Genomic DNA, 54,702 nt, shown 5'->3' on the forward strand with positions numbered 1-54,702 from the left:
CCCGATACCGAAACCACGGTGCCGGCGCCGGCCCCCGCCACCTCCCGGCCCGGCAGTGGCCCGGGACAAGGAAACGCCGAGCTCGCCATCACCGTGGTGCCCTCCCCGGGCGCGCCCGGCGTCAGCTACACCCTGGTGTGCTCCTCAGGCCAGCCTTCGCCGGAAAGCAGCCATCCCGGCGCCGCCGCCGCCTGTGCGGCGCTAAAAGCCAACCCGGCCATTGCGGCCCCGGCCGAACCGGGACCCTCACAGCCCTGCACACAGCAATATGGCGGCCCGCAGACGGCCACCGTCACGGGCATGGTGGACGGCGTCGCCGTCGAGTCCAAGTTCGCGCGGACCAACGGGTGCGAGATCAGTGCGTGGAACGCAGCCAAGGATGTATTGGGCGCCTCCGGTGGAGCCTCTTAGGCTCCTGGCGGCTGACAGTGCGCAGGCAAGGGAAGACGCCCACCTGCAACGCGTCAACCGCTATGCCGATCCCTACCTGGCCCGGCGTTCCGCGGGACACAAACACCCGGTGGAGGACTTCCTCTTCACCTATTACACCCAAAAGCCCGGCCAGCTGAAGCGCTGGCACCCGGGCGCCGGTGCGGTCCTCACCGGCGCCCAGGCGGCCGCGCGGCTTGGCTGGAAGCACTACCGGGCGCTCGACGACGGCGAGCTGGCCTCCCTGGGGCTGGCGCCGGGAAGTACCGCGGCCACCTTCGACCGGACGGCTTTCCTGGCCGACCGCCGGGAAGCAGTGGCTTTCGCCGGCATCATCCTTCGCGGCACAGCGGCCCGCCCGGCCCAGTTTGGCTGCTTCGGCCTTCACGAGTGGGCCATGGTGTACCGGCAGGACAAGTTCGACCTTCGCCACGAGTACCTGCAGTTGCGCTTGGGGGCGGCCGGCACGGACAAGGTGGTGGAGGACAACCGGATCCGCTGCACGCACTTCGATGCCTTCAGGTTCTATACCCCGGACGCCATACCGCTCAACGAGCACGTCCCCAGCCGGGAGTCGCAGCGGCACATGGAGCAGCCCGGCTGCCTGCACGCCAACATGGACCTCTACAAATGGGCCTACAAACTGCTGCCGGCACTCCCCAGCGAACTGGTCATGGACTGCTTCGAGCTGTCATGGCGGATCAGGGCCATGGATATGCAGGCATCCCCGTACGATCTGGCGGAATGGGGGTATCCCGCCATTCCCATCGAGACACCCCACGGCAAGGCCGCCTATGTTGAACACCAGCGGTCGTTCGCCGCGGAGGCGGGGGTCCTGCGCGAAAAGCTGGCAGCGGAACTTGAGGGCATCGCCGAGGCAGCCAGGCAGTGATAGACCTGGCCATCAGCATCCGCGACCACCCCGATGCTCCCGAACACGTCTTCCGGCTGGTGTCCGGGGCCGGGCAACCGGATGCTGGCACCACCCTCCCCCAGCCTGCGGCTGCGCTGGCTGTCGTGGAGCGGTTCGGCGAAGACGTCTTTTTCCCCAAGCCCGGCCCGCCGAAGCTGTGCACGCAGCAGTACGGCGGCCCCCAGGTTGCCGTGGTCACCGGAACATTCCATGGACGCGAGGTCCACTCGGTCTTTAGCCGCACCGATGGCTGTGAAATCGCACGCTGGAACGCGATGGGTCCTTTGCTCGGCGGGACCGCCACGTAGCTGCCTTGAGCAGGGGCGAAGACCGTCAGGCAAGAAAAAGGTCCCGGATGGCCTGACGACCATCCGGGACCTCCCCCCATGTCTTCCCGGTCAGCCGGCGGGGACCGCCTGTGCCAGGCCGAGCTGGGGAGCGCCGGCCGGGGCGGGAACAGCTCCCGGCCCCACCTGCACGTTCACCCAGGTTTTGATGCCGTTGCTGCCAAGGCTTAGCCGGGAGAGGTAGGAACCTTCCGAAAGGCCGGTCCAATCGAGCGTCGCCGAGGTGGCGGTTCCGTTCGGAGCCACGATCGGGTTCGGGTTCACCGTGAGGTTGCCTGCATCCCCGGCGAATGTCACTGCCTGCACAGAAGCCGTGGCCGGCCCGTTGTCCGGCGTTGCGTACAGGTTTGCCACCACGAAGTAGGTCCCGGGACGGGGTGATTCAAGGTCCAGGAACTCGCTGGCGGATGCCGTTGCCACCTGGGTGGGCGTCAGGCCGCCCGTCCCGTTCGGCGCGTAAACCACCATGTCCCAGTCGACGTCGTTCGACTGTGCCTGGATGCCCATGCGGGCAAACGAGGCACCTTCCGGCACGGTCACCTTGAGCAGGGCGTTGTGGGCGTCATTGGTGGGCGCGTAGCCGCCCGGGGTCTTGGTGACGGCGGTCTGGCTCAGCGGTGCCAAACCCTCCACGCCGACGGCGATGGGGCTGTCCGAACCGGACACGAGTTCCATGGTGCCGCTGCCGTTGCCCGTGGCCGAGCTGAACGAGAACGACGGGGCGATCTGGGCGTCAACGGGCCGGATGGCGATTGGTGACGTCACTGTCCGGGGGCCCTTCCAGGAAAGGCTTCCGGTGCTGAATTTGCCCATCGGTGCGCTGACGTTCCGGATGGTCACGGTCACCTCGCGGGTCTGGCCGGCCTTGGCGAAGTTCAGCGCCTTGGGCTCCACGTTGACGTTGAATCCCGGCATGTTGACCTGGGGGCGGTACATGCCCGGCACCAGGGCGGTCAGCTTGCGCTTCACCTGGACCTCGCCCACCAGGCTGCCCAGTGCGATGGAGGGCAGGTTGAGGTCGCGGGCTGCAATGCTGCCTGCCTGTGGTGCGCCGGTCTGGACTCTCTGGCCGTTCAGGAAGCCAAGCCAGTCCTGGATGCCGGAGTCGTAGACCAGGCCGGGATCAAGGACGCGGGTGGAATCGATATGGCCGGCTCCGCCCTGGAAGGGATCGGTGTTGGGGGTGCCGTCAGCGTTCACCAGCGGGTAGGCAGTGGTCATCATTGCCGATTTCACCCTGGCCGGTGTCCAGGTGGGCTGCTTGCCGAGGACCAGCGCGCCAACCCCGGCGATGTGCGGGGCGGCCATGGATGTACCGGACATGAATCCGAACTGGTCGCCGTGGTTGCCGATGGTGGAGACGCCAGCCAGGACATTCACGCCCGGGGCGGAGATGTCCGGCTTCAACAGGTCACCGCCGGAGGCAAGGGTGGGCCCGCGGGATGAGAAGCCGGCGATCTGGGGCGCGGCCGCCGGAGGGAGCCCGGTCAGGTCGCCCTTGACCAGGCTAACCGTCAGCGCCGGGTTGGCTTCAAGCTTGGACTTCAATTCCAGGCTCTTCGGAGCGTTGACGTGGACCGTGGGGACCACATGGTTGTCGGCGTCCTCGGAACTGCTGGTGAGGTTCACCAGGATCATGCCCACGCCGCCCTTGTCCAGGACTTCCTGGCTCTTGGCGGTCCGGTCCACAACGCCGCGGTCGCAGAGGACCACCTTGCCGGCCACTTTGGCGGCGTCGAGGGTTCCCGGGCCGCAAAGGTTGGGGTTGGCTGCGCCGGGGGCAGCAGCAGCGGCCGCCACAACAACAGGCTTGTCCGCCACCTCCGACTTCATGATGGACGCGCCGCGGTAAAGCGACCCGTCCGAGACTTTGACCGTTCCCAGCAGGTCGCTGGGGAAGGTGGACGCGGCCACCGTGGTCAGCCATGGCGAGGCGTGGTTCACCGTGGAGGCCGTGGGACCCGAGTTGCCGGCGGAGGCCGACACGAAGATGCCCGCTGCTGCAGCATTGAGGAACGCCAGCGCCACGGGATCTGTGGTGCTGTCGGTGTTCCCCGAAATGGAGTAGTTCAGGACGTCCACGCCATCCTTGATGGCCGCGTCAACAGCTTCAACGGACGCCGAGGAATAGCAGCCGCCCGTGTCCGGATTGGTGTCCTCCCAGCAGACCTTGTAGACCGAAACCTTGGCCGCGGGTGCCACGCCGGAGCTCTTTCCGAAGCTGGCGCCGTCGATCACCTGTTCGATGTTGGCGTTGCCGGCGGCCGTGGTGGCGGTGTGCGTGCCATGGCTGCCCACGTCCACCGGGGAGATCTGCTCTTCCGGAGCACGGTCTGCCGGTGCCACGTACTGGAGGAAGGAATCGGCGAAATAGCGGGCGCCAATGACCTTGGAATTGCACAGCGAGCCGTCGAAGGACGCCCCGGTGTCCCGGCCCTTCTGGCATTCGCCCTCAAAGGTGGTGCCGTCCGCCTTGAGCATGGCGATCTTGCCGTTGGCGGTCCGGTAGGGGACGCCAACCTGGGCTTCACCCTGCAGCGGTTTCAGCGGTTCGCCCTGCAGGAAGGGGTTGTCCGGCGCGTAACCGGAGTCGATCACGCCCACCACCACACCCTTGCCGGCGTTGGCTTCTCCGCCGAACTGCTTGGCCCAGGACCCCTGGGGGCCGGTGAGCTTGAGGAAGTCGGTGGTGGTGTAATCGGGCTTGTTTTCGACGTCGGGCGCCACCACCAGGACCCGGCTGTCCTTGGACAGGGCGGAGGCCTGGACCGCGGTCAGTTCCGCCGTGAACCCGTTCAGGGCGGCTGTGTACTGCTTCGCGGGGGTGACTCCCTGCGCCGCTGCAACATCCCGTTGCTGGTTTCGGAGGTGGGCGTCGTACGCCTTGAAGTTGGGACTGCCGGCGTCGAGCTTCCTGCCCTGCTGGGGTTTGGTTGCTCCCAGCCCCGGAGCTCCCCCTTCATATGCCGCGGCAGCCGGGCCGGCGAGTACCACGATGTACCGGCCGTCCCTGAACTGACCATCCTTTGCGCCGGACGAGACACTTCCCGTGCCCGGTGCGCCAGGAGCCGCCGAAGCGGGAGCCACTGCCAGCGAGCTCAGGATCAGGGGCAACCCGACGGCCAACGCGGCCGCTTTCCGGAGTCCCCCGGCCCGCGACGGGCTCATTCCAGTTGATTTCACGTGCAACCCTTTCACGATGTGCAGCCCATACTTGGTGGGCGCCCCGAATGACTGGCCCCGCAGAGGAAGTTACAGATTTTGTAATTGCCTGAGACCAGAATGTTCACAGAGTACAGACTGATAGCGCGATATGACATAGGGCACATTCTGGAAATTTTCGCTTGTCATACGGGGATGGACAGAAGATCGGACAACAAAAAGGGCGCCCCGAAGGACGCCCTGCGATATGCGGAGTTTTTGTTGGCCGCGCTACTGCCGGGGAGTGCGCACCACATCACTGATCCACTGCCTGGTCTTTTCATCCACAGGCCCGGCAATGCGGGTCTCGCGGGCCAACCGGTCCGCTTTCACCTTCTGGAACACCATCCGTCCCAGGCCGGCGAACACGGCAGCGGCAACCACCGGCAACAGCACGGACTTCGAATTCTCAGCCATCCAGCAATCCTAGTAAAGGCCTCCCGGCAACTCCAGAACCCGCCGAAGAACCCTTTGCGGGAACCCGCGGATTTCCGGGGCCCTGCTGCACGGAACCCCTGGATGCAAAGGGATGCGCTCGGGCCGGTAGAATGATAGGGCAAGCTCGCGGAGCGCCCGTCCACCATGTCCCCCGACACCCCGGTACGGCGTGAGACGGCACCACTCCGCTGCGCCCTTACCCAAGCTCACGCACAGGAGTTACCGGATGCCCCGGATCGTTGTTGACGTCATGCCCAAGCCCGAGATTCTGGACCCGCAGGGGAAGGCAATCGTTGGCGCTCTCCCCCGGCTGGGCTTCACCAGCTTCAGCTCTGTCCGCCAGGGCAAGCGTTTCGAACTGACGGTCGACGGCGAGGTGACGGAGGAAATCCTGGCCCAGGCCCGCGACGCCGCCGAAACCCTCCTGTCCAACCCCGTGATCGAGGACGTCGTCAACGTCGAGGTCGTCGAGGCCTGACATGACTGAACTTCCCCTGATTGGCGAGGCTGTCGCCGTCGCCGCGGAGCCGCGCCTCGCCGGCGCCCGCATCGGCGTCGTGACCTTCCCCGGCACCCTTGATGACCGGGACGCTGCCCGCGCCGTGCGCCTGGCCGGTGCCACCGCCGTCGAGCTCTGGCACGGCGACACCGAACTCGGTGACGTGGACGCCGTGGTGATTCCCGGCGGTTTCTCCTACGGCGACTACCTCCGCGCCGGAGCCATTGCCCGCTTCGCGCCGCTGATGTCCAAGATCATCGACGCCGCCAACTCCGACGCAAAGCTGCCCGTCCTGGGCATCTGCAACGGCTTCCAGATCCTCACCGAATCGCACCTGCTGCCCGGCTCGATGATCAAGAACGACCACCTGAAGTTCCTCTGCCGCGACCAGGTGCTGCGCGTGGAGAACACCAACACCGCGTGGACGCTGGACTACCAGGCCGGCCAGGAAATCACCATTCCGCTGAAGAACCAGGACGGCCAGTACATCGCCGACGAGAAAACCCTGGACGCCCTTGAGGCCGAGGGCCGCGTCGTCTTCCGCTACGTGGGCTTCAACCCGAACGGCTCCCGTCGCGACATCGCCGGCATCTCCAACGCCGCAGGCAACGTGGTGGGCCTCATGCCGCACCCCGAGCACGCCGTGGAACCGGGCTTCGGCCCCGAATCGCTGGACGGCATCGGCGGCTCCGATACCGACGGCCTCGGCTTCTTCACCTCCGTACTGAACAAGATTGTGGGAGGCGACAAGTGACCACCGAAACCACCAAGAAGTTCAACATCGACGCCGTCGAGAACGCTGCCAAGACTCCGGACACCGAGCTGCCCTGGGCCGAACTGGGCCTGAAGCAGAACGAGTTCGACGAGATCGTCAAGGTCCTGGGCCGCCGCCCCACCGGCGCCGAGCTGGCCATGTACTCCGTGATGTGGAGCGAGCACTGCTCCTACAAGTCCTCCAAGAACCACCTGCGCCAGTTTGGCCAGAAGGTCACCGAGGAAATGAAGAAGGACATGCTGGTGGGCATCGGCGAAAACGCCGGCGTGACCAACCTGGGGGACGGCTGGGCCGTGACCTTCAAGATCGAATCGCACAACTCGCCGTCGTTCGTTGAGCCTTACCAGGGTGCCGCGACCGGCATCGGCGGCATTGTCCGCGACATCATCTCCATGGGCGCCCGCCCGGTTGCCGTCATGGATCCGCTGCGGTTCGGCGCCATCGACCACCCGGACACCGCCCGCGTCATGCACGGCGCCGTGGCCGGCATCGGCGGCTACGGCAACTCCCTGGGCCTGCCGAACATCGGCGGCGAGATGGTGTTCGACTCCGTCTACCAGGGCAACCCGCTGGTCAACGCCCTGGCCGTGGGCGTCATGCGCCACGAGGACATCCGTCTGGCCAACGCCTCCGGCAAGGGCAACAAGGTGGTCCTGTTCGGTGCACGTACCGGCGGCGACGGGATCGGCGGCGCCTCCGTGCTGGCATCCGAGTCCTTCGACGACACCAAGCCCTCCAAGCGCCCCGCGGTCCAGGTGGGCGACCCCTTCGCCGAGAAGGTCCTCATCGAGTGCTGCCTGGAGCTCTTCAAGGGCTCCCTGGTGGAAGGCATCCAGGACCTCGGCGCCGCAGGCATCTCCTGCGCCACGTCCGAGCTTGCCTCCAACGGCGACGGCGGCATGCAGGTTGAACTGACCTCTGTCCTGCTGCGCGACCCCACGCTGACCCCGGGCGAGATCCTGATGTCCGAGTCGCAGGAACGCATGATGGCCGTGGTCACGCCGGAGAACGTCAAGGCGTTCGAGGCCGTCATGGACAAGTGGGCCGTGGAGTACTCCTGGCTGGGTGAGGTGACCGATACCGGCCGCCTGATCATCACCTGGGAAGGCGACGTGATTGTCGACGTCGACCCCCGCACCGTGGCGCACGACGGCCCGGTCTACGACCGCCCGTTCGCCCGTCCCGAGTGGCAGGATTCCGTGCAGGCCGACACGTTCACCGGCTCGGTGCAGGACGCCGGCCGCCCGTCGGCTCCGGCCGAGCTTGCAGCCGCTGTGACCGAACTGGTGGCCTCGCCGAACATGTGCTCCAAGGCCTGGATCACCAACCAGTACGACCGGTACGTCGGCGGCAACACCTCCATGGCGTTCCCCGACGACGCCGGAGTGGTCCGCGTTGACGAGGAGTCAGGCCTGGGCGTCGCCCTGGCCACCGATGCCAACGGCCGCTACACCTACCTGGACCCGTACCACGGCGCCCAGCTGGCGCTGGCCGAGGCTTACCGCAACGTTGCCACCGCGGGCGCCGTCCCCATGGCCGTCAGCGACTGCCTGAACTTCGGTTCCCCCGAGGATCCGGACGTCATGTGGCAGCTGGCCGAGGCAATCCGTGGCTTGTCCGACGCCTGCATGGTGCTGGGCATTCCGGTCACCGGCGGCAACGTCTCGCTGTACAACCAGACGGGCACCACACCCATCCACCCCTCCCCCGTGGTGGCGGTGCTGGGCAAGCTCGACGACGTTGCCCGCCGCACGCCGTCGGGCTGGCGCGAGGACGGCCAGGCCATCTACCTGCTGGGCACTACGGGTGCCGAGCTGGACGGGTCCGAGTGGGCCAACATGCGCGGCCACCTGGGCGGGCAGCCGCCGAAGGTTGACCTTGAGGCCGAACGCGCCCTGGGTGAAATCCTGATCAACGCCTCCCGCGACGGCATGATCGACGCCGCGCACGACCTCTCCGAGGGCGGCCTCGCGGCGGCCCTGGTGGAGTCCTCGCTGCGCTACGGTGTGGGTGCGCGGATTGCGCTGCAGGACGTCATGGACCGGGACGGCGTGGACCTGTTCACGGCGCTCTTCTCCGAGTCCCAGGGCCGTGCCATTGTGGGCGTCCCGCGCTCCGAGGAAGTCCGCTTCACCGACATGTGCACCGCCCGCGGCTTCGCGCACACCCGCATTGGCGTAGTGGACGCGGACAGCGGCAAGCTGGAGATCAACGGCGTGGAGGGCCTGTCCCTGGACGCACTCCGCGAAGCCCACGAGGGGACCCTGCCGAAGTACTTCGGCTAGTCCACCGGCGCTTCCACCCATCGATTGCTGCGTACTCGTCGTTTTGACCCTTCAGAACGACAAGTACGCAGCAATCGTTCTTAAATGCCCCTCCGCCAGCCGGCCTGTGCCAGGGCAACAAGAACTTTGGCCGCGGCCGGTTTCGCGTCGTTGACCATGTGGCGTTTGGAGATCCTAACCTCCGTCCACCCCAGGGCGGCGTACCGTTCAGAGCGCGCTATGTCCCTGGTGAGCTGGCTTTCCCCGCCGTGGTGCTCGCCTTCGTACTCGATGCCGATCCGGTATTTGCGGTAAGACAGGTCCGGTTCATGGTGCCTGACGCCGTCCCCGGTGATGATCGGGACGTTCAGCTCGGGTTCGGGCAGGCCCGCGCGGACGATGGCGAGCCGGAGCATGGTTTCCTGCGCCGAATCCGCCCCGACCCGGATGAGTTCCAGGGCCTCCTTGGCCGTCCGGAGGCCCCGCTTTCCCCGGTGCCTGTCGATGATCCGCTGCAGGTCCCACCTGCTGCACAGCGGCATGCTTCGGCCCTCGAAGTCGAGGCGCGGCACGCGGACGCAGGCGTCCCCCATGGCCACGAGCTCGTCGACGGACAGCACTTCGGCCATGTCGAGCCACGTCCGCTCCGGCGTTGTCACCGGAACCCCGTCAATTGCCGTGACTTCGTCCTGGTACAGCTTCATGCGGTGCACAATGACGTGGGGCCTGTCCAGGTGGGCTGCACCTTCGGGGCGGATGAGGTGGTACACCTCGGAGCCGCCGTCCTGGCGCCGCTGCGGCAGTGAATGGAGCTCCGCCGCCGTCACGTGCGAGGCAGCACAAAGCTCATTGACCTCAATGAAAGGCCGGACCCGCGCGCCCAGGGGAAGCGCCGCCGTCGGGCCGTCTGCCCTGATGCCCCTGCCGCGGTAGGTCAACGATCCGTGCCGCCAGCGGCGTGGAGAGATTCCGGCAACCGAAGCGTCAACGAGAGTGAAGGGGCGTCCCCGGAGTTCCTCCGGCAGCGGCTGTGGGGTCTTCATCGATCCATGACAGCAGAATCCCGGCAACACCCGCAGAAGTTATCCACACCCCCCATCGAATGCTGCGTACTTGTCGTTTTGGAGCGTGAGAACGACAAGTACTCAGCAATCGATGGGTTAGTCCTCGCTGTGGAGCTCGCGCTGGCGGGCGCTGAGCAGCTCGATCTCCGGCCGGCCGGCCACGAAGCGTTCGACGGCGGCGAGCACCTCCACGAGGTGAGCCCGGTCCGCTGCCACCAACCCGACGCCGAGCTGCGTGCGCCGGTACTGGCCGTGGTCCCCTACTTCCGCCACGGACACCTCGAAGCGGCGTTTGAGTTCAGCCAGGAGCGGCCGGACCACGGAACGTTTCTCCTTGAGGCTGTGTACATCGCCAAGGAGGACATCGAACTCGGTCCAGCCGATCCACATGGAAGCTCCTAGCTGATGGTGAGCTCGCCCATCAGGTCCCAGCCGTCGCCGTCGAGCTGGCGGCTGATGATCTTCGGCGTCTCTACGAGGGCCTGCGGCATGTCCGCCATCGCCTTCTGGAAGTGGGCGCTGTTGACGTGGTCGCCGGCGGCGTCATCCTTGAAGGCTTCCACCAGGACGTATTCGTTGGGGTCATCCAGGCTGCGGGACCAGTCGAACCAGAGGTTGCCCGGTTCCTTCCGGGTGGATTCGGTGAAATCTGCCACGAGTTCCGGCCAGCGTTCGGACCATTCGGGCTTGACCTTGAACTTGACGACGATAAAGATCACAGGGATTTTCCTTCCGCGGCGAGACTGCGTGCCCCTTCAATGTACCGGGAAGTAACGTAGCGCTGCGCCGCGCGGGTCACCAGTCCGCCGGCAGCGTAGAACCAGTTGGCGGGCCTGCTGAACGCCCGGATCCGAAGCCATACCTCGCCCTGGCTGGTGATCTCCACTTCGAAGGATTCCTCCCCGCGGGCGGGATGGCCGGGCAACGTACCGTAGCCGAAACCGGCGGACTGCGGAATGCTGCCCGGTACCGGCTCATGGACCCACACCACCTGGCAGGGCGCGGGCAGGCGGAAGGGCCCGACGCCGAATCCGCTCACCACGCGGGCCCCCGGCACAGCACGCGGTGACCCGGCCCGGACCCGAAGCCCTGCCCGCCGCTGCAGTTCCCAGGCGAGAATGCCGTCCGCCACGCGCCGGTAGGTATCCAGTCCAGCGCCCAGGCGGACCTCTTTGAGGACCCGGGCGTATCCCCCGGGGGCGCTCCCCTGTTCGGTGCTTCCCACTCCCGGGTATCCGAGCCGGGCAATTGCCTTGTCAGTCATTGCTGCCTGCCTTCCCGAGGCGTGCCCACCCCAGCTGTTCCTGCTGCTTCCGGCTCAAGCCTGCCACCACGAGGTCGTACGAGTCCTCCACCATGTCCCGGACCATCCCGTCCGGCAGCGAACCATCAAGGCGGACACCGTTCCAGTGGGTCTTGTTCATATGCCACGCACCGGTAATCGCCGGATGTACCGCCCGCAGCTGCACGGCAAGGGCCGGTTCGCACTTCAGGTTCACGTAGAAGTCGGCCTCGTCCATGGATGACAACGCAAACAGCTTCGCCTCGTGCCGGGCGCCGCCGGCAATGTGGGACCGCACCTTGAAGACCGACGTTTCCGGTCCGAACGGAAAATCCTCGTAGGCACCGGGGAACGACAGGCAGATTGTCCGCAGCGCGTTGGGGTCCATGAATGAAGCCTATAAAGCACGCGTGGACGGTGCTAGTCTGCCAGCATGTCACGCGACCAGGCGGCCATTCCTGTTCTGGATCTGGGTTCCGCACGGCAGCCCTACGGATCCTTCGGCCCGGAATTCATCGAGCAGCTGCGGCATGCCACCCATGACGTGGGCTTCTTCCAAATTACTGGCTACGGTGGACGTCCCGGCCAGGCAGAGGAGTTGCTGGACCTTGTCCGGCAGTTCTTCAACCTTCCCCTGGCCGAGCGGATGAAGCTGGACAACCGGCTGTCGCCGCATTTCCGCGGCTACACCCGTATGGGCACCGAAGTGACCCAGGGCCGGGCTGACGCCCGGGAGCAGATCGACTACTCCCCTGAGCGCGGGCCGGTGGCCAACTACCCGGCGGACCAGCCCTACTGGCTGCTGCAGGGTCCGAACCTTTGGCCCGGCGAAGCGCTCCCCGAACTCAAGCCCGCCGCCATGGAATGGGCGGTGCTCATGTCCGAGGTAGGAATGGAGCTGCTGCGGGCCATCGCGGTCTCCCTCCAGTTACCGGAGGAGTACTTTGACGAACCCTTCGGCGACACTCCTGCCTGGATGGGCAAGCTGGTGCACTACGTGGGCGGTGTGGTGGAAGCCGCCGGCGACCAAGGCGTCGGTTCCCATGCCGACTACGGGTTCGTGACCCTCCTGCTCCAGGACAGCGTGGGCGGCCTCGAAGTGCTGCCGCCGGGCACCAGCCAGTGGCTGCCGGTGGAGCCCCTTCCGGGAGCGCTGGTGGTGAACCTCGGCGAGATGCTGGAGGTGGCCACCGAGGGATACCTTGCGGCCACCATCCACCGCGTGCAGGCCCCGCCGCCCGGCGTGGACCGCTACTCGGTCCCGTTCTTTTGGTCGCCACGGCTGGACGCCGTGATCGATCCGGTCCCCCTGGCCCCTGAGCTCAAGGCCGCGGCCCGGGGCATCACGGACGATCCCGCCAACCCGCTGCTGGCATCCTTCGGTCTGAACATGCTCAAGGGACGCATGCGCGCGCACCCGGACGTGAGTGAACGGCATTATCCGGACTTGCTGAAGCGCCGGGGTCAGTAAAGCCCTAAAGGCCGAACTTCCATGCGAGCTGGGCGGGACAGGCGTTCATCACCACATCGAGGCCGGCCGCCTTGGCGCGCTCCGCCGCCTCTTCGTCGATCACACCCAGCTGGAGCCACACTGCTTTGGCGCCCACGGCAATGGCCTGGTCAACCACGCTGCCCACCAGGTGGGAATTGACGAAGCAATCCACGACGTCGATGGGCCGCTTTTCTGCCGGGATGTCGTCCAGGGTGCGGTAGCCGGTTTCGCCGTGGACGGGGTCGCCGGGAAGGTTGATGGGGATGATGTCCATGCCGAGCCTGTCACGGATGAAGAGTGACACGTCGTAGGCTGCGCGCCACTCATTGGTGGTCAGGCCGACGATGGCCCAGCGTCCCTTGGTGCGCATGAGGCGTTCGATGACTGCAGGATCGTTCGTGTGGCCCATGGGATCAGCCTACGCGCCCGGCCCAGTGGTACCGGCGGGAGGTCATTTCGACGCCGATGCCTGCTTCGGCCGTCCGCCCTGTCCCGGCGCGGGTGAACCTGCCTGGTCCGGGGCCGGCGCTTTGGCCGCAGGGCCCGGCGCTTTCCCTCCCCCATCTGCGGCTTCCCCGGCGGGCGCAGTGCGCGAAGCAGCGGGGCCGCCTTTTGATTCTGCGTCCCGTGGCTCTGCCTGCGCTCCCTCCGCCTCGGGTTTCTCCTTGCTGCGTCCGGCGCCGTTGCCCTGGGAACCAGCCCCGAAGGCTGCGGGCGGACACTCTTCCGCCCCGTTGCCGTCACCGTGATCCTCCGGAGCGGCGCACGCCGGCATACCGGCATGCTCATTCTCCGGCTGGACGGCGCCGGCAGGATCCTGAAGAAGCGGCGAGCCAAGGTGGGCGGGGTTGGCGGCCCCGTCCGGCGCAGGGGGACCGGCGACGGAAAGTTCAGCGTCCGGGGCAGCCGTGGGGGCGCGGTACCCGGGACCGGCTGCGAGCGGCCCGGCGGCAAGCGGCCCGGCGGCCGGAGTGCTCCACGGCACCCACTCCTCCAGCACGTGTTCCGTGGCACTGATCCCGGAAGGGGTGGAACTGGCGGCCACGCCGCCCACGCCCAGCCCCATACCAGCCACCAGCACCAGGCCCAGCGCGGTAGGGCGGTGCCGGCGACGGCGGCGGGCCAGTTCGTCGTCGCGCTGGACGTCCGGTTCGCCACCGGCGGGTCCGTCCGCGGGCTCTTCCGCCGGTACTGACGGAACGTGGCGCTCCACCGCGGCCGGCCCGCCTGCCGCGATCAATGCCGCCAGCGCGCCGGTGGGTGCAGGCGTGGGCAGCGCAGACAGGGTGCCCAGTGAAAGCAGGGCGTCGCGGAGATCGGTGTCCTGTTGGCAGCCTGCGTCCAACAGCATGTCCTCGACAAGGGTGGCGCGGCTTTCCGAAGCGGAAGTCATGGCGCGAGGTACTCCTTCACTGCGGCAAGTTCCCGGAGCTTCAGCAACGCGCGCCGCTGAAGTTGCTTCACCGAACCAGCACTCTTCTCCATGGTCTCCGCCGTCTGTTCAACCGTGAGGCCGCCCACCAGGCGCAGGGACAGCACGTCCCGCTGGTCCCGGGGCAGCCCGTCCAGCAGTGCAAGGACCTCGTGCGGCGAGATGCGCAGCAGGGCTTCCTTCTCCGCGGAGGTCTCCTCGCGCTGGTCGAGTTCGGGTTCGAAGGGCAGCCTGGCCGGTGTCCGGCGCTGGCGGCGGTGGTCGTCCACCATGCGGGCGTGGGCAACGGAGAAGATGAAGGTCCTCAGCCCGGACTCTCCTCCCTGCACGCTATGGAGCCGGGGCAGCACGGACAGGAACACTTCCTGCATGGCGGCCTCCGGATCCTCGACTCCCCGGGCGGTGAGATATCCCAGGACCCGGGATGCGTAAGTCTTGTAAACCAGGCTGAAGGCGGCCGTCCCGGACACTGGCTGGTCCGGAGCCTCTTCTGTCTGTGCATCGGTCACTGACGTGGTGCTTTCCGTCAAGGAGGGTGTGGAATGGCGGGCGTTCAGTACATCCGGAACGCTGCCCTCACTTTACCCTCCGGGCTGGCACCCGTTTGGAAAGACAAAGAGCCGGCCTGGAACGTGATGGGGGACAGGTTCCAGACCGGCACTTCATAGGGGTAATCGCTCCGGGCCTCCGGAGGGTTACGCGTTTGGAAAGAATGTTTTTGCGGGGCCGCCTCCCGAACGTCAGCGGGTGGCAGCCCTGGTCCACCGCGGCGCCGCAGCATACCTTCGCAGCGCGCCGGCCGGGATAAGGGGGTGCCGCGGTGAGGTGGCCAGTTCCTCTCCACAAGGAGGTACGACGGCGGTGGGCAGCCCGGCGGGAACAGCGGCAGCGGCCGCAGCAGGTGCAGCCGCGGGACGGGACACGGTTCCGGCGGGGCACAGGTCGGTCACCAGCCCGGTCCCGGCACATTCACGGACCGCCGCGATCCCTGCCACCACGGCAGCCTTGTCTTCGAAGGGCCCGGAGACGGCAATGACGGCCCCGTCCGGAGCCAGGAGCCGGAACCGGAAAAACGCGTCAGCGTCGATGAATGCTTCAAATGTTCCGGCCATGACGATCCTTCCTTGGGCATCAGATGGTACAAACGAGTCTGGCCGCGGCACCTGGACCCTCACAAGACCGTGCGCGTTAAGCCTGTGTAAATTGCTTCCCACAAAAAAGGACAAGCGGCAGGCCACCAGCAAAGGTGGCCTGCCGCCGTCGCAATCCCTGCCCCGTGGGGGCGTGTCAGTCGTTGATGAGGTCGTTCACCACGATGGTCTGGTCCCGGTCCGGGCCCACGCCGATGGCGGAGAATCGGGTTCCGGAGAGCTTCTCCAGCGCCAGCACGTAGTTCCGGGCATTCTCCGGCAGGTCCGCCAGCGTGCGGGCACCGGTGATGTCCTCGGTCCAGCCGTCGAAGTACTCGAAGATCGGCTTGGCGTGGTGGAACTCCGTCTGCGTCATCGGCATCTCGTCGTGGCGGACACCGTCCACGTCATAGGCGACGCACACGGGGATCTGTTCGATGCCGGTGAGGACGTCCAGCTTGGTGACGAAGTAGTCCGTGAAGCCGTTTACGCGGGAGGCGTGGCGGGCCAGGACGGCGTCGTACCAGCCGCAGCGGCGCGGGCGGCCGGTGTTGACGCCGAACTCACCGCCGGTCTTCTGCAGGTACATGCCCATCTCGTCGAAGAGCTCGGTGGGGAACGGGCCCGCACCGACGCGGGTGGTGTAGGCCTTGATGATGCCGATGGAGCGGGAAATCCGGGTGGGGCCAATGCCGGAGCCAACCGACGCGCCGCCGGCGGTGGGGTTGGAGGAGGTGACGAACGGGTAGGTGCCGTGGTCCACGTCCAGGAACGTTGCCTGGCCGCCCTCCATCAGGACTACCTTGCCCTCGTCCAGCGCGGAGTTCAGGACCAGGGTGCTGTCGATGACCAGCGGGCGGAGCCGCTCGGCGAAGGACAGGAAGTACTCCACGATCTCGTCCACCACAACGCTGCGGCGGTTGTAGACCTTGACCAGGAGTTCGTTCTTCTGGCGCAGTGATCCTTCCACCTTCTGGCGGAGGATGGATTCGTCGAAGACGTCCTGGACACGGATGCCCAGCCGGGCCACCTTGTCCATGTAAGCGGGCCCGATGCCCCGGCCTGTGGTGCCGATGGCCCGGCTGCCCAGGAAGCGTTCAGTCACTTTGTCCAGCACCTGGTGGTAGGGCGCAACCAGGTGGGCGTTGGCGGAAACCCGCAGTTTCGAGGTGTCGGCGCCGCGTGCCTGGAGTCCGTCGATTTCCTGGAAGAGGGCCTCAAGGTTCACCACGCAGCCGTTGCCGATGATGGGAACGGCGTTGGGGCTGAGGATGCCTGCAGGCAGCAGCTTGAGTTCGTACTTTTCACCGCCTACGACGACGGTGTGCCCGGCGTTGTTGCCGCCGTTGGGCTTGACGACGTAGTCAACACGGCCGCCCAGCAGGTCGGTGGCCTTGCCTTTTCCTTCGTCGCCCCACTGGGCTCCTACGATCACAATTGCTGGCATGGGATCCTCCCCCATTCGTTCGGACTGCCCGGGCCGGCCATCAGGTGGCGGGCCCATACAGCGCCGTTCATGAGAATGCCCCGAACATACCGGCCTTCGCACAGCCGCAGCACGGCGCAGCGAAGCAAGAGTTCCGGGGCTCTTACCACCCAAGTTTAGCCGATAGGGCACTTTGTCCACCGTTATGGCCCGCCGCGGCACTTTCTGCCGAAAGGCCGCGGCGGGAGGGACCGGCTATTCGTCCTCAGCCTCTCCTGCAGGCCGGGATGTCTGTTCGGCGAGCGTGTTCCAGAAGGAGGTGTCGGCGTCGGCAATGGACCCGTCCGCGATCGCGGCGGCCGTGGCGGTCAGTGTGGTGACTGTCTGCTTGATCAGGTAGCCGTTGCTGCGCTGGCCCAGGGCGTAGCCATCCAGGTAGTGGTCCGACATGCCGCGCATCTCGAAGAGCAGGGTGGCGATGCCGTATTCCACGGAGATGCCGTTGCGGCTGATGGTTTCGGCGCTGCCGCCCTGGTACTTGCCCAGGTGGCCCCAGCCGGTGGAGTCGACGTTGTTGAAGACCACGGCGCCGAGCTGCTTGGATTTCTCGACGACCGCGGGATCGGCGTTGGGGGTGGTGGGATACAGGATGGAGCCGGACACCAGCTTGCCGTCACGTTCGGCCCGGGTGCCCTGGTGGTGCAGGTCGATCATGTAGTCGATCCGGTATTTGCGCATGACGTTGTTGTGCAGCGCCTGGGTCTCCGGCTGGACCTTGGCCACATGGTCGCGGTTCAGGTCCACGCCCTCGGCGTTGTAGCGGGTGAGGTGCCGGTCCCCCTTGGCAAGGTAGTTGTCCAGGGAAAAGTTCACGTCCCCCATGGCGCCGTCCGCGTTGAGCATGGGCAGCACCAGGATGTTCACGCCCTTGAGGATGTCCGCGGACTTACCGGTCCCCAGGTGCTTGATGAACTCCATGGCACCCTCGGTGGTGAGCTGCTCGTTGCCGTGCTGCTGGGTCAGGTACAGGATGGTGGGCTTGGCGGGATCCGAAATGTACTTGGCCAGGTGGATGTCCCGGCCCTTGACCGTCTTCCCAATGACCTCCAGCTCCATTGCCGGCTGGCGGGCGTCCTGGTCCTTCAGGAACGAGACCATCTGTTCGTAGGTGGCCAGCTTTGACGTGGTGATCTGGCCGTTGCCGTCGAAGTTGGGGCCCTCGCCCACCGCGTGTGCCAGTGGGGCAGGTCCTGCGACGACGGCGAGCGCCAGCGCGCCGGAGACAGCAAGGGTCCTGAAAGATGCCAGGGATTTCTTCACAGTGCTTTACCTCTTTCGAGTGCATCGGGGTGCCGCCGGCCGGCTCCCTCGCCGGAGCGGCATGTGACTTCAGCCAACCAAGCTTAACGAAACCTGTCAATAACCTGAACAAATCCTGTAAGCACTGCCGTGGAATCCGGCGGAGCCGGGGGGACGGAACACCGCGACACAAAGAGGTGCTGATTTGCCCCGGGGCGGCTGTCTGGATTTATGTGAGAGTGAACCATCCGGAGCGGCCGAGAGACCTGGCTCGATGACGCCGCAGCAACCACGCCCCAGCAGGACTCCTGCCGGGGCGGAAGGTGCTACTGCCAGGACCGATGGAAAGGAAGCTTCCAGCATGCCCCTGAACACAGACCACATCCGCGTCACCCACGCCGGATCGTTGCCCCGCACCCCTGAGCTCATCGCGGCCAACGCCGCCAAGGAGACCGGGGGCGTCACCCCGGAGTTCCTGGACCTCCTGGAGGCCTCCGTGGCCGGCGTGGTCCAGCGCCAGAAGGACCTGGGCATCGACATTCCCAATGACGGCGAATACGGCCACACCATGTCCAGCTCCGTTGACTACGGCGCCTGGTGGAACTACTCCTTCGCGCGGCTGGGCGGCCTGGAGCCCACCAACGTGGACCGCTGGGCCGACGCCCAGGTGCACCGCTCCTCCCCCGGCAACATCGTGCTGACCTCCTTCCCCGACCGGCGCGACCGGCAGGCATTCAACGAGGCCTACAACGATCCGTCCTCGGGCATCCTGGCCCACCGCAAGAGCGTCACCCAGCCCAAAATTGCCGGTCCCCTGACCTACACAGGGCAGGACCTGGTGGCGTCCGACATCAGGAACCTGAAGAAGGGCCTGGCTGCGGCCGGCCTTTCGGACGGCTTCGTAGCATCCCTCTCCCCCGGCTCCTGCGCCCGGGTGGCCAATGAGTACTACAAAAGCGACGAGGAACTGCTGTACGCCTGCGCCGACGCCATGCGCGAGGAATACAAGGCCATCATCGACGCAGGCCTGACTGTGCAGCTGGACGATCCATCGCTGGCCGAGAGCTGGGACCAGATCAACCCCGAGCCGAGCCTGGAGGACTACCTGAAGTTCATCCAGCTGCGCGTGGAGGCCACCAACTGGGCACTGCGGGACCTGCCGCAGGAACAGATCCGCCTGCACGTCTGCTGGGGCTCCTGGCAAGGCCCGCACACCACGGACATTCCGTTCGCGGACATCGTCGGCTCGGTGCTGCAGGTCAACGCCGGCGCATACTCGTTCGAGGCAGCCAACGTCCGCCATGAACACGAATGGCGCGTGTGGGAGGACACCAAGCTCCCCGAGGGCAAGGTCATTATCCCTGGCGTCGTCTCGCACGCCACCAACGTGGTGGAACACCCTGACCTGGTGGCCGACCGAATTGTCCGCTTTGCCGACGTCGTGGGCCGCGAGAACGTCATCGCCTCCACCGACTGCGGCCTGGGCGGCAGGGTGCACCCCCAGATCGCTTTCGCCAAGCTGGAGGCCCTTGGGGAGGGCGCGCGCCGCGCCACCAGCCGCCTCTGGTAGCTGCGGAAGGTGGATCTGGAAACGCCGGTTCCGTGCCCTGCCTGAATCAGGTGCACGCGACCGGCGTTTCGTTTTGCCAGGCTTGCTAAACTAGGTAAGTCCGACCAGGAATCGGTCCACCCCCATCAACCACCGCAAATGTGGTGCGCTATGGCGCGCTCTTTTTTGTGGCGGCAGCAACGCCAATCCCCGCAGGAGAACCAGTACTTCATGACAGCCCTGGCACCCGAAACATTCCACGAACAGCTCATGAGCCGCCGCTACGAACCCAGCGTTGCTGCCGTCAACGAGCTCTGCGACTCCCTGCAGGAGACCAAGCCGGGAACCGTGGTCCCCTACGTGGATCCCATGCACGACGTGGAGGAGTGCCGCATCATCAGCCTGTTCTCCAACATCGGTGAGGCCGACCCATCCGGGTTCATCACCGCCGGGGACCAGGACGCCGCCACCCGCATGCTCGGCCTCCAGTGGACGCTGGGCCTGCGTCCCGAGTTCGTCATGCCGTGGAATGTCCATCCGTGGCACGTTCCGGGCGAAGTCAACGGCAAGTTCACCCCGGACCAGATCCAGGCCGGCCTGAAGCCGCTGCTGAAGTTTCTTGCCCTGGTGCCCCGCGCCTCGGTCATCGTGGCGCACGGCACCGAAGCCAACCGCCTGGCCAACCTGCTGCTGAAGACCGAGGTACCGCTGCTGTGGCGCCGTGGTTTGAAGACCTACAAGGTCCGTTCCCTGAGCGGCCGCGCGTTCGCCGGCTCCCCGGCCCGCCAGGAGGAATACCTCGATGACATGCGGGCGGCGTACACCGACGCCATGGCACGTACGGGCATCGCCAAGCCATAAACGAACGACGGCGGGTGGTCACCTTTCCAGGAAAGGTGACCACCCGCCGTCGTCGTTTAAGCCCAAAGGCCCCCTACTTGCCTTCGATGGCAGCCTTCGCGGTGGGGTCTGAGTCGTTGAGGAACTTCTCGATCCGGTCCGTCTCGTCAGCCTCGCCGATGGCCGATGACGCCCGGCCCAGGGAGTAGAGGGCCCGCAGGAATCCGCGGTTGGGTTCGTGCTCCCACGGGATGGGGCCAACCCCGCGCCAGCCGTTGCGGCGCAGCGCGTCCAGGCCCCGGTGGTAGCCGACCCGGGAGTAGGCGTAGGAGTCGATGGTGCGTCCTTCCGTCCACGCTTCCTCGGCCAGCACGGCCCAGAGCAGCGAGGACGTGGGGTGCTTGGCAACCAGGTCCAGTGCCTCGTGGCCGGCCTCCAGCTGGCCGTTCACCTCGGTTTCGGCAGGCAAGAGCGTGGGCTCCGGCCCCATCAGGTTCCGGCGGAACTCGTCCGACATCTAGAAGGTCTTTCCGGCGGAACCGAGCTGCTTGGTGGCTTCCACGACGCGTGCTGCCAGGCCGGCTTCGGCGGAGGCGCCCCAGACGCGGGGGTCGTAGGTCTTCTTGTTGCCCACTTCGCCGTCGACCTTCAGGACGCCGTCGTAGTTCTTGAACATGTGGTCCGCCACCGGACGCGTGTAGGCGTACTGGGTGTCGGTGTCGATGTTCATCTTGATGACGCCGTAGGAGACGGCGTCAGCGATCTCCTGGTCGGAGGAGCCGGAGCCGCCGTGGAAGACGAGGTCGAACGGGTTGTCCTTGCCGATCCTGGCACCCACCTGGGCCTGGATGTCCTTGAGGATCTCCGGGCGCAGCTTGACGCCACCGGGCTTGTACACGCCGTGCACGTTGCCGAAGGTCAGGGCCGTGATGTAGCGGCCGTTCTCGCCGGCGCCGAGGGCGTCGATGGTGGCCAGGGCGTCCTCCACCGTGGTGTAGAGCTTGTCGTTGATGGCGTTCTCCACGCCGTCTTCCTCGCCGCCGACGGTGCCGATTTCCACCTCGAGGATCATCTTGGCGGCAGCAGTGCGGGCCAGCAGGTCGCGGGCGATCTTCAGGTTCTCCTGCAGCGTCTCTGCCGAGCCGTCCCACATGTGGGAGTTGAAGAGCGGGTTGCGGCCGGCCTTGACCTCAGCCTCGGAGGCTTCCAGCAGCGGCAGGACGAAGCCGTCCAGCTTGTCCTTGGGGCAGTGGTCCGTGTGCAGGGCGATGTTGACACCGTAGTTCTTGGCCACTTCGCGGGCGAAGGCAGCAAAGCCCAGGGAACCGGCCACCATGTCCTTGGTGGAGGCACCGGACCAGTAGGCGGCACCGCCGGTGGAGACCTGCACGATGCCGTCGGACTCCGCCTCGGCGAAGCCGCGGAGCGCTGCGTTCAGCGTCTGCGAGGACGTGACGTTGACGGCGGGGAAGGCGAATCCGCCCGCCTTCGCGCGGTCGATCATCTCGGCGTAGATCTCTGGGGTTGCAATGGGCATGCTGGCTCCTCTGCTGAGTTTCGTCTGTGGGTGGATGACCCTCAAATAGACCGCTTACGGCTTGGCACCATCCTAGCCATTCCCGGGCTGGCAGGGTGTTTCGGGTCACCGGTCGGTAATACTCACACGTGCTGGTTGAACACGTGCCGGCGGATCCAGGCGTGCATGGCGATGGCAGCGGCGGAGGCGGCATTGATGGACCGGGTGGAGCCGAACTGCTCAATGGACAGGGTGGCGACGGCGGCCTGGTGGACTTCCGGGGTCAGGCCCGGCCCCTCCTGGCCAAACACCAGCACGCAGTCCCGGGGCAGCTCGTACGTCTCCAGCGGCACCGAATCCGGGAAGATGTCGATTCCGATGATCGCCAGCCCCTCCCCTTCCGCCCACTGGACGAAGTCCTCCACCGTCGTGTGGTGCCGGACGTGCTGGTAGCGGTCGGTGACCATGGCCCCGCGGCGGTTCCACCGGCGCCGGCCGATGATGTGCACTTCCTTGGCGAGGAAGGCGTTGGCGGTGCGCACCACGGTGCCGATGTTCAGGTCGTGCTGCCAGTTTTCGATGGCCACGTGGAAGTTGTGCCGCCGCGAGTCCAGCTCCGCCACAATGGCGTCGTGCTTCCAGTAGCGGTATTTGTCCAGCACGTTGCGCCGGTCGCCGTCGGCCAGGAGGTCGGGGTCCCAGTGGTCGCCTTCGGGCAGTTCCCCTTCCCAGGGCCCGACGCCGACCTCCGCCTTTTCGGGTTCGGCCTCCCCGGGCTGGCGGTCGGGTTCATCTGTCATGCCGGGCGTTTGGTTCACCCTTCAACACTAGACTGGACTCTTCGGGCAAACATCACAGGCGGAGGCAGGGCATGGCGGACAAGGACCAGGTAGCAGGCAACGCGGCGGTATACCGGAGCGGCCAGGAGATCGAGTGCTGGCTGACGGACATGGACGGCGTCCTGGTGCACGAAAACCAGCCCATCCCCGGAGCGGCCGAACTGATCCAGCGCTGGGTGGACACGTCCAGGCGCTTCCTGGTGCTGACCAACAACTCCATCTTCACGCCGCGCGACCTTGCCGCCCGCCTTCGCGCTTCCGGGCTGGAGATCCCCGAGGAGAACATCTGGACCTCAGCCCTGGCCACAGCCCAGTTCCTGAAGGACCAGGTCTCCGCCGGCGGCGCGGAATCGGGAAACCGTGCGTACACCATTGGCGAGGCCGGACTGACGACGGCGCTGCATGAGGCGGGCTTCATCCTCACCGACCAGAACCCGGACTTTGTGGTGCTCGGCGAAACGCGCACGTACTCGTTCGAGGCAATCACCACGGCCATCCGCCTGATCCTGGCCGGCGCCCGGTTCATCGCCACCAATCCGGATGCCACGGGCCCGTCCAAGGACGGCCCAATGCCGGCCACGGGCGCCATCGCGGCCCTGATTACCAAGGCCACCGGCCGTGAGCCCTACATTGTGGGCAAGCCGAACCCCATGATGTTCCGGTCGGCCATGAACCAGATCGATGCCCATTCCGAGACCACGGCCATGATCGGCGACCGGATGGACACGGACATCATTGCCGGGATGGAGGCAGGGCTGCACACCGTCCTGGTCCTCAGCGGCATCACGCACAAGGACGACATCGCCGCCTACCCGTTCCGGCCCAACCAGGTGCTGAACTCGGTGGCGGACCTGAAGAACCAGATCTAGAAGATACTGACCCGGGAGCCGCCCCGGGGCAGCGGGAAGAACTCGTCCAGCAGGCCCGTGACCAGGGGCCGGTAGATCTGCGGGTTCCAGCCCGGGCTGGCGTGCGCGGGCGCGGCCCCCGTGGTCTGCAGGTTGCTGGAAACCATGTTGTCCTTGAAGACGACGGCCCAGGTTTCGGCCGCGGTTTCATAGTCGACGGTGGCGTCCTTCGGGTTGCCGATGTACGCCATCCTGGCCGTGCCAAGTTTTCCGGCGAACTGGCTTCCCTCGAAGTGGTAGATGTAGGCGGACTCCGTCTGGACCAGGACGTTGGAAGGGGCAATGGGTGAGAGCTGCTCCAATGTCTGGTTCAGGATCTGGCGCCAGCTCCGTTCGTCCTTGTGGATGATCCGTTCCCCCAGTTCGTAGCCGCCGCGCAGCGTTGAGGGGAACCGGACGCCGCTTTCATAGAGGAAGACCACGCCGTCGAACCAGCTTTGGTCCAGGACGTCGTGGGCGCTGTAGGGGGTGGAGTCGAGGAGGATGAACTGGACCTGGACGCCCTCCAGGGCCAGCAGCCGGGCTGCCACCTGTGTGGCGAGCATGCCGCCGAAACTGTGCCCGTAGAAGAAGAGCTTGGTGATCTTCTCGGCGGCGATGTAGTCGGTGATCGCGTGGACCACCTCGGTGATGTTCAGGCCCAGGTTGGAATATCCGACGGCGGCGAGCCGGGCCCGTTTGTTAAGCGAGCCCCGAAGGGTGTTCAGGATCCACTGCGCTTCTTCCCAGCTGGTTTTGTAGCCGGGGAACAGGAACCAGCTGGCGTCCTTGTAGTAGGCGTCGGCGAAGTCGTCGGCGACGGGGAGGACCCTGGTGCTGCGGCGCTGGGACTGGACTTCACGGGTCATCAGCATGTCCGCGGCCAGCAGTCCGGAGACGCCGGCGCCGGTCAGGAACGTCCGGCGCGAAAAGCGCTTCAGGGCAGCCGCATCCGCCAGCAGCCGGGCGTTCAGGACCCCGCTCCGGTGCTGCGCACTGACCTCCCCCTCATACGGCACAGTCCTACCGTAAGCCCAGCCGGACGCCGCGCGGCAATGCCCGGGGGTAACCGTTCGGTGGCGCAGGCGTCAGCTGGCGGCCTGCCCCTCCGTTGCCGGGAAAGGGGCCTGCGGTTCCTGCTGGCGGCGGAGGATTTCCAGGCCGATGTCGTTGTAGCGGCCCAGCAGGTCGGCACCGTCGGGGGCTGCCGGGTTATCCAGCAGGGCGAAGGTGGCGTCGCTGGCGTACAGCAGTTCCTGGTCCGTGTACTCGGTCAGCGGGCGGCCGTAAAGCTCTTCGATCCACATGACCGGCAGTTGGGGGAATTCGCCTGCGTGCTCGCCGCCGGGAAAGAGTTCCCGCACGTCATCGTCCACCAGGAGCGGCCGCCGGCGGGTGTCATCACCGGCAGTCCAGTCGCGCGTTGCGGGGGTGAGCTGCAGGGAGACCCCTGCGGAGGGAATGCCCGGGACGGATTTGGTGTCCATGGCGTTGAGGTCGCTGCGCAGTCCGGCCAATGCCGAGGATTCCACGAGGCCAGCCTGTGAGAGATCGACGCAGATGCGGCAACGGATGCCCATCCTCCGGACGCGGCGGATGATGTGGACCAGTTCAGCACGGGATTCGTGGTGAAGGGCCCCCCGGATTTCAATCCGGACGATGTCCGCAGGGACATCAAGGCTAACGAGTGCGTCTAGCGCGCGGTCCATAGGTACTCCAAAAGAGGTTCTATGGCCGACGGCTCAACCTCCGCAAGCGTAACCCTCCCCGGGCCCCCGCACAACCTGCCGTTCAGGCCCGCGAACCCGGGCTGACCTTGCCCGGTTCCTGGTAGTGGGTCCGCGCACCGGCGCCCCCGACCGAATCCACCAACGACTTGGCGATGTCCCGCAGCTTGGTGTTGCTGTTGCTGGACGCCTCCGTGAGGATTTCGACGGCGGCTTCCTGGCTGCACCGGTTCTGCGCCATAACGATGCCGATGGCGATGTCGATGATGGTCCGCGATTCCAGTGTGGCCCGAAGGTTTGACGCACTGTCAGCGTGCAGCGAGAACCGGACAGCGAGCCGCAGGGCTTCGGAGATTTCCCTGGTGAAGTCCCTGGCCCTGTCCGCGGCCGGTCCGTCGAACTTGCGCGGGGCGTCGGAGTAAAGGTTCAGGGCGGCTTTGGCTTCCCCCTGAAGGTTGAACGGCAGCGACAGCACCGAGCGCAAGCCGTGGGAAGCAACCGCGGCCGCATAGTCAGGACCCCAGCGGTCCTCCTGCAACAGGTCAGGAACGTAGACTTCACGCTCTTCCTTCGCCGCGGACAAACACGGGCCCTGGGCCAGGGAGTACTGGATTTCATCCACCTCCCGCGCCGATTCGCTGCTCCAGCCGATGGTGGCCGCCTTGCGGTCGCGGAGCAACGTGATGCCGCACAGGGCGTCATCGCCGTCGCCTGCCATTTGGTGCGCGGAAAAGCGCGCCAACTCGTTGAGGAAGTCCTCGAAATCGGCGCTTTCCAGGATGAGGTTCTGGACCTGGTCCGTGGGGCTCAAAGGCTGTTGTGGGGGGAGCAAAATGCGGGGTCTCCAAGCAACTGAAAGTGTTAACGCAAATGATAAATCAGCCGCGTGTACCGGGCCAACACCGGTCCCCCATATGTCACGGTGCCGGCCACAGCGGCCGGCACCGTGCGGTACTAGTCCAGTCCCAGCTCGTCCTTACCGAAGGCGAACAGGTAGGGAACACCGGTTTCGGCTTCGATCTTTTCCTTGGCGCCCGTATCGCGGTCCACGATGACGGCCACTGCCACGACGTTGCCGCCGGCCTTCCGCACGCCCTCCACAGCGGTCAGCGCGGAGCCGCCGGTGGTGGACGTATCCTCCAGGACCAGCACATTGCGGCCTTCAACGGACGGGCCCTCCACCTGGCGGCCCATGCCGTAGGACTTCTGCGCCTTCCGGACCACAAACGCATCAACCGTGCGGCCGGCGTCGACGGCTGCGTGCATCACCGCGGTGCCCACGGGGTCCGCGCCCATGGTGAGACCGCCGGCGCACTCAAAGTCGATCCCGGCGTCGTCCGCCAGTGCCAGCATGACCTGGCCCACCAGCTTGGATGCCTCGTGGTGGAGGGTGATGCGGCGAAGGTCGATGTAGTAATCGGCCTCGGCCCCGCTGGAGAGGATCACCTTGCCGCGGACCACGGCAAGTTCCTTAATCAGTTCGAGCAGTCGGGCGCGGGCAGCCGCGGTATCTACCGCAGTGTCAGTGGGCGAAGTCATGGCCCCAAGTTTAGTGGGTGGCGCGACGGTGAGTGGGCGCGCGAAGGCCGGCGCGTGCTCGGGACGCGGCCCGATGGCTATGACCCGCGGCAGGACCCGCTTGACCACGGGGTTGTGACGAAGGATGAAAAAGATCATGCGCTGGATGGAAAAGGAGGCCCGGGAACCCTTGCCAGCCAGCATGTCTCCGGACAATCTCCCCGCGAAAAGTGGAACGAACACCATCCGGTGCATGATCCGCTGCACCGTCTGGACCACCACCGTGGGCATGCGGCGGCGGCGCTGGATCGCCGCCAGGGTGCTGCTCCTGACCTGGCCCCGGCGAAGGTCGGGGGCCAGGCGTTCCGCGGCCGCCACCGCGTCCTGGATGGCCAGGTTGATGCCCACCCCGCCCGCGGGCGACATGGCATGCGCGGCATCGCCGATGCACAGGAACCCATCGATGTACCAGCGCCGCAGCCGGTTCAGCCTGACGTCCAGCCAATGCAGGTCCGCCAGGCTGCGGATGGAATCCACACGGTCGGCGAGGTCCGGGCGGAGTGCCGCCACCCGTTGGCGGAACTGTTCCAGGCCGCCTTCCCGGATCCTGGCGTCGGAACCCTTGGGAGCGAGGTAACCCATTTGGTAGTAGTTGGTGCGGTTCAGCGCAATCATGGCATCACGGTTTCCCAGCGAAGGCACCACGCCCGCCACCTCCCCCTGCTCCGAAGGGTGGCGGGGGATCTTGAACCACCAGGTGTCGAAGGGTACCGGGTACTCCTTCGCCCGCATTCCCGCCGCCTGGCGCAGCACCGAATGCCTCCCGTCCGCGGCCACCACCACGCCGGCACGGAGCACCTGCTCCGCACCGCCTGCGGCAGACCGGCAGCGCACCCCGGTGACGCGGCCGCCGTCGAACTCCAGGCCAGTGGCCTCAGTTTCCATGAGCAGCGTAAACGTGGGCTCCGCCGCGGCGGCCGACGCGAGGAAGTCCAGGAAGTCCCACTGGGGCATCATGGCCACGTAGTTGTAGGGGGGTTTCAGGGAATCGAAGGCTGCCAGGGTGACCAGTCCTGCGCCGGGGACCGGGACAGCGACGTTGTTCAGCCGGCTTTGCGGCAACCTGCGGAATCCAGCCCCCAGCCCCAGCTCGTCGATCAGCCGGATGGTGGAGGCATGCACCGTATCCCCGCGGAAGTCACGCAGGAAGTCGCGGTGTTTTTCCAGGACCGTCACAGGCACTCCGGCCCGTGCCAGCAACAGTCCCAGCATCATTCCTGCCGGGCCCCCGCCCACCACGACGCATCCCGTCCGCTCCATCCACCCAAGCTACGCCGCGCAGGGGCTGCCCGGAACAGTTGGGGTTGTTGACAGTGCTGGCTAGGCTGGACTTCATGCGCGAACTCCAGGCCAAGATCATTGAAGAAATGGGCGTTCAGCCCCGGATCGATCCCGCAGGGGAGGTACGCAAACGCGTCACCTTCCTCAAGGAATATCTGCGGGCCACCCACACCAAGGGTTTTGTCCTGGGCATCTCGGGCGGCCTGGATTCTTCCCTGGCCGGCCGCCTGGCCCAGCTGGCCGTAGAGGAGCTTGAGGCTGAAGGCGTGGAAGCCAACTTTGTGGCAGTCCGCCTGCCGTACGGAGTGCAGCACGACGAGGAAGACGCCCAGGCCGCACTGGACTTCATCAAGGCCAAGACCGAGTGGACATTCAACATCTCGGCAGCCGTGGACGGCTTTGAGGACGAGTTCGAGAAGACCGTGGGATCGGAGATCTCCGACTTCCACAAGGGCAACACCAAGGCCCGCACCCGGATGATCGCCCAGTACGCGCTGGCGGGCGAGTTCAACTACCTGGTGGTCGGCACCGACCACGGCGCGGAGTCCGTCACGGGCTTCTTCACCAAGTACGGCGACGGCGGCGCGGACATCCTGCCCCTGTTCGGCCTGAACAAGCGGCAGAACCGGGCCCTGTTGGCCGAGCTGGGCGCGCCGGCCCGCGTGTGGGAGAAGGTCCCTACCGCCGACCTGCTGGATGACCGGCCCGGCCGCACCGACGAAGACGAGCTGGGTATCAGCTACGACCAGATCGACGATTACCTCGAAGGCCGCGATGTTCCGGACGCGGTAGCCGAATCCATCGAGCAGAAGTACCTCCGGACCCGGCACAAGCGCACCGTGCCGGTGACCATCTTCGACACATGGTGGAAGGGCTAAAGTCCGTAGAGCCCCGCGCGGGGCTCCAGGCAGGAATTCCCCAACTTGGGGGGTACGACGGCGGGTGTCACCGGGCAGGTGGCCCCGCCGTCGTCGTCTCCCGGCCCAGCCGGGAAGGCTTAGCGGGCGCGCCGGCCGCCGTCGGCTCCGCCGCCCAGCTGCTGCGTGATCCGGTGGGCCTCAGCCATCAACAGCCCGCCCAGCTCCTCCTGCCGTTCGGGCTTGAAGCGTGGTTCGATGCCTGTCAGGGACAGCGCCCATGCCGGCTGTCCTGCGCGGTCGAACACTGCGGCACCCATGCCCCAGCTTCCCTCCAGGACCAGGCCCGGGTTCACCGAGTAGCCGGCCAGCCTGGTTCGGGCCAGGTTCTTCCGGACAAGATCGACCCTGTGGTTCGCCGCAAAGGCGCCGGCGTGCTCCGGCCACCGGCCCAGCAATTCCTCCTGCTCATCCCTGGACAGGAAGGCCAGGATGGCTGTTCCGGCGGAGGCAACGCCCAGCGGAAACCGGACGCCCTCATGGAGGACAAAGGACCTGACGGGGAAGGTTCCCTCCTCACGCAGGAGGCACACCGTCTCATTGCCGCGGCGGATGGAAAAGAAGGCACTTTCCCCTGTGGCCTGGGCAAGCCGGCGGAGGCTGGGCCGGGCAATGTCCTCCATGGGAAACCGGGCCGACGCCACCGATCCCATGAGCAGGATTTCCGGGCCCAGGACCCAGTTGCCCGTGGTGGGATCATGGTCCAGCAGCCCTTCCGCGGCGAGCGAGGTCAGGAGCCGGTGGACGGTGGGCCGCGTAAGGCCGGATTCCCGGACCAGGACCGCAAGCGGCATCCCCTCAGCGCTGCGGCCCACCAGCCGGAGCAGTCCCGCAATCCGCGCCACTACCTGGGCGCCCTGTACCGGCGTCGAAGCCATCACATCACCTGTCCACAATATGGATAGTTTTCTCCCTACTGTCCATACTGTAAGGCATTTTCAGTGATTCTTGACACGTTCTTGCCGCCCGCCGTAGTCTCCAAACTCAGATCCCAAGCGTCCACAAAGTGGACTACCGTGCTCAACGAGGAGACGTCATGAAGAAACTGCAGGCTTCTGCCGCCGCTGCCCTGGAGGGGGCACTGCAGGACGGCATCACCCTCGCCGTCGGCGGGTTTGGGCTGAGTGGCATCCCGGCCGACCTGATCGAGGCCGTCCGCGATTCCGGTGTCCGCGACCTCACCGTGGTTTCCAACAACATGGGCGTGGACGGCAAGGGGCTGGGGATCCTCATCGAAGCGGGGCAGGTCCGCAAGGTCATCGCCTCCTATGTTGGCGAAAACAAGCTGTTCGCTGAGCAGTACCTCGCCGGCAAGCTCGAGGTGGAGTTCACCCCGCAAGGCACCCTGGCTGAACGCCTCCGTGCCGGCGGCGCCGGAATCCCTGCCTTCTACACCAAGACGGGCGTGGGCACCCTGGTGGCCGAGGGCAAGCCGCACGAGGTATTCGGTGGCGAAAGGTACGTCCAGGAGCGCGCGATCGTTGCCGACGTCGCCCTGGTGCACGCCCACACCGCGGATACGGACGGCAACCTGATCTACCGCTACACCGCCCGGAACTTCAACCCGGTGGTGGCCACGGCCGGAATCCTGACCATCGCCGAGGCCGAAGTGATGGTGGAACCGGGCAGCCTGGACCCGAACCACGTCGCCACCCCCGGAGTCTTCGTCCAGCGGCTGGTGCAGTCCACGGACCGGGTCAAGGACATCGAGCAGCGCACGGTCCGGCCCCGGACCGGCCTCGTCTCCGCCTGACCCACAGCAGCCGTCCGGCACATCACCCACCAGCACTCAATGGAGAGAAACAACCTCATGACCACCACGCACCCGAACCAGCAGGACGTCCGCCAGAAGGGTTTGGCCCGGATGGCTGAAACGTTGGCCGGCTGGACGCAGAAGTGGTTCCCGGACGCCTACATCTTTGCCCTCGCGGGCGTCGTGCTGGTGGCCATCGCGGCGCTGGCCATCGGCGCCTCCCCCAAGGCCGTGGTCGATTCTTTCGGCAACGGATTCTGGGACCTCACGGCTTTCACCCTGCAAATGGCCATGGTGGTGCTGACCGGCTACGTGGTGGCAACGTCACCGCCCGTGGCCAGGCTGATCGACCGGCTGGCACAGGTGCCCAACTCCGCGCGCACCGCCGTCAGCTTCGTGGCGGTCCTGTCCATGTCCGTGTCATTCGTGAACTGGGGCCTCAGCCTGATCTTCGGCGGACTCCTGGCGCGGGCGGTCGCCCGGCGCGCAGACCTGCACGTGGACTACCGGGCACTGGGCGCCGCAGCCTTCATGGGACTGGGTGCCGTCTGGGCCCTGGGCATGTCCTCTTCCGCCGCCCAGCTGCAGGCAACCAAGGCCTCCATACCCCCGGCGCTGCTGAAGATCACCGGCGTCCTGGACTTCGGCACCACCATCTTTACCTGGCAGTCCCTGCTGACCCTGCTCATCCTCATGGCCCTCACCACCGTGATTGCGCACTTTTCGGCGCCGACGGGAAGCGCCGTGAAGACGGCGGCGGATCTGGGCGTCGACCTCGATGACCAGCCCGAACCGCCGGCCGAAAAGTCCCGTCCCGGCGAGTGGCTGGAGTACAGCAGGGTCCTGCCCATCCTGGCCGGCGTGCTCACCCTCGGCTGGCTGGTGTCCCAGTTGCTGACCCTGCCCATCCTCAGCGTGGTCAGCTCCCTCAACGGGTACCTGTTGGTCTTCCTGATGCTGGGGCTGGTGCTGCACGGGACGCCGCGTAAATTCCTGCAGTCAGTCACCAAGGCCGTGCCCGCCACGGCCGGAATCCTGGTGCAGTTTCCGCTGTACGCAGCGATGGCCGCCATCCTGACCAAGGCCACGGGGGCCGGTGGCCTGTCCGTGTCCGAGCACCTGGCGCACTTCTTCACCAGCATCGGCGGCAACGGGGCGTTCGCCGTCATCATCGCCATCTACACGGCCATCCTGGGCATGTTCGTTCCCTCCGGCGGTGGAAAGTGGCTGGTGGAGGCGCCCTACGTCATGCAGTCCGCCACGGACGTGAACATGAACCTCGGCTGGACCGTTCAGATCTACAACATGGCCGAGGCCCTGCCCAACCTGGTCAACCCGTTCTTCATGCTCCCCCTGCTGGCGGTGCTGGGCCTGCGCGCCCGGGACCTGGTGGGCTTCACCTTCCAGCAGTTCCTGTTCCACCTCCCGGTGGTACTGCTGCTTGCGTGGCTGCTGGGCATGACGTTCGAGTTCGTGCCGCCGGTAATACCCAACTAAGTCAACGTGAACAGCGAGAAGACCAAGGAGAACCCCATGGGATGGACCAGGGATGAAATGGCTGCCATCGCGGCAGAGGAACTGAACGACGGCGACTACGTAAACCTGGGGATCGGCATCCCCACGCTGGTGGCCAACAACCTGCCCGAGGGCGTGCGGGTGGTCCTGCAGAGCGAAAACGGCCTGCTGGGCATGGGACCCTTCCCCTTCGAGGGCGAAGAGGACGCCGACCTCATCAACGCGGGCAAGCAGACCGTCACCGTCCTGCCCGGCGGCAGCATCTTCGACTCCGCCACCTCGTTCGGCATGATCCGCGGCGGGCACGTGAAGGTGGCCATCCTGGGCGCCATGCAGGTTTCCGGCAACGGCGACCTGGCCAACTGGACTATCCCGGGCAAGATGGTCAAGGGCATGGGCGGCGCCATGGACCTGGTGGCCGGGACCCCGCGCGTCGTGGTCCTCACCGAGCACAATGCCAAGGACGGCACCGCCAAGATCGTCCGCGAGTGCACGCTGCCGCTGACCGGGCTCAGCTGCGTGGACCGGATTATCAGCGACCTCGCCGTCTTCGACCTGCACAAGGCGGACGACGGCGGGCGGCAGCTCACGCTGACACGCCTGGCACCGGGGGTCACCGTGGACGAGATCCGGGAAAAGACGGAAGCGGGCTTCGAGGTCCGCCTGGACAACGAGGAAGTGGCGGCATGAGCCTGAAGGAACAGTTCGGCAAGGATGTCCTGCTCACCGGCTGGGGACACAGCCGGTTCGGCAAGCTGACGGAGGAGACCCTCGAGTCCCTGATCGTCCAGGTGGCCACCGAAGCGATCGGCAATGCCGGAATCGAGCCGGGCCAGATCGACGAGATCTTCATCGGCCAGTTCAATTCGGGGATGATGCCGCTGGCTTTCCCGTCGTCGCTGGCCCTGCAGGTCTCTCCGGACCTGGCCAACGTCCCCTCCACCCGGGCGGAAAACGCCTGCGCCTCGGGTCGGCCGCCTTCCAGCAGGGCACCAAGTCGCTGCTGGCCGGCACCGCCCGGACCGTGCTGGTGATCGGTGCCGAGAAGATGACCCACGCCGGTGCAGACGTGGTGGGCGCAGGACTCCTTGGCGCTGACTACGACATGGCCGGCAAGCCCTCCACCACCGGCTTCACCGGACTATTCGCCGAGGTCGCCAAGCACTACGAGAAGCGGTACGGACCTGTTCCCGACGTCCTGGGCAGCATCGCCGCGAAGAACCACCGCAACGGCGTGGACAACCCCTATGCCCAGCTCCGCAAGGACCTCGGCGTGGAATTCTGCCAGACAGTTTCGGACAAGAACCCCATGGTGGCGGACCCGCTGCGCCGCACCGACTGTTCGCCCGTCTCCGACGGTGCCGCCGCCGTCGTCCTGTCCGTCTCCCCCACCGGCGGCGCCACCGCCCCGGTCCGGCTCGCGGGCTTCGGCCAGGCCAACGACTTTTTCCCCGCCGAACGCCGGGACCCCACCGCCTTCGCCGCAACCCGCGCCTCCTGGCAGCGGGCCATGGCGATGGCCGGCGTTGGCCTGGCGGACCTGGACTTCGCCGAGGTGCATGACTGCTTCACCATCGCCGAACTGCTCATGTACGAGGCCATCGGCCTAACCGAGCCCGGCCAGGGGGCCACGGCGGTAAAGGAAGGCTGGGTCTTCAAGGACGGCAAGCTGCCCATCAACGTCTCCGGCGGCCTCAAGGCCAAAGGCCACCCGGTGGGTGCCACCGGCGTTTCGCAGCACGTCATCGCCGCCATGCAGCTCACCGGTACTGCCGGCGACATGCAGCTCCCGGCGCCACGGCGGGCGGCCGTGCAGAACATGGGCGGCGTGGGCATCGCCAACTACGTCAGCGTGCTTGAGGCCCTCTGAGCTGAGGGACTGCTGAATTTCCCCGGCTTCGAAGCCCGACGGCGGCGCGTCGCACCGAAAGGGCGGGGCGCCGCCGTCGTTGTCCGGCAAAGGTGGGCAGGCTCGGCGGCTCGGCACGCGGACGGGCTAACCCCGGCCCCGGATCGAAGCGGCAATCTCCGAAAAACCGAGCCGCTCAGCGTTCTGCAGCGCCGTCCGGCCTTCCGGGTCGCGGATTCCGGGGTCTGCGCCGGCCGCCAGCAGCAGCCGCACCACCTCCTGCTGGCGCGGCCCGCCGTTGTTGAGCAGGATGGCCTCCTGCATGGCGGTCCAGCCAAGGTTGTTGACATGGTTGACAGGGACTCCCGCCGCAATGAGGACCTTCACCGTTTCCACGTGTCCGTGCTCGCTGGCCGGGATCAACGCCGTCCCGCCGTAGCGGTTGATGCTGGTGACGTCTGCGCCGGCGGCCAGCGTCAGCTGCAGTACCTCGTCAAAGCCCTCAGCCCCGGCATACAGGAATGCTGAGTCCTGGATGGCGTCCTTGGCGTTGACGTTGCCACCCCGGCCGATCAGGTCGGCCACCAACGGGGCGTCGTTGGCTTTGGCTGCTGCAATGAGCTCCTGGTCCAGCCGTGCCTGGTCCGCGGGAGACAGCAGCGGCGGGGTCGCCGCGGACGGTGGTGTGAGGGTCACCGCCGACGGTGGTGTGAGGGTCCCCGCGTCGGGTCCGGGGCTGGCTACGGCAACGGCCGGCGGCGTATCCGCGTCCTGCGGCGTGCCGGGGCTGGCCTGGCAGGCGGCAAGGAGCGTGCCCAGCGCGGCCACGGCCACGAACGCTGCGGTTTTGCCGGGGCTCATGCGTCCAGCCTATTTCGCGGCGCCGGCGATGGCCTCAGCGCCGGCCGCCGCACAGGCTTCGTCCAGGGCGCCGTCTGGAGCCCCACCGACGCCGATGCCGGCCACCGAAACACCGTTGACCTTCAGGGGGACACCGCCGGCAAGGAACAGGGTGCCCGGCAGGTCTGCGATCGAGGGGCCGTTGCCGTTGACGCGCTTGGCCAACTCGCTGGTGGGGGCGCCAAAGGCGGCTGCCGTATAGGCCTTCTGCTTGGCCGCTTCGATGGTGTGGGCGGCGGCATTGTCGCCACGGAGCAAAGCCTGGACCGTGCCAAAGCGGTCAACGAGGGCCACAGTGACGAAGGGCAGCTTGTCGGCCTGGCATTTTGCGAGCGCCGCGGAGACGGCATGGGCGGAGGCGCCGGCTGCTATGCGGTTTTGCTGCACCACGGTCTCCGGATTCGGCTGGACATCGGCGGCAGGTACGGTGACGGGTGCTTCCGTGGTGCCCGCAGTACCGGCGTTGGCGGCAGCCGTTGCTCCGGCGGTGATCAGGAGGGCTCCGGCTGCGGCAGCGGCCAGGGCTTTGGTGGACTTCTTCAAGGTATTTCCTTAGGTCAGGGAAAGGTTCGTGTTGCCGGTTTCCATAGTTCCGGGAAGAACGGGCTCTTCCATCGGGCCTTCGTCTGGTCCCGGCTCCGGCGAAAGGCCAGCCATATCAGCCAAAAGGCTGAGGCCGCGGGCAACCGGTGGGCCCTAGCATGGAAGGCAGCACGTCCCGCCACCAGATCCGGATCCAGCATGCCCGCCAGAGCCACCCCCCAATACACGGGGCCAGCCCAAGCCGTCGCCGCCCAGGGCGCAGGGTCCCGCCGTCCCGCCCTTCCCTTGGCCACGGGGCGGCCAGGCAGCTTCGAAGCAGCCGTCCACCTGGGCTTCGCCGTCCTCCTGGTGGCCTCGGTGGTCCGGTACGTGATGCGGCATTCTCCAGCCGACAATCTCCTGGTCCTGGGGCTCGCCATTGCTGCTTGCCTGCTCTACGCCGTCGCGCCCCTCCTCTCGGTACGGGACCGCCGCGGAACCCCATGGATGGTTGCCCTGGTGGCCATCTGGGCGGTGCTGGTGGTGGCTGCACCGAGTTTCGCGTGGTGTTCCTTCGCCCTGTTCTTCCTCTGCAGGAGCGCGCTGCGCGGTGCCGCGTCCTATGTGCTGGCGGGTGCCATCACCGTCGCCACCGCCGCCGGCCTATTCAGGTTGGGCAGCGGCACCGATCTGGCGATGCTGTTGGGTCCCTTGGCGGTGGGCGTCATGCTGACGCTCATTTACGACCGCATCCAGCACGACGCCGAGGAGCAGCGACGCCTGCATGCGGACCTCGTCCGGGCCCAGGAGGAACTGGCCACCAGTGAGCGCCGCGCGGGCACCATTGCCGAAAGGGAGCGGGTTTCCCGGGAAATCCACGACACCGTCACCCAGGGCTGGCCAGCAGCCTGCTCCTGCTTGAGGCCGCCGGCCGCGGCTGGCCGGGCGAGCCAGCCCGTGTCGGCCTTCTGCAGGCCACCAGCCTGCTCCGCGCCAACCTGGCGGAAACCCGGGGCCTCGTCCATGAGCTGGCCTCACCCGGCCTGGAATCGGTCCCGCTGCCGGAAGCCCTGCTGGCCACCGCCCGCCAGTACGTTCCCGGGGCCACCCTCCTGGTGACTGGCGAGCCGCTGGCGGTCTCCCCCGAGGTTCGCCACGCACTGCTTCGCGTCGCGCAAAGCGCGGCGTCGAACATTCTGCTCCACGCCGCGGCGCCGGCCACCACCGTGACGCTGGGCTTCGTTCCGGACGCGGTGACGCTGGATATCTACGACGACGGTGCCGGCTTCGATCCGGCGGCGGCAGCTCCGCCGTCGCACGCGGGAGGCTACGGGCTGCGGGCCATGCGGCAGCGGGTGGAACAGCTGGGTGGTACGTTTTCCGTGCAGAGCGCCCCGGGTGAGGGAACAATCGTGGCGGCACAGTTTCCGCTGGACGTGGGCCCATGAGCAGCATCACCGTCCTGCTGGTGGACGACCATCTGGTGGTCAGGAGTGGACTGCGCGCTCTGCTGGGCACGGAGCCCGACTTCGAGGTGGTGGCGGAGGCCGCGTCCGGCGAGGACGCCGTGCAGCTGGCCCAGGCCCTCTCCCCGTCGGTGGTGGTGATGGACCTCGCCATGGGGCCGGGCATGGACGGCCTCGAAGCGATCAGGCGGATCAGGGACCTCAATGAACGGCAGGCCATCCTGGTGTTCACCACGTACGACTCCGACGCCGACATCGTCCGTGCCGTGGATGCCGGTGCCATGGGATACCTGTTGAAGGACGCTGCACCCGGGGAGATCTTTGCCGCCATCAGGGGAGCGGCCGTGGGCAGGAGCGTCATGAGCCCGCCGGTGGCGTCCCGGCTGTTCCAGCAGCTCCGCAATCCCGACGAAGTCCTCACTCCCCGGGAAGCCGAGCTGCTGGGACTCCTCACCGAGGGGCTCAGCAACCGCGAGCTGGGCCGCCGCCTTTTCATCTCCGAGGCCACGGTCAAAACCCATCTGGCGCACATTTACACCAAGCTGGGGGTGGACACCCGGGCGGCCGCCATTGCCACCGCGATCCGGCGCGAAGGCATGCGTTGACGGCACTTTATGGCGCATACCCTTGCACCGGGAGCCTGCGCCCCGTACGTTGGGGACTGTGGGGGACTAACTCCCGCACACTCCGGGAGGTTTCCCGGGGAGAGAATCAGAGTCACATGAAGGAATGCAGCCATGGCAACAGGCACAGTTAAATGGTTCAACGCCGAAAAGGGTTTTGGCTTCATTGCCCCCGATGACGGGTCCGCTGACGTTTTCGCCCACTACTCGGCAATCGCCAGCAGCGGCTACCGCTCACTGGACGAGAACCAGAAGGTCGAATTCGATGTGACCCAGGGCCCCAAGGGCCCGCAGGCAGAGAACATCCGCCCGCTCTAAGTCTTCGGCGGCCACCGGTATACGCCGGGACCCCGTTCAGCGGCCCCTCCAACGCAGGTTGGAGGGGCCGCTTCTCTATGCCCGTTGCGTTTCCGCATTTGGGATAATTGACGCATGACCGGACAAGACCAGGACAGGGACCCGTGGGAGGAGTTTGATTCCCTTGGCCCGGCAGTACCGGACCGCGTCCCCGGCCAGCCCGGCGGAGAGCCCCATGGCTTCGGGTTCCGGACGGGGGTACGCAGCGCCAGGGTAGCCGTGGGATTCGCCATCTATGCGCTCGCCTTGGGGACCATCCTGGCCCTGACCGGATGCGTCGTCTTCATCAACCGGCAGCAGTGGCTGTTGCTGGGCCTGATGCTGGTCATCGAGGCCATCTTCGTTTTCGCGTTCATGCGCCTGGTGGCCCAAGCCAGGCACCGGAGGCCCCGCGACCGGCGGATCCGCTGACGTCCGCGCACCCTTGACCTTGACGTTGCGTCAACCCGTATTCTCGGAGCATGCAGGAATCAGCTGGGCCTGACGGCGGAGACTGGCCCATCCAGGACGTGGCCAGGATCGCCGGGACCACCAGCCGCACGCTCCGGCACTACCACCGCATCGGCCTGCTGGACCCCAGCCGGGTGGGCCACAACGGCTACCGCTATTACGACGCCGCCGCCCTCCTAAAGTTGCAGCGCATCCTGATGCTGCGGGAACTGGGCCTGGGCCTGCCGGCCATCGCGGAAGTCCTCCAGCGGCAGGCGGACCCCGTGGCGGCGCTCAGCAGGCACCTCGACTGGCTCGGACGTGAGCAGCAGCGGCTGGCCCTGCAGGCCGGGTCCGTCCGGCAAACCATCGAAACACTGAAGACAGGAGGCCAGCTGATGGCAGAGGACATGTTCCAAGGGTTCGACCACACCAACTACAAGGATGAAGTGGAAGAACGGTGGGGCAAGGAGGCCTACGCGGCATCCGATTCGTGGTGGCGCGGACTGGCCTCCGTAGAGCAGCGCGACTGGAAATCCTTGGCGGAAGCCCTAGCCCGGGACTGGACAGCGGCTGCAGGTGCCGGGCTTTCGGAGGAGGGACCCGAAGCCCTGGAGCTTGCAGCCCGGCAGGTGGCGTGGCTGAAATCCATCCCGGGAACGCCGGCCGCCCAGGAGGGCGGGGATATTCGGGGGTACGTCACCGGCCTGGCGGACATGTACGTGCAGGATCCCAGGTTCGCCGCCAACTACGGCGGGGAGGACGGGGCCCGTTTTGTCCGCTCCGCCCTGCACCACTACGCGGAGAAGTACCTGTAGCGCACCGGGACCGCTCAGCGGCGCGAGTCCGCCCGCTGGGCGTCCTTCTTTTGAACCCTGGCCCGTTTGGTCCGCCGGATGATGAGCAGCACCAAGGCAATGGCCAGTGCTCCGTAGACGGCGTAGTTCAGGAACCTTGAGTACTCCTCGATGAGCTTGTACTGGGTTCCCAGCAGGTAGCCCAGGCCAATAAGGGCGCCGTTCCACAGCCCGCTGCCGGCGAGCGTGAACAGGGTGAACGTTCCCAGCGGCATGGCCGCCGCGCCTGCCGGAAGGGAGATCAGGCTCCGGATGCCCGGCAGCAGCCGGCCGAAGAAGATGCTCGACCTCCCGTGCCGGCGGAACCAGCCTGCCGCGTGTTCGAAATCTTCCCGGTCCACCAGGGGGAGCTTGGACAGCCCACGGATGGACCGTTCCAGGCCCAGTTTTGCCCCCAGCAGGTACAGCAGCAGCGCCCCCAGGTACGCTCCGAGGGTGCTGGTGGCAAAGACGAGCAGGAGATTCAGTGAGCCCTGCTTGGCGAGATAGCCAGCCAGCGGGAGGATCACTTCGCTGGGAATTGGCGGCACCACCGTCTCCGCCAGCGTGAAGGCTCCGACGCCCCACTCCCCCAGGGCATCGATGGACCGCGCCGCGAAACCCACGATTCCCGTCAGCCCATCGGTGGGGCTGGCCGCGCCGGCCATCATTGTCCACATACGCCTACCCCGTTCCGCTGCGTGCCGTGGCCGCGTGCTGGCCCGTACTGCCTACTTTACGGGGTGCCGTGGGAAGCGTGCCGCGCCGGCAGGGCTTCAGGTCCCCAGGATTACCGGTGCCTGAATTCGGGCTGGCGCTTTTCTGCGAACGCCGCCATTCCTTCCTTCTGGTCTTCGGTGGCGAACAGCGAGTGGAAGAGCCTTCGTTCGAAGACCACCCCCTGGGCCAGGCCGGTTTCGAAAGCGGCATTCACGGCTTCCTTCGCGGCCATCGCCGCAGGCTTCGACTTGGCGGCGATCGCAGCGGCCACGCTGAGCGCCTCGGACAGCACATCTGCCGCCGGAACCACGCGGGACACCAGCCCGCATCGGTCAGCTTCCTCCGCATCGATAAACCTGCCGGTGAGGATCATGTCCATGGCTTTGGCCTTCCCGACGGCCCTTGTGAGGCGCTGCGAACCGCCCATGCCGGGAACCACGGCGAGGTTTATCTCCGGCTGCCCGAACTTGGCGTTGTCCCCGGCGATGATCAGGTCGCACATCATGGCCAGTTCGCAGCCACCGCCCAGCGCGAAGCCGGATACGGCGGCGATGGTGGGGATCCGGAGGCGGGTGAAGTCCTCCCAGCCGCGGAACCAGTCCGCAACGTACATGTCCATGTAGTCCTGGCCCGCCATCTCCTTGATGTCCGCTCCCGCGGCGAAGGCTTTGCCGGACCCGGTGATCACCACGGCCCCGATGCCTGGATTGGAATCCATGGCGGTGACGGCAGCCACCAGCTCTTCCATGGTGGCCTTGTTCAGCGCGTTCAGTGCCGATGGCCTGTTGAGGGTCACCAGCCCAACCCTGCCCTGTTGTTCCACCAGGATGTTGGCGTACTCCGTCATTCGGGACTCCCGTCGTCGTGTGCTGTTGTGGCCCTGCGCCGGTCCGGAACCTCCGTGCCGGCGCCCTCCCCTGCGTAGACGTTTCCCGGCCGGCGCTCCGATGCTCCGCGGATTTCGTTGATGATGGCGGAGAAGTCGCGGCCCGCGCCGCCCTCCGCGGCAAACCTATCGTAGATGCGGGCAGCGAGCGTTCCCATCGACCCCGCCACCCCGGTCCCCTCGAGGGCATTGACGGCGAGGTTCAGGTCCTTGGCCATGAGGGCCGAGGCGAAGCCCGGCTGGTAGTCCCTGTTGGCGGGGCTGCCGGGGACCGGTCCGGGCACGGGGCAATTGGTGGTCAGTGCCCAGCACTGCCCAGACGCGGCGGAGGCAACGTCGAACAGGGCCTGGTGTGTCAGGCCCAGCTTTTCCCCCAGGACGAATGCCTCGCTGACCGCGATCATCGAGACGCCCAGGATCATGTTGTTGCAGATTTTGGCGGCCTGGCCTGCTCCGTGGGCACCACAGTGCACCGCCCGCTTGCCCATGGCCTCCAGGAGCGGCCGCACTGCTTCGAAGTCCTCTGCCCCGCCGCCGGCCATGAAGGTCAGGGTGCCTGCCTCGGCTCCCACGACGCCGCCGGAAACGGGGGCGTCAACGGCGCGGTGGCCTGCGTCGATGGCCAACTGCGCGGCTTCCCGGGCTTCCTCCACATTGATGGTGGAGCAGTCGAGGAACATGGTTCCGGGCCGGGCGGCGGCCAGCAGCCCGGCGTCCGCCGGCTGTCCGGGCAATGGGACGCCTCGGTAGGCGTCCAGGACGTGCCGGCCGCTGGGGAACATGCTCAGCACCACGTCGGCGCCGGCCACGGCAGCAGACGCACTGGCCGCCACCGGCACCCCCTGTTCCCGGGCCGTTTCCAGGGCTGCGGGCACCACGTCGAACCCGGCCACCCGGTACCCCGCCCGGACCAGGTTCAGGGCCATGGGAGTGCCCATGTGTCCGAGGCCCAGGAAGGCCACGCTGGCCGTGTCAGGCATGGTCCGCCCCCTGCCCGCCCAGGTCAGCCGCGGGATGCAGGTCCAGTTCCCCGCCGTCCAGCGGCGTGAAGAAGCTGTCCACCTGCCCGGGCTGCACCTCGGCCAGCGTGGCAGGCTTCCACTGCGGATTCCTGTCCTTGTCCACAACCTGGGCGCGGATGCCCTCCCGGAAATCGGGTCCGGACAGGAAGCGCATCCCTGCACGGTATTCCTGGGCCAGGGCTTCGTCCAGGGTCAGGTTCGCGGCCCGCCGCAGGGATGCCAGGGTGACCTTGACCGACGTGGGTGACTTGGCTTCGATGGTGTCCGCAGCTTCCGCTGCGTCCGCCCGGCCGGGCCCGGTCCAGGCCCGGAGCCGGTCAACGATGTCGCCGGCATCGCCGAAGGCATAGCAGGCGTCAATCCAATCCCGTTGCCGGGACAGAGCGGACGCGGGAGGTTGTTCAGCGTAGCGGGCGACGGCGGCTTCCGGGCTTTCGTTCCCGAGCGCCGCTACCAGCGCGGGCAGCCTCCGGGAAGGGACATAATGGTCGGCAAGGCCAAGGAAGAGAGCATCTCCCGCGTCCAGGTGCGCTCCGGTCAGGGCCGCGTGGGTTCCCGTCTGGCCGGGTGCGCGGGACAGCAGGAAGGTCCCGCCGACGTCGGGCGCGAAGCCAATCGTGGTTTCCGGCATCCCCATCCTGGTCCGCTCGGTGACCACGCGGACGCTCCCGTGTGCGGAGATCCCCACCCCGCCGCCAAGGACCAGCCCGTCCATGAGGGCCACATACGGCTTGGGGTAGCGGGCGATGAGGGAGTTTACGCGGTACTCGGTCTGCCAGAAGCCGGCGGTTCGGTTTCCGCCGTGCAGCATGTCCCGGTAGATGGCCACAATGTCTCCACCCGCGCACAGGCCCCGCTCCCCGGCGCCCTGCACCAGGACGGCGGCCACGTCGTCGTCCGTTGCCCATGCGGTGAGCTGCCGGAGGAGCAGGTCCACCATTCCCTCGGTCAGCGCATTGACGGCGCGGGGCCGGTTCAGGGTGATGACGCCCAGCCCGCCCCGGCGCTCAAAGAGCACCTCCGCTTCCCCGCTCACTGCCGCGTTGTCCGTGATGTTGCCCGTGGCTGCCGTCATCGGCTGGTGCTCCTTTGCATGGTGGCCGGACGTGTGATCCAGGTCATTCTGGTGCGAATATACCCGCCGCCTGCGGCCCGGGACCAACCGCACTGCCCGGCGGCACGTGCCCTGCCGGGGCTTTACCCTGCCTGCGGCCGCCAAGGTAAGTTAGGAACCGTGAAGATAGCTACCTGGAATGTGAACTCGCTCCGTGCCCGCGCCGACCGTGTTGAAGCCTGGCTCCAGCGCAGCGACTGCGACGTCCTGGCCATCCAGGAGACCAAATGCAAGGACGAGAACTTCCCGTGGGAACTCTTTGAGCGGATGGGTTACGAGGTGGCCCACTTTGGGGTGAACCAGTGGAACGGCGTGGCCATCGCTTCCCGGGTGGGACTTGAAGACGTGGAGCGGACGTTCCTGGACCAGCCCTCCTTCGGCAAGGCGGGCAAGGACCCCGTCCAGGAAGCGCGCGCCATGGCTGCCACCTGCGGCGGCATCCGGGTCTGGAGCCTCTACGTTCCCAACGGCCGCTCCCTGGACGACGAACACATGCCGTACAAGCTCAAGTGGCTGGAAAGCCTCAAGACGCACGCGCAGTCCCTCGTGACGGACAATCCTCAGGCCCAGGTGGCCCTCATGGGCGACTGGAACATCGCGCCTTTCGACGACGACGTCTGGGACATCGACCTCTTCATCGCCAACCGTTCCACGCACGTCAGCCCGCCGGAGCGGGAAGCGTTCCATGCGTTCGAGGCGGCCGGCTACTCCGACGTGGTGCGGCCTTACACCCCCGGCCCCGGCGTCTACACGTACTGGGATTACACGCAGCTGCGGTTCCCCAAGAAGGAGGGCATGCGGATCGACTTCGTGCTGGCCTCCCCCGCCCTGGCCACCCGCGTCACCGGCGCCTCAATCGACCGCGAGGAACGCAAGGGCAAGGGCGCCTCCGACCATGCGCCCGTGCTGGTGGAACTGGCGGACTGATGACTGCACCCTGGACCCAGCCAAGGAGACCGTGATGACGGGGAACCTCTACCGGGGCCAGGCCGGCCTGCCATTTTCCTCCACCCTCCGCGTTTACGAGCCCCTGGAGGCTTTCCCGGAGGATCAACGCCCGGCCATCAAGGCCGCGGGCGCACAGGCGGTGTCCCGCGCCGCCGTCGAGAACGCTGAACTGCTGGCGTCACTGGGGAGGATCACCCGGGCTGGCGGCGACCCGTTCCCCACCGGCCGCACCGACCTGGTGCGCGTCACCACAGCACCGGCCCCGGACAGCGGAGCGGCGGCCGACGGCGCTGACGCCGCCGCTGAACCCGCCCTTCTGTACTGTCCCAGCCAGCTTGTCCTGCGCGCCGGACTGGCTGCGAATGCCTTGATGGAGGGAATCCACGGCCCCCTCGCCGAGTTGCTGATTCCTGAGGAGCAACGGGACCGCCACCAGGAGCGCATCGACCTGGTGAAGGCCCGTGACGGCTCCACCCGCGTCCATACCCGGGCGTCAACCTGGGGCATCCCGTTCAGCTGGTTCTCGTTGTTCATGGAGTCCGACCGCAAGGACGTTGTGGAAGCCGCCGGGCGCATCCTCACGGTCCGCATCTGGGCGCCCATCACCGATGCCCTGGAGCGGGCCCGCTTCGCTGTGGCCAACCTGGCCCTCGCCGCCCCGGACCTGGACATGCTCGACGACCTGGCGCAGCTGACGGAATGGCTGGAACTGTTCCATGTGAATTCCATGGTGGAGCTGGACTACGGTGCCGTGGCGGACAAGGTGTACCCGGATGAGTCCCCCCTGGACATCAGGCTGGGCATCGAATGCCTGGCAGAGGGTGACATGACCGGCGCTGCTGCCGCCTACCGGCGGCTGGCCTCGCGGTGGATTCCCATCCGGCAGCTGGCACGCGCGTCGTAAGAGCCGCGCGTCCTACCGGCTTTGAGGCGGCGCGGTGGTGCGCCGGATGATCAGTTCATGGGGAGCTACGGCGGAGCGGACGGCACCTTCCTGGCCGTCCAATTCGTCCAGCAGCATTTTGGTGGCAAGTTCCGCCTGCTCGTCCGGGCGTTGGCCCACCGTGGTCAGGCCTACGGCATCGGCGAAGTCGTGGTTGTCGATCCCCACCACGGACAGGTCGCCGGGAACGCTCACGCCCAAGCGGTTCGCTTCGAAAATGACGCCCATGGCCATTTCATCCGAGGCGCAGAAGATCGCCGTGGGTTTCCTGCCGGGGCGGGCCCACAGCCGGCGCAAAGCTGCCTGGCCGCTGCGTACGGTGAAGTCTCCCCACTCATCCCACTCCGGCCGCGTGGACAGGCCGGCCGCTGTCATGACGTCCTTGAATGCCAGGATGCGGACCCGGGGGACGTCGAAGTTCAGGTCGGTCTCGTCGTCTCCATGGAGGAGGGCGATGTCCCGGTGGCCAAGGTCGATCAGGTGCTGCACCGCGGTGGAGGCGGCCGCATAATCGTCGATGCCGATGTAGTGGCACTCCTCCACATGGCCTCCCACCACAATCAGCGGGATGTCGATCTTTTGCAGGTGCTCGATCTCTTCGTGGCTCAACGCCATGCACAGCACCAGCAGGGCATCGATTTGTTTGTAGACCATGGTCTTGCTGAAAAGCCGTTCACGGTTGCTGCCATGGCCGCCCAGGTTGAACAGCGAAAGGTTATAGTGGCGGGCGTGCAGCTCCCGGTCAGCGCCCTCGATGGCCTTCGAGAAGAACCACCGGCTGACGAACGGGGCCAGGACCCCAATGGTTTTGGTACGGCCCGTGGCGAGGCCGGAGGCGGAGGACGATGCCACGTAGCCCAGGTTGCCGGCGACCTCCAGGATCTTCTCCCTAGTGGCCGGCGAAACCCTCGGCAGTCCGCGGACTGCGCGGGAGACGGTGGCTGTTGAGACTCCGGCGGCCGCCGCCACGTCCTCGATGCTGACGCCGTTATGGCCGCCCCGTTGGGACCTTTCCGTTGTCCGTGCCACCGCGCTCCCTCAATAGCTCCTGTGCGGCATATAGCCGTCCGGCCCCGCGCTTACCCGGCCCTGCATTTTCCCATTCAACGGGCAGGCAGTAATAACCGGGCCTCTCCTACCTGCGGGCGGGCAGTTTCCGGCGCAGCCGCACCATGCCATACAGGGCCAGCAGGGTTGCCAGCAGGCCCAGCGCCCATCCAAGGGCAGGCTGTGCCGTCACTTCCATCCACACGGTGACCACCAGGAGGACCAGTGCCCAGAAGGCGAGGAAGCCAATGATGATGTCGAAGTCCTCGCCCGAGCGGACCAACCGGCTGCGGTTTCCCGCCCCCGGAGTTTGGGGGCGGGAACCGTTATCCGTCACTTGACTGCACCTGCCGTGAGGCCGGCGACAATCTTGCGCTGGAAGACCAGCACCAGGATCACCAGCGGAATGGTGACGATGGTGCCCGCGGCCATGATGGCCGTGTACGGGATCTGGTTGGGCTGTGCACCGGCGAAGTTGGCGATAGCCACCGTCACCGGCTGGGTTGCGTCGCTGGACAGCTGGCTGGCAATGAGGAACTCATTCCACGAGGAAATGAACGCCAGGATTGCCGTGGTGAAGATTGCCGGTGCGGCCAGGGGCATGATGACCTTGCGGAAGGCCTGGCCCTGGGTGCAGCCGTCCACGCGGGCCGACTCCTCGAGCTCCCACGGCATTTCCCGGAAGAACGAGGTCATGGTGTAGACCGTCAGCGGGAGCACGAAGGAGATGTTCGGGATGATCAGCGCCTGGTACGTGCCCATCCAGCCAATGTTGGTGAACAGCTGGAACAGCGGCGTGATCAGGGCAACGCCCGGGAACATGGACGCTCCCAGGATGAAGCCGAGCACCAGGTACTTGCCCCGGAAGTTCAGCCGGGCCAGGGCGTACGCGGCAAATACACCGATCAGCAGCGAGATGGCCGTGACCACCACGCCGATGAACACGCTGTTCAGCAGCGCCTGGCCGAACCGGTTGCCGAAGGACGTATCAAAAGCGGTGTTGAAGTTGTCCAGGGTGACATGCGTGGGGAGGATGGACGTGTCGTAGGTGAAGCCGACCTCACGGAACGCCGTGACCACCATCCAGTACGCCGGCGCCAGGCACCAGAGCAGGATGATCGCGGCGCTGAGGTAGGTACGCCCCTGCGCCCACTTTTCCCGGTTCTGGGCGGCCCTGCGGCCCTTGTCCTGCCGGGCGCGCAGCGCCGAGGCGTCTGCTGTTGCCGTGGTCATTTCTTCCCCTTTCCTGTGGCGCCGCTCTGCTCAACCACGTTTGCCCCGAGGAAGCGGACAAAGATGAAGGCGACGAGGAAGATGATGATGAAGGTGATGGTGGACAGTGCGGCCGCCGAGTTGAAGCCTTGCCTGATCTGGTTGATCACCAGGATGGACAAGGTGGTGGTGTTGTTGGCACCGCCGGTGAGGATGTACGGCAGGTCGAACATGCGCAGCGCATCGAGGGTACGGAACAGGACCGCCACCATGAGCGCCGGCTTGACCAGCGGCAGGGTGATCAGCCGGAACCGCTGCCAGGCGGTGGCGCCGTCCACCTTGGCTGCTTCATAGACTTCGGCCGGGATCATCTGCAGGCCGGCAAGGATCAGCAACGCCATGAACGGCGTGGTTTTCCAGACGTCCGCAATGATCACGGCCCACTTGGCCGGCCATTGGCTGCCCGTCCACAGGATGGTGGTGTTGAACAGCTTGTTGGCAATGCCTTCGAAAGCGAAGATGAAGAACCACAGCTTGGCCGTCACAGCGGTGGGGATGGCCCACGGCACCAGTACGGCGGCCCGGACCAGGCTGCGTCCGCGGAACGTCCGCGCCATGATCATGGCCATCCAGAAGCCAAGGACGGTCTCCAGGGCCACCGTCACCACGGTGAAGAAGAACGTGGTGGCCGTGGCGGACCAGAACTGGCCGCCCAGCGTGCCCGGCGGGCAGGCAACGGTTCCGCCGCCTGGCGCCGAACACTGCTGCGCCAGCCAGTTTACGTAGTTCTGGATGCCGGCGGAGCCGCCCTGGGTGAAGAGTCCAGTGGCCGGATCCAGGCCGGCGTCCTTCTGGAACGACATGACAATGGCACTGATGATCGGGTAAACGATCACGATACCCAGCGCAATGACGGTGGGGGCCAGCAACCAGGCTGCCCATCGCCCCTGGGTTGCAATCCTGTTGTCCTCCCCCACACCCTTCGGTGGGTGGTGGACGGGGCTACCGCCCGACGCCGGCGACTTGACCGGCGTCGGGTTTAGTTCGGTCGACATGGTAGTCCTACGATCCTGCACCAGCGGATTCGATGGACTTCTGCATATCACTCAGCGCGCTTTCCACTGACTTTTCTCCCTTGATGGCAGGGTATGCGTTGTCCTGGATAGCCTTGGTCACAGCCGGGTAGAACGGCGTCACGGGACGCGGCACGGCGTTCTCAATGGAGGTCTTCAGGACCGGCAGGTACGGCAGCTTGGCAACGAGCTCCTGGTCCTCGTACAGGGAACCAAGCACCGGGGCCAGCGAGCCCTGGGTGGCGTAGAACTTCTCGGTCTCCGCAGAGGTCATGAACTTCATGAAGTCCAGCGCAGTGGCCTTGTTCTTGGAGTAGACGCTGACGGCGAGGTTGTGGCCGCCAAGCGAGGAGGCGCCGGGGCCATCCTTGCCCGGGAGGGCAGCCAGTCCGGTCTTGTCCTTCACGGCGGATGAGCCTTCAGTGGTGATCAGGTTGAAGGCGTAGGGCCAGTTGCGCAGGAACATGAGCTTGCCGCTCTGGAACGCCTGGCGGCTGTCCTCTTCCTTGTAGGTGATGGCTTCCTTGGGGATGTTGCCGTCCGCGTAGGCCTTCGCCAGGTTCTCCAGGCCGGCCTTGGCCTCCGGGGTGTTCAGGTCGGGCTTGCCATCCTTGTTGAGGACCGAGCCGCCTGCCGAGTTGATGGCCTCGGAGGCGTTGACCGTCAGGCCCTCGTATTTGCTGAACTGGCCGGCGTAGCAGCCAATATTGTTCTCCTTGGCGATGGAGCACATGCCCATCATCTCGTCCCAGGTCTTGGGCGGCGTGGGAACCAGGTCCTTGCGGTAGTACAGGATGCCGCCGTCAGAGGTCTGCGGAGCCGCGTACAGGGTGCCCTTGTAGGTGGCACTGTCAACGGTGGGCTTGAGCATGGCGCTGGTGTCGATCGCCATCTTGTCCTTCAGCGGCTGCAGCCAGCCCTTGGCCGCGAACTCCGCGGTCCAGACAACGTCCACGTCCACGACGTCGTAGTCGGACTGCTTGGCCTGGAAATGCTGGACGATGTCATCGTGCTGCTGGTCAGCCTGGTCGGTCTGTTCCTTGAAGGTGACCTTTTCGTTCGGGTGGGCGGCGTTCCACTTGTCGACCAGGGGGCGGACGACGTTGCTGTTGTCCTTGCCCTGTACGTACGTGATGGGGCCGCGGCCGTCGAGGTTGGCGTCAGCGTCGCTGCCTCCACCACCCGTGGTCCCCCCTCCACCTCCGCCGCCGCAGGCGGACAATGTAAGGGCCAGAATGCCGGCCGTGGCAGCCGGAAGCAAAAATCTCGGGGTTTTCATTAGCTTGAAGCTCCTCGCTGAGTGACAAGTAAGTCGACAGTGCGCTTGCTAGGTGAGGTTGATGTGGTGACCATCACACTAGTAAGGTTGCTGTCTGCAATGCAAGCGTTTACATCAAAAAGTTATCAGAGGGGAACCAAATGCCCGAGCCGTCCGTTCCCGTCCCGCCGCCAGCCCCCTCCGCATGGTGGGCCGACGCCGTTGTCTACCAGATCTACCCCCGCTCCTTTGCAGATGGAAACGGCGACGGAATGGGCGACCTCAGTGGTGTAACGGCAAGGCTTCCCTACCTTGAAACCCTGGGCGTGGACGCCATCTGGCTGTCCCCCTTCTACAAGTCGCCGCAGGCAGACGGCGGTTATGACGTGGCGGACTACCGCCAGGTGGATTCCCTGTTCGGTTCCCTGGCCGACTTCGACACGATGTTGCAGGAAGCTCACCGCCGGGGCCTGAAAGTCATCGTGGACCTGGTTCCCAACCACACTTCAGATGAGCATGAGTGGTTCCGGGAAGCGCTGGCGGCAGCCCCCGGGAGCCCGGAACGGGACCGCTATGTCTTCAGGGACGGCAAGGATGATGTACCGGGATCCGGCGACGGCCGGATCGCTCCCAACAACTGGAAATCCATCTTCGGCGGCCCGGCCTGGAGCCGCGTGACCGAATCCGACGGGAGACCGGGCCAGTGGTACCTCCATCTCTTTGACACCCGGCAGCCGGACCTGAACTGGGACAACCCGGATGTCCGGGAGGAGATGCGCTCCGTGCTGCGCTTCTGGCTGGACCGCGGCGCAGACGGCTTCCGGGTGGACGTTGCCCACGGCCTGGTGAAACAGCCAGGCCTGCCGGACTGGGAGGGCGTGGCCGCCATGGTGGAGGGGACCTCGGCTCCGCACCTGGAGAGCCACCTGCCCGGAGACGCACCCGGCGCCCATACCGATGCCGAGGAACCCCACAGGGCAGTGTCGCCCATGTATCCGCCGTCGCCCTTCTTCGACCAGGACGGGGTCCACGAAATCTACCGGGACTGGAACCGGGTCCTGGCCGAATACGGTGGGGACCGCATGATGGTGGCCGAGGCGTGGGTGGAGCCGGCAGAGCGACTGGCACGCTACATCCGGCCCGACGAAATGCAGCAGGCATTCAACTTCGATTTCCTGCTGGCGGGGTGGGACGCAGAGCGCATGGCTGATGCCATCGACGCGTCCCTGGCCGCGGCGGCTTCAGTAGGGGCACCATGTACATGGGTGCTCAGCAACCACGACACTGTGCGCCACAGCACCCGGTTTGGGCTCACGGATCCCACCTCATTCCCCAAAGGCCTCGGCCCTGCCGACGAACAGCCGGACGCAGCCCTGGGCCTGGCGCGGGCACGGGCCGCCACATTGGTTGCACTGGCGCTGCCTGGCTCCGCCTACGTCTACCAGGGCGAGGAACTGGGGCTACCCGAGCACACGGCGCTTCCCGATTCCGCCAGGCAGGACCCAACGTTCTTCCGGACGCATGGTGCCGAGATCGGGCGTGACGGATGCCGGGTTCCGCTGCCCTGGGCCCAGGACCAGCCCGGCTATGGGTTCTCCGGCGGGTTGTCCACACAGGCAAGCGCACCCTGGCTCCCCCAGCCGGAAAGCTTTGGCCCTTTGGCGGTTGACCAGCAGGACGACGAAGAAGGCTCCACCCTTGAGCTGTACCGGGCAGCCATTGCCTTCCGGGCAGCGCAGGGACTGGGCAGCGGCGGCGTGGAATGGACTGAGGAACACGCACCGGACAGCGGACTGCTGGCCTTCCGGAACGGGGAGGTGGTGGTTTTATCCAATATGGGATTTGCGTCCGCTCCGGTGCCCGAGGGCTATGTCGTGGTGCTGTCCAGTTGTCCCGAACCGGCCGGCGACTGGGCCGGCATGAGGGAAGTCCCGGTGGACAGCACGGTGTACCTTATGGCCGGCCGGTAGCCACAGGGAAACAGGTTTCACAACCTCCCGGTTTCCGGCAGGTCAGCGGACGCGCTCAGCCCGGCTGAAGCGCGTCCGCGCCCCGGCACCAATGTGGATGAGGACGGGAATCTCCCTGCCCACCACCGACTCCAGGGCATCCAGAAGCCCGGAGACCTCAGCCGCGAGCAGGTGTGGGGCCACCCCGGGGCGTGGCAGGAGCCGGACCTTCAACGCCGGGGAACCTTTCACCTCGTAAGTGGTGACGGTGGCGCCGGCCAGGTCGGGCCGCCCCTCAAGCGCCTGCCGGAGGGCGTGTTCGGCGACCCCTCCGCCGATCCGGACGTCCCCGGGGATCGTTCCCGGATCATATTCGGAGGCCACCAGGTTTGACCGGCCTTTCCCCTGCTGGGCGATCCACGCAACCATGAGGCCCATCAGTGCCAGCAGGGTCACCGCCACAACAATCCAGAGCCAGCTTTCCGGCCGCCCCGGGAACCGGGTGGAATCGAACAGCCGGCTGGCAGCATCCCAGGCCCCGGCGGACCAGGATCGCCACCACGGGCCAACGGAAGGAACGGCTGCCACCAGCACCAGGAGCAGCCCGGTGCCCAGCAGGATCAGGCCCAGAACGGTGAGCAGGACACGGTTCAGCAGTGCCGGAGTGCTGTTCACGCTCCGATCACCCCCGACTGCGTGACGTTCACGCGCGGAACGGGTGCCGGCTCCAGCAGCATCTGCTCCAGCTCGTCCCGCACAGCCTCAAGGACGCGGTCCGGGTCAACGGGCACCCCGGAGGTAGGCCGGACGTTGACCTGCACCTGCCGCTGGGAAACCACCACCATGACCTGGTCTGGCGTGACGTTGGCGGCCAGCCGGGCGCGGCGGGCAAGCGAGGACGCGATCACCTCGTCATCCACCACCACAGCCGGGAGTTGCTCCCCCGGTGTGCCGCCAAGGAGATGGCGCGCACGCTTTCCCGGCAGAATCCCGTTGAGCAGGAAGACCAGCCCCAGCATGGCCAGCACGGCTCCGATAGCCGTCAGCAGGAGCGGCGGTATCCCCGCGGGCAGGTCCACGATGCGCTGGGCGGCCACCTGCGGCTCGATCAGCCACGCCGGTTGCCCCACGGCATGGACGCCGGATTCGAGGACGCCGTAGCCGGCCAGCAGCAGCACCAGGACGGCTGCCGCAACCGATACCACGGCCCGGGAGGAATGGGTCTCCCGGTAGACCACCCTGCGCATGTCCGGGCCGTTGCTTCTCCGGGACCCGGTAGTGGCCCGCCGGCTCTCCACGCTGCTGCTCACCGCACCCGCCCTCCTGTATTGATCTTCGCTCCGCTCACCCGGATGTCCACCCGGCTCAACTGCGAGCCGCTCAGTTCTGAAACCCGCGCCAGGATGCGCTCCTTGGCCCGCACTGTGCGGTCCCAAATCGATCCGCCGGCCGCATCGACGCGCGCGGGATCCAACACCACGGCCTGCAGTGGCGGAATGCTGATGGGGGCGACGAGGGACAAGGCCAGCAGGCCGTCGTCGTCCGTCCAGTCCGCGCGCACGTCCTGGGCGTCGATGCCCAGCGCTTCCGCCGCAGCCGCCTTGGCGAGGCTGGTCAAGGCCTGGGTGCTGATCCGGTTATGGCCGCTGAGCGCCTGCCCACGCACAACGGGCGCGGGCGAGTTCATGACGAAGAGCGCCGGCCGGTGATGGCGTCGACAATGCCGCGCAGGTCCAGCTTGCCTTCGGCGGCACGGCCCAGGAGCGCCCCGATGGCCATGAAGAGAAGGGAGACCAGGAAGCCCCACAGGCCGAACTGCAACGACATGAAGGCCACGAATGCTCCGACGGCTACGCCTGCCATGGTGAGGTTCACAGCAGCGCCTCCCGTTCGGGGGCCCCCGGAGCGGCTGCCTTGGCCGGCGGCGGCACGTAGACATCCGTGATCTCGACGTTGACCTCGATGACCTGCAGCCCCACCAACTCTTCGACTGCGCGGTATACGGCAGCACGTACGTCATTCGCCAGCGCGTGCAGGGGTGTTCCGTAGCTGGCCACCAAGGTGATGTCCACGGCGACCTGCGTTTCGCCCACTTCTGCGTGGACACCGGCGGCGTGATCGGAACTTCCCACCGCATCACGGATGGCGCCCAGGGCCCTGGACGGGCCCGAGCCCAGGGAGTAGACGCCGGGAACCGACCGTGCGGCGATTCCCGCGACTTTGGCCACAGCGACCTCGGAAATGACGGTCCTGCCCGGTCCGGAAGCCGGGCTGGCGGCAGGGCGGCTGGGCACCGCGGGTTGCTGGTTCTGGTATTCCATCAGGCACTCCCCCTTCTGTTGGTTCCACCCTATCCCCCGGGTGCGGCAGATGTACTGGAAATGCCCGCCGGCGGCCGCACGGAAAGTGGGCTTCGGCGCGGGGTGGGCTTCGCGGTTAAAAGGAACCAGGCGGGAAGCCCATGGGGGACTTCCCGCCTGGTGACTCCGCAGCCCGAAGCCGCGGAGGTTTACGGCCTATTTGTAAAGGCCCTCGCCGCCAACCCGCACGTTCGTGGGAAGGTAGCCGAACGGGCCGAGGCCGTTCCGGCCAAAGGTCCTGTCCACCTGGGAGACACCGTTGCGGAAGTTGATCTTCACGGTCGGGGACAGCGAACCGCCCCGGACGCCGTTGACGTTGTCGATGAAGGACTGCACCAGCCCGCCGGGCTGCACATAGTGCGAGTAAGCCTGGAACTGCCGCCCGTTCTGGTTCGGGGTTGGTGCCTCCGGGGACTCGGACGGAAGGTTCAGGTCCGTGGGCGAGCCCAGGGCCAGGCCGCTGTTGTTCATCGGCTGGTAGTCGGAGCGGATGCCGTCGCCCACGAAACCGTACACGCCGTCGGGACCGCGCATGCCGGCAGCGTAGGTGAACTGGTGGCTGATAGTGAACAGGTAGTACTTGTTCTTGCCGTTTTCGTTCTGGATGAAGATCTGTGGACGCTCGGTCTGGTCGTTCACGCAGTTACCGGAAAGGATGGGCGGAAGGAAGGACCATTTGGTCAGGTCCTTGTTGTCCGCCACGGCCAGTCCTACGTTCGCGGTCTGGAAGTAAGCGCCGCTGTTCTGGACATCGGCGACATTTTCGGCGTGCGGATCACCGGGCCGGTAACCCAG

Annotated in this window: 59 protein-coding genes, 3 pseudogenes and 1 riboswitch (1 of these 63 only partly in view); of the genes and pseudogenes, 23 read left to right on the forward strand and 39 right to left on the reverse strand. The window is 66.5% G+C overall.

The annotated features are described in order from the left end of the window. From HNO81_RS15820 to HNO81_RS15830, 3 genes are all read left to right on the forward strand, one after another. On the forward strand, positions 1 to 411 hold a 411-nt coding region (locus HNO81_RS15820; RefSeq protein ID WP_175319068.1), incomplete at its 5' end, for an SSI family serine proteinase inhibitor. Then, complete coding sequence (locus tag HNO81_RS15825) at positions 380 to 1,321, forward strand: 3-methyladenine DNA glycosylase (protein WP_175319069.1); 942 nt, start codon at positions 380 to 382, stop codon at positions 1,319 to 1,321. The genes HNO81_RS15820 and HNO81_RS15825, both read left to right, overlap by 32 nt. Further along, positions 1,318 to 1,650, forward strand: a complete 333-nt coding sequence (locus HNO81_RS15830; protein WP_175319070.1) for a serine protease inhibitor — start codon at positions 1,318 to 1,320, stop codon at positions 1,648 to 1,650. Before HNO81_RS15825 ends, HNO81_RS15830 begins: the two co-directional genes overlap by 4 nt. A 90-nt stretch (positions 1,651 to 1,740) precedes the next feature. Here HNO81_RS15830 and HNO81_RS15835 read toward each other — a convergent pair whose 3' ends face one another. Together HNO81_RS15835 and HNO81_RS15840 are read right to left on the reverse strand one after the other, a co-directional pair. Further along, positions 1,741 to 4,857, reverse strand: a complete 3,117-nt coding sequence (locus HNO81_RS15835) for a S8 family serine peptidase (protein ID WP_175319121.1) — start codon at positions 4,855 to 4,857, stop codon at positions 1,741 to 1,743. Positions 4,858 to 5,121: 264 nt separating this feature from the next. Beyond that, positions 5,122 to 5,307, reverse strand: a complete 186-nt coding sequence (locus HNO81_RS15840) for a hypothetical protein (protein WP_175319071.1) — start codon at positions 5,305 to 5,307, stop codon at positions 5,122 to 5,124. Positions 5,308 to 5,554: 247 nt separating this feature from the next. Here HNO81_RS15840 and purS point away from each other — a divergent pair, with 247 nt between their 5' ends. Genes purS through purL form a run of 3 tightly spaced genes read left to right on the forward strand, consistent with a single transcriptional unit; the run spans position 5,555 to position 8,887 of the window. After that, the gene (purS, locus tag HNO81_RS15845; protein WP_015935902.1) at positions 5,555 to 5,806 is read left to right on the forward strand and encodes a phosphoribosylformylglycinamidine synthase subunit PurS; all 252 of its coding nucleotides are present in this window, start codon (positions 5,555 to 5,557) and stop codon (positions 5,804 to 5,806) included. 1 nt (position 5,807) lies between these two features. Next, complete coding sequence (gene purQ / locus HNO81_RS15850; RefSeq protein WP_175319072.1) at positions 5,808 to 6,581, forward strand: phosphoribosylformylglycinamidine synthase subunit PurQ; 774 nt, start codon at positions 5,808 to 5,810, stop codon at positions 6,579 to 6,581. Next, on the forward strand, positions 6,578 to 8,887 hold the full coding sequence (gene purL, locus HNO81_RS15855; RefSeq protein ID WP_175319073.1) for a phosphoribosylformylglycinamidine synthase subunit PurL: 2,310 nt from the start codon (positions 6,578 to 6,580) through the stop codon (positions 8,885 to 8,887). The genes purQ and purL overlap by 4 nt, the downstream gene beginning before the upstream one ends. 80 nt (positions 8,888 to 8,967) lie before the next feature. Here the strand turns inward: purL and HNO81_RS15860 are convergent, their stop codons facing one another. The 5 genes from HNO81_RS15860 to HNO81_RS15880 all read right to left on the reverse strand — a co-directional run bounded on the left by HNO81_RS15860 (position 8,968) and on the right by HNO81_RS15880 (position 11,600). Continuing rightward, entirely contained in the window at positions 8,968 to 9,909 is a 942-nt protein-coding gene (locus tag HNO81_RS15860; RefSeq protein ID WP_254703518.1) for a hypothetical protein, read from the reverse strand. 117 nt (positions 9,910 to 10,026) lie between these two features. Beyond that, on the reverse strand, positions 10,027 to 10,320 hold the full coding sequence (locus HNO81_RS15865) for a DUF503 domain-containing protein (protein WP_175319074.1): 294 nt from the start codon (positions 10,318 to 10,320) through the stop codon (positions 10,027 to 10,029). Positions 10,321 to 10,328: 8 nt separating this feature from the next. Beyond that, positions 10,329 to 10,649 (reverse strand): putative quinol monooxygenase, encoded by a 321-nt coding sequence (locus HNO81_RS15870; RefSeq protein WP_175319075.1) that lies wholly within the window; start codon positions 10,647 to 10,649, stop codon positions 10,329 to 10,331. After that, positions 10,646 to 11,194, reverse strand: coding sequence for a DUF1990 family protein (locus HNO81_RS15875; RefSeq protein WP_175319076.1), 549 nt, complete (start codon positions 11,192 to 11,194; stop codon positions 10,646 to 10,648). Before HNO81_RS15875 ends, HNO81_RS15870 begins: the two co-directional genes overlap by 4 nt. Further along, on the reverse strand, positions 11,187 to 11,600 hold the full coding sequence (locus HNO81_RS15880; protein WP_175319077.1) for an MmcQ/YjbR family DNA-binding protein: 414 nt from the start codon (positions 11,598 to 11,600) through the stop codon (positions 11,187 to 11,189). The genes HNO81_RS15875 and HNO81_RS15880 overlap by 8 nt, the downstream gene beginning before the upstream one ends. 45 nt (positions 11,601 to 11,645) lie before the next feature. On the opposite strand from HNO81_RS15880, the gene HNO81_RS15885 reads away from it, so the two are divergent. After that, positions 11,646 to 12,683 carry an isopenicillin N synthase family oxygenase gene (locus tag HNO81_RS15885; RefSeq protein ID WP_175319078.1) on the forward strand — a complete coding sequence of 346 codons (1,038 nt, stop codon included), beginning with the start codon at positions 11,646 to 11,648 and terminating at the stop codon, positions 12,681 to 12,683. 4 nt (positions 12,684 to 12,687) lie between these two features. Here the strand turns inward: HNO81_RS15885 and HNO81_RS15890 are convergent, their stop codons facing one another. From HNO81_RS15890 to HNO81_RS15915, 6 genes are all read right to left on the reverse strand, one after another. Next, a complete protein-coding gene (locus HNO81_RS15890; RefSeq protein ID WP_175319079.1) occupies positions 12,688 to 13,113 on the reverse strand; it encodes a CoA-binding protein in 426 nt (141 codons plus the stop codon). A 42-nt stretch (positions 13,114 to 13,155) separates the two neighbouring features. Continuing rightward, positions 13,156 to 14,097, reverse strand: a complete 942-nt coding sequence (locus HNO81_RS15895) for a hypothetical protein (RefSeq protein WP_175319080.1) — start codon at positions 14,095 to 14,097, stop codon at positions 13,156 to 13,158. Next, on the reverse strand, positions 14,094 to 14,645 hold the full coding sequence (locus HNO81_RS15900) for a sigma-70 family RNA polymerase sigma factor (protein WP_175319081.1): 552 nt from the start codon (positions 14,643 to 14,645) through the stop codon (positions 14,094 to 14,096). The genes HNO81_RS15895 and HNO81_RS15900 overlap by 4 nt, the downstream gene beginning before the upstream one ends. A gap of 231 nt (positions 14,646 to 14,876) precedes the next feature. Further along, the gene (locus HNO81_RS15905; protein WP_175319082.1) at positions 14,877 to 15,248 is read right to left on the reverse strand and encodes a DUF1508 domain-containing protein; all 372 of its coding nucleotides are present in this window, start codon (positions 15,246 to 15,248) and stop codon (positions 14,877 to 14,879) included. 175 nt (positions 15,249 to 15,423) lie between these two features. After that, entirely contained in the window at positions 15,424 to 16,713 is a 1,290-nt protein-coding gene (locus HNO81_RS15910) for an adenylosuccinate synthase (RefSeq protein WP_175319083.1), read from the reverse strand. Positions 16,714 to 16,947: 234 nt separating this feature from the next. Continuing rightward, on the reverse strand, positions 16,948 to 18,012 hold the full coding sequence (locus HNO81_RS15915) for a M14 family zinc carboxypeptidase (protein WP_175319084.1): 1,065 nt from the start codon (positions 18,010 to 18,012) through the stop codon (positions 16,948 to 16,950). A gap of 220 nt (positions 18,013 to 18,232) precedes the next feature. Beyond that, positions 18,233 to 18,339: riboswitch (SAM riboswitch) on the forward strand. A 13-nt stretch (positions 18,340 to 18,352) separates the two neighbouring features. Between HNO81_RS15915 and HNO81_RS15920 the strand changes: the two genes are divergently transcribed. Together HNO81_RS15920 and HNO81_RS15925 are read left to right on the forward strand one after the other, a co-directional pair. Continuing rightward, entirely contained in the window at positions 18,353 to 19,561 is a 1,209-nt protein-coding gene (locus tag HNO81_RS15920; protein WP_175319085.1) for a cobalamin-independent methionine synthase II family protein, read from the forward strand. A 210-nt stretch (positions 19,562 to 19,771) separates the two neighbouring features. Beyond that, entirely contained in the window at positions 19,772 to 20,401 is a 630-nt protein-coding gene (locus HNO81_RS15925) for a uracil-DNA glycosylase (protein WP_175319086.1), read from the forward strand. Between the two features lie 73 nt (positions 20,402 to 20,474). Here HNO81_RS15925 and HNO81_RS15930 read toward each other — a convergent pair whose 3' ends face one another. The 3 genes from HNO81_RS15930 to HNO81_RS15940 form a co-directional block, all read right to left on the reverse strand. Next, positions 20,475 to 20,897, reverse strand: a complete 423-nt coding sequence (locus HNO81_RS15930) for a DUF3151 domain-containing protein (RefSeq protein WP_175319087.1) — start codon at positions 20,895 to 20,897, stop codon at positions 20,475 to 20,477. Continuing rightward, a complete protein-coding gene (gene fbaA / locus HNO81_RS15935; RefSeq protein WP_175319088.1) occupies positions 20,898 to 21,917 on the reverse strand; it encodes a class II fructose-bisphosphate aldolase in 1,020 nt (339 codons plus the stop codon). A 122-nt stretch (positions 21,918 to 22,039) separates the two neighbouring features. Beyond that, positions 22,040 to 22,696: a TrmH family RNA methyltransferase gene (locus HNO81_RS15940; protein ID WP_175319089.1), complete on the reverse strand. Its 657-nt coding sequence runs from the start codon at positions 22,694 to 22,696 to the stop codon at positions 22,040 to 22,042. A 71-nt stretch (positions 22,697 to 22,767) separates the two neighbouring features. Here HNO81_RS15940 and HNO81_RS15945 point away from each other — a divergent pair, with 71 nt between their 5' ends. Continuing rightward, on the forward strand, positions 22,768 to 23,604 hold the full coding sequence (locus HNO81_RS15945) for an HAD-IIA family hydrolase (protein WP_175319090.1): 837 nt from the start codon (positions 22,768 to 22,770) through the stop codon (positions 23,602 to 23,604). On the opposite strand, the gene HNO81_RS15950 is transcribed toward HNO81_RS15945, so the two are convergent. The 5 genes and pseudogenes from HNO81_RS15950 to HNO81_RS15970 all read right to left on the reverse strand — a co-directional run. Continuing rightward, complete coding sequence (locus HNO81_RS15950; RefSeq protein WP_175319091.1) at positions 23,601 to 24,641, reverse strand: thioesterase domain-containing protein; 1,041 nt, start codon at positions 24,639 to 24,641, stop codon at positions 23,601 to 23,603. The genes HNO81_RS15945 and HNO81_RS15950 overlap by 4 nt on opposite strands. Before the next feature lie 69 nt (positions 24,642 to 24,710). Beyond that, a complete protein-coding gene (locus tag HNO81_RS15955; protein WP_175319092.1) occupies positions 24,711 to 25,331 on the reverse strand; it encodes a hypothetical protein in 621 nt (206 codons plus the stop codon). A gap of 82 nt (positions 25,332 to 25,413) precedes the next feature. Next, positions 25,414 to 26,160 (reverse strand): GAF and ANTAR domain-containing protein, encoded by a 747-nt coding sequence (locus HNO81_RS15960; protein ID WP_254703519.1) that lies wholly within the window; start codon positions 26,158 to 26,160, stop codon positions 25,414 to 25,416. 143 nt (positions 26,161 to 26,303) lie between these two features. Continuing rightward, positions 26,304 to 26,888: an orotate phosphoribosyltransferase gene (gene pyrE, locus HNO81_RS15965; RefSeq protein ID WP_175319123.1), complete on the reverse strand. Its 585-nt coding sequence runs from the start codon at positions 26,886 to 26,888 to the stop codon at positions 26,304 to 26,306. A gap of 48 nt (positions 26,889 to 26,936) precedes the next feature. Continuing rightward, positions 26,937 to 28,187, reverse strand: a pseudogene (locus HNO81_RS15970) (FAD-dependent oxidoreductase); the annotation flags it as partial. A gap of 74 nt (positions 28,188 to 28,261) precedes the next feature. Between HNO81_RS15970 and nadE the strand changes: the two are divergent. Then, positions 28,262 to 29,086: an ammonia-dependent NAD(+) synthetase gene (gene nadE / locus HNO81_RS15975; protein WP_175319094.1), complete on the forward strand. Its 825-nt coding sequence runs from the start codon at positions 28,262 to 28,264 to the stop codon at positions 29,084 to 29,086. 119 nt (positions 29,087 to 29,205) lie between these two features. Here nadE and HNO81_RS15980 read toward each other — a convergent pair whose 3' ends face one another. Then, positions 29,206 to 30,003: an IclR family transcriptional regulator gene (locus HNO81_RS15980; protein ID WP_175319095.1), complete on the reverse strand. Its 798-nt coding sequence runs from the start codon at positions 30,001 to 30,003 to the stop codon at positions 29,206 to 29,208. 158 nt (positions 30,004 to 30,161) lie between these two features. Between HNO81_RS15980 and HNO81_RS15985 the strand changes: the two genes are divergently transcribed. From HNO81_RS15985 to HNO81_RS16000, 4 genes and pseudogenes are all read left to right on the forward strand, one after another. Further along, entirely contained in the window at positions 30,162 to 30,878 is a 717-nt protein-coding gene (locus tag HNO81_RS15985; protein ID WP_175319096.1) for a CoA transferase subunit A, read from the forward strand. A 57-nt stretch (positions 30,879 to 30,935) separates the two neighbouring features. Then, positions 30,936 to 32,375 (forward strand): short-chain fatty acid transporter, encoded by a 1,440-nt coding sequence (locus tag HNO81_RS15990; RefSeq protein WP_175319097.1) that lies wholly within the window; start codon positions 30,936 to 30,938, stop codon positions 32,373 to 32,375. 36 nt (positions 32,376 to 32,411) lie between these two features. After that, positions 32,412 to 33,083, forward strand: coding sequence for a CoA transferase subunit B (locus HNO81_RS15995; protein ID WP_175319124.1), 672 nt, complete (start codon positions 32,412 to 32,414; stop codon positions 33,081 to 33,083). Further along, a pseudogene (locus HNO81_RS16000) lies at positions 33,080 to 34,263 on the forward strand (acetyl-CoA acetyltransferase). The gene HNO81_RS15995 and the pseudogene HNO81_RS16000 overlap by 4 nt, the downstream one beginning before the upstream one ends. Before the next feature lie 126 nt (positions 34,264 to 34,389). Here the strand turns inward: HNO81_RS16000 and HNO81_RS16005 are convergent. Both HNO81_RS16005 and HNO81_RS16010 read right to left on the reverse strand, forming a co-directional pair. Then, positions 34,390 to 35,103, reverse strand: coding sequence for an ankyrin repeat domain-containing protein (locus HNO81_RS16005; protein WP_175319098.1), 714 nt, complete (start codon positions 35,101 to 35,103; stop codon positions 34,390 to 34,392). Between the two features lie 9 nt (positions 35,104 to 35,112). Beyond that, entirely contained in the window at positions 35,113 to 35,685 is a 573-nt protein-coding gene (locus tag HNO81_RS16010) for a heme-binding protein (RefSeq protein ID WP_175319099.1), read from the reverse strand. A gap of 198 nt (positions 35,686 to 35,883) precedes the next feature. On the opposite strand from HNO81_RS16010, the pseudogene HNO81_RS16015 reads away from it, so the two are divergent. From HNO81_RS16015 to HNO81_RS16035, 5 genes and pseudogenes are all read left to right on the forward strand, one after another. Beyond that, positions 35,884 to 37,112: pseudogene (locus HNO81_RS16015) on the forward strand (sensor histidine kinase). Beyond that, positions 37,109 to 37,735 carry a response regulator transcription factor gene (locus tag HNO81_RS16020; RefSeq protein WP_175319100.1) on the forward strand — a complete coding sequence of 209 codons (627 nt, stop codon included), beginning with the start codon at positions 37,109 to 37,111 and terminating at the stop codon, positions 37,733 to 37,735. The pseudogene HNO81_RS16015 and the gene HNO81_RS16020 overlap by 4 nt, the downstream one beginning before the upstream one ends. Positions 37,736 to 37,867: 132 nt before the next feature. Then, the gene (locus HNO81_RS16025; protein WP_013599688.1) at positions 37,868 to 38,071 is read left to right on the forward strand and encodes a cold-shock protein; all 204 of its coding nucleotides are present in this window, start codon (positions 37,868 to 37,870) and stop codon (positions 38,069 to 38,071) included. 114 nt (positions 38,072 to 38,185) lie between these two features. Then, entirely contained in the window at positions 38,186 to 38,521 is a 336-nt protein-coding gene (locus tag HNO81_RS16030; RefSeq protein WP_175319101.1) for a hypothetical protein, read from the forward strand. A 50-nt stretch (positions 38,522 to 38,571) separates the two neighbouring features. Continuing rightward, on the forward strand, positions 38,572 to 39,357 hold the full coding sequence (locus HNO81_RS16035) for a MerR family transcriptional regulator (protein ID WP_175319102.1): 786 nt from the start codon (positions 38,572 to 38,574) through the stop codon (positions 39,355 to 39,357). 14 nt (positions 39,358 to 39,371) lie between these two features. Here HNO81_RS16035 and HNO81_RS16040 read toward each other — a convergent pair whose 3' ends face one another. From HNO81_RS16040 to HNO81_RS16055, 4 genes are all read right to left on the reverse strand, one after another. After that, positions 39,372 to 40,055: a DedA family protein gene (locus tag HNO81_RS16040; protein ID WP_175319103.1), complete on the reverse strand. Its 684-nt coding sequence runs from the start codon at positions 40,053 to 40,055 to the stop codon at positions 39,372 to 39,374. Between the two features lie 110 nt (positions 40,056 to 40,165). After that, positions 40,166 to 40,942, reverse strand: coding sequence for an enoyl-CoA hydratase (locus HNO81_RS16045; protein WP_175319104.1), 777 nt, complete (start codon positions 40,940 to 40,942; stop codon positions 40,166 to 40,168). Then, positions 40,939 to 41,961: a 3-hydroxyisobutyrate dehydrogenase gene (gene mmsB, locus HNO81_RS16050; RefSeq protein ID WP_175319105.1), complete on the reverse strand. Its 1,023-nt coding sequence runs from the start codon at positions 41,959 to 41,961 to the stop codon at positions 40,939 to 40,941. Before mmsB ends, HNO81_RS16045 begins: the two co-directional genes overlap by 4 nt. Beyond that, positions 41,954 to 43,078, reverse strand: a complete 1,125-nt coding sequence (locus tag HNO81_RS16055; protein WP_175319106.1) for an enoyl-CoA hydratase/isomerase family protein — start codon at positions 43,076 to 43,078, stop codon at positions 41,954 to 41,956. The genes mmsB and HNO81_RS16055 overlap by 8 nt, the downstream gene beginning before the upstream one ends. Positions 43,079 to 43,237: 159 nt before the next feature. On the opposite strand from HNO81_RS16055, the gene HNO81_RS16060 reads away from it, so the two are divergent. Further along, entirely contained in the window at positions 43,238 to 44,044 is an 807-nt protein-coding gene (locus HNO81_RS16060) for an exodeoxyribonuclease III (RefSeq protein ID WP_175319107.1), read from the forward strand. A 34-nt stretch (positions 44,045 to 44,078) separates the two neighbouring features. Further along, the gene (locus HNO81_RS16065; RefSeq protein ID WP_175319108.1) at positions 44,079 to 44,969 is read left to right on the forward strand and encodes a hypothetical protein; all 891 of its coding nucleotides are present in this window, start codon (positions 44,079 to 44,081) and stop codon (positions 44,967 to 44,969) included. Between the two features lie 12 nt (positions 44,970 to 44,981). On the opposite strand, the gene HNO81_RS16070 is transcribed toward HNO81_RS16065, so the two are convergent. The 5 genes from HNO81_RS16070 to HNO81_RS16090 form a co-directional block, all read right to left on the reverse strand. Continuing rightward, positions 44,982 to 46,037: a LacI family DNA-binding transcriptional regulator gene (locus HNO81_RS16070; protein WP_175319109.1), complete on the reverse strand. Its 1,056-nt coding sequence runs from the start codon at positions 46,035 to 46,037 to the stop codon at positions 44,982 to 44,984. A gap of 106 nt (positions 46,038 to 46,143) precedes the next feature. Then, the gene (locus HNO81_RS16075) at positions 46,144 to 46,392 is read right to left on the reverse strand and encodes a hypothetical protein (protein WP_175319110.1); all 249 of its coding nucleotides are present in this window, start codon (positions 46,390 to 46,392) and stop codon (positions 46,144 to 46,146) included. Further along, on the reverse strand, positions 46,389 to 47,288 hold the full coding sequence (locus tag HNO81_RS16080; RefSeq protein WP_175319111.1) for a carbohydrate ABC transporter permease: 900 nt from the start codon (positions 47,286 to 47,288) through the stop codon (positions 46,389 to 46,391). Before HNO81_RS16080 ends, HNO81_RS16075 begins: the two co-directional genes overlap by 4 nt. Next, complete coding sequence (locus tag HNO81_RS16085) at positions 47,285 to 48,322, reverse strand: carbohydrate ABC transporter permease (RefSeq protein WP_175319112.1); 1,038 nt, start codon at positions 48,320 to 48,322, stop codon at positions 47,285 to 47,287. The genes HNO81_RS16080 and HNO81_RS16085 overlap by 4 nt, the downstream gene beginning before the upstream one ends. 7 nt (positions 48,323 to 48,329) lie before the next feature. Then, complete coding sequence (locus HNO81_RS16090; protein ID WP_175319113.1) at positions 48,330 to 49,619, reverse strand: ABC transporter substrate-binding protein; 1,290 nt, start codon at positions 49,617 to 49,619, stop codon at positions 48,330 to 48,332. Positions 49,620 to 49,759: 140 nt separating this feature from the next. Here HNO81_RS16090 and HNO81_RS16095 point away from each other — a divergent pair, with 140 nt between their 5' ends. Further along, complete coding sequence (locus HNO81_RS16095; protein ID WP_175319114.1) at positions 49,760 to 51,568, forward strand: glycoside hydrolase family 13 protein; 1,809 nt, start codon at positions 49,760 to 49,762, stop codon at positions 51,566 to 51,568. A 42-nt stretch (positions 51,569 to 51,610) separates the two neighbouring features. Here HNO81_RS16095 and HNO81_RS16100 read toward each other — a convergent pair whose 3' ends face one another. From HNO81_RS16100 to HNO81_RS16125, 6 genes are all read right to left on the reverse strand, one after another. Beyond that, a complete protein-coding gene (locus HNO81_RS16100; RefSeq protein WP_175319115.1) occupies positions 51,611 to 52,222 on the reverse strand; it encodes a hypothetical protein in 612 nt (203 codons plus the stop codon). Beyond that, the gene (locus HNO81_RS16105; protein ID WP_175319116.1) at positions 52,219 to 52,857 is read right to left on the reverse strand and encodes a hypothetical protein; all 639 of its coding nucleotides are present in this window, start codon (positions 52,855 to 52,857) and stop codon (positions 52,219 to 52,221) included. The genes HNO81_RS16100 and HNO81_RS16105 overlap by 4 nt, the downstream gene beginning before the upstream one ends. Further along, positions 52,854 to 53,234, reverse strand: a complete 381-nt coding sequence (locus tag HNO81_RS16110; protein WP_175319117.1) for a hypothetical protein — start codon at positions 53,232 to 53,234, stop codon at positions 52,854 to 52,856. The genes HNO81_RS16105 and HNO81_RS16110 overlap by 4 nt, the downstream gene beginning before the upstream one ends. Then, positions 53,231 to 53,422: a hypothetical protein gene (locus HNO81_RS16115; protein WP_175319118.1), complete on the reverse strand. Its 192-nt coding sequence runs from the start codon at positions 53,420 to 53,422 to the stop codon at positions 53,231 to 53,233. The genes HNO81_RS16110 and HNO81_RS16115 overlap by 4 nt, the downstream gene beginning before the upstream one ends. Continuing rightward, complete coding sequence (locus tag HNO81_RS16120; RefSeq protein WP_175319119.1) at positions 53,419 to 53,868, reverse strand: Asp23/Gls24 family envelope stress response protein; 450 nt, start codon at positions 53,866 to 53,868, stop codon at positions 53,419 to 53,421. Before HNO81_RS16120 ends, HNO81_RS16115 begins: the two co-directional genes overlap by 4 nt. Before the next feature lie 195 nt (positions 53,869 to 54,063). Then, positions 54,064 to 54,702 carry part of the coding region annotated (locus HNO81_RS16125) for a glycoside hydrolase family 68 protein (RefSeq protein ID WP_175319120.1) on the reverse strand (this coding region is incomplete at its 5' end). The annotated region continues 801 nt past the right edge of the window, so 639 of the 1,440 annotated nt are shown.

The organism is Pseudarthrobacter sp. C4D7 (assembly GCF_013359725.1).
Classification (GTDB): Bacteria; Actinomycetota; Actinomycetes; order Actinomycetales; family Micrococcaceae; genus Arthrobacter.

Bases quoted from the DNA above. Each gene is read 5' to 3' on its own strand.
- HNO81_RS16055 (WP_175319106.1), bottom strand. From the start codon at position 43,078: ATGACGGCAGCCACGGGCAACATCACGGACAACGCGGCAGTGAGCGGG.
- HNO81_RS15985 (WP_175319096.1), top strand. From the start codon at position 30,162: ATGAAGAAACTGCAGGCTTCTGCCGCCGCTGCCCTGGAGGGGGCACTG.
- mmsB (WP_175319105.1), bottom strand. From the start codon at position 41,961: ATGCCTGACACGGCCAGCGTGGCCTTCCTGGGCCTCGGACACATGGGC.
- HNO81_RS15980 (WP_175319095.1), bottom strand. From the start codon at position 30,003: ATGGCTTCGACGCCGGTACAGGGCGCCCAGGTAGTGGCGCGGATTGCG.
- HNO81_RS15910 (WP_175319083.1), bottom strand. From the start codon at position 16,713: ATGCCAGCAATTGTGATCGTAGGAGCCCAGTGGGGCGACGAAGGAAAA.
- HNO81_RS16025 (WP_013599688.1), top strand. From the start codon at position 37,868: ATGGCAACAGGCACAGTTAAATGGTTCAACGCCGAAAAGGGTTTTGGC.
- HNO81_RS15930 (WP_175319087.1), bottom strand. From the start codon at position 20,897: ATGTCGGACGAGTTCCGCCGGAACCTGATGGGGCCGGAGCCCACGCTC.
- HNO81_RS15825 (WP_175319069.1), top strand. From the start codon at position 380: ATGTATTGGGCGCCTCCGGTGGAGCCTCTTAGGCTCCTGGCGGCTGAC.
- fbaA (WP_175319088.1), bottom strand. From the start codon at position 21,917: ATGCCCATTGCAACCCCAGAGATCTACGCCGAGATGATCGACCGCGCG.
- HNO81_RS15995 (WP_175319124.1), top strand. From the start codon at position 32,412: ATGGGATGGACCAGGGATGAAATGGCTGCCATCGCGGCAGAGGAACTG.
- HNO81_RS15920 (WP_175319085.1), top strand. From the start codon at position 18,353: ATGCCCCTGAACACAGACCACATCCGCGTCACCCACGCCGGATCGTTG.
- HNO81_RS15905 (WP_175319082.1), bottom strand. From the start codon at position 15,248: ATGGCCGGAACATTTGAAGCATTCATCGACGCTGACGCGTTTTTCCGG.
- HNO81_RS15990 (WP_175319097.1), top strand. From the start codon at position 30,936: ATGACCACCACGCACCCGAACCAGCAGGACGTCCGCCAGAAGGGTTTG.
- HNO81_RS15880 (WP_175319077.1), bottom strand. From the start codon at position 11,600: ATGGACCCCAACGCGCTGCGGACAATCTGCCTGTCGTTCCCCGGTGCC.
- HNO81_RS15890 (WP_175319079.1), bottom strand. From the start codon at position 13,113: ATGGGCCACACGAACGATCCTGCAGTCATCGAACGCCTCATGCGCACC.
- HNO81_RS16120 (WP_175319119.1), bottom strand. From the start codon at position 53,868: ATGGAATACCAGAACCAGCAACCCGCGGTGCCCAGCCGCCCTGCCGCC.
- pyrE (WP_175319123.1), bottom strand. From the start codon at position 26,888: ATGACTTCGCCCACTGACACTGCGGTAGATACCGCGGCTGCCCGCGCC.
- purQ (WP_175319072.1), top strand. From the start codon at position 5,808: ATGACTGAACTTCCCCTGATTGGCGAGGCTGTCGCCGTCGCCGCGGAG.
- HNO81_RS15840 (WP_175319071.1), bottom strand. From the start codon at position 5,307: ATGGCTGAGAATTCGAAGTCCGTGCTGTTGCCGGTGGTTGCCGCTGCC.
- HNO81_RS16110 (WP_175319117.1), bottom strand. From the start codon at position 53,234: ATGAACTCGCCCGCGCCCGTTGTGCGTGGGCAGGCGCTCAGCGGCCAT.
- purS (WP_015935902.1), top strand. From the start codon at position 5,555: ATGCCCCGGATCGTTGTTGACGTCATGCCCAAGCCCGAGATTCTGGAC.
- nadE (WP_175319094.1), top strand. From the start codon at position 28,262: ATGCGCGAACTCCAGGCCAAGATCATTGAAGAAATGGGCGTTCAGCCC.
- HNO81_RS16020 (WP_175319100.1), top strand. From the start codon at position 37,109: ATGAGCAGCATCACCGTCCTGCTGGTGGACGACCATCTGGTGGTCAGG.
- HNO81_RS15885 (WP_175319078.1), top strand. From the start codon at position 11,646: ATGTCACGCGACCAGGCGGCCATTCCTGTTCTGGATCTGGGTTCCGCA.
- HNO81_RS16080 (WP_175319111.1), bottom strand. From the start codon at position 47,288: ATGACCACGGCAACAGCAGACGCCTCGGCGCTGCGCGCCCGGCAGGAC.
- HNO81_RS16090 (WP_175319113.1), bottom strand. From the start codon at position 49,619: ATGAAAACCCCGAGATTTTTGCTTCCGGCTGCCACGGCCGGCATTCTG.
- HNO81_RS16035 (WP_175319102.1), top strand. From the start codon at position 38,572: ATGCAGGAATCAGCTGGGCCTGACGGCGGAGACTGGCCCATCCAGGAC.
- HNO81_RS15955 (WP_175319092.1), bottom strand. From the start codon at position 25,331: ATGGACCGCGCGCTAGACGCACTCGTTAGCCTTGATGTCCCTGCGGAC.
- HNO81_RS16005 (WP_175319098.1), bottom strand. From the start codon at position 35,103: ATGAGCCCCGGCAAAACCGCAGCGTTCGTGGCCGTGGCCGCGCTGGGC.
- HNO81_RS16085 (WP_175319112.1), bottom strand. From the start codon at position 48,322: ATGTCGACCGAACTAAACCCGACGCCGGTCAAGTCGCCGGCGTCGGGC.
- HNO81_RS15835 (WP_175319121.1), bottom strand. From the start codon at position 4,857: ATGAGCCCGTCGCGGGCCGGGGGACTCCGGAAAGCGGCCGCGTTGGCC.
- HNO81_RS15865 (WP_175319074.1), bottom strand. From the start codon at position 10,320: ATGTGGATCGGCTGGACCGAGTTCGATGTCCTCCTTGGCGATGTACAC.
- HNO81_RS15875 (WP_175319076.1), bottom strand. From the start codon at position 11,194: ATGACTGACAAGGCAATTGCCCGGCTCGGATACCCGGGAGTGGGAAGC.
- HNO81_RS16045 (WP_175319104.1), bottom strand. From the start codon at position 40,942: ATGACGGAGTACGCCAACATCCTGGTGGAACAACAGGGCAGGGTTGGG.
- HNO81_RS16040 (WP_175319103.1), bottom strand. From the start codon at position 40,055: ATGTGGACAATGATGGCCGGCGCGGCCAGCCCCACCGATGGGCTGACG.
- HNO81_RS15945 (WP_175319090.1), top strand. From the start codon at position 22,768: ATGGCGGACAAGGACCAGGTAGCAGGCAACGCGGCGGTATACCGGAGC.
- HNO81_RS16065 (WP_175319108.1), top strand. From the start codon at position 44,079: ATGACGGGGAACCTCTACCGGGGCCAGGCCGGCCTGCCATTTTCCTCC.
- HNO81_RS15925 (WP_175319086.1), top strand. From the start codon at position 19,772: ATGACAGCCCTGGCACCCGAAACATTCCACGAACAGCTCATGAGCCGC.
- HNO81_RS16095 (WP_175319114.1), top strand. From the start codon at position 49,760: ATGCCCGAGCCGTCCGTTCCCGTCCCGCCGCCAGCCCCCTCCGCATGG.
- HNO81_RS15860 (WP_254703518.1), bottom strand. From the start codon at position 9,909: ATGAAGACCCCACAGCCGCTGCCGGAGGAACTCCGGGGACGCCCCTTC.
- HNO81_RS16030 (WP_175319101.1), top strand. From the start codon at position 38,186: ATGACCGGACAAGACCAGGACAGGGACCCGTGGGAGGAGTTTGATTCC.
- HNO81_RS15940 (WP_175319089.1), bottom strand. From the start codon at position 22,696: ATGACAGATGAACCCGACCGCCAGCCCGGGGAGGCCGAACCCGAAAAG.
- HNO81_RS15895 (WP_175319080.1), bottom strand. From the start codon at position 14,097: ATGACTTCCGCTTCGGAAAGCCGCGCCACCCTTGTCGAGGACATGCTG.